Below are 57,671 nucleotides of genomic sequence, written 5' to 3'. Positions count from 1 at the left end.
CTTGAGCAATATCGCCTTTACGCAAAGGAGTTTTAAGCGATGAAACAACTCACCGTTAAAACAATGAGCACTTCATACGACGTCCATATAGGCGGAGGGGTATATGTCCTCTTTGCCACGGAATACAAAGAGTTACTGCAACATGCGGACAAAGTCGGGATTTTTGCAGATGCGACAGCGGCATCATACCATCTGGAGAAACTTGAACAAGCGTTACAGGCCGCCTCTATTCCTTTTGTGCTGCATATGCTTCCGGGGGGAGAAGAGAGTAAAACACCAGCCAGTTTCATGAGTTGTCATTCGTTTTTGCTCCAGCATCAATTCACAAGACAATCTGTTTTAATTGCATTCGGGGGGGGAGCATGTGGAGACCTGACAGGTTTTGTAGCTGCGACTTTCATGAGAGGGATTCCTTTCCTCCAATGCCCAACTACAATACTAGCTCACGATAGCGCTGTTGGTGGGAAAACTGCCATTAACATGCCTGAAGGGAAAAACATGGTCGGTTCGTTTCATCAGCCGGCGGGCGTTCTTTTCCGGCCTGACTTATTTACGACATTGCCGGAACGGGAAGTCCGTTCCGGCATGGCTGAGCTTCTAAAGCATGCAATGATATCGGATGATGACTGGACGGAGTCACTGCTTCTGAATTCTGACTTCCCGCACTTTTCAGCGGAAATGTTATCGACTGAGCTCCTCAAAGGGATTCGTGTAAAGGCGGATATTGTGGCACAAGACGAATTTGAACAAGGCATGCGGAAGTTCTTGAACTTCGGTCATACGCTTGGTCATGCTGTGGAAGCCTACTTTGGATTCGGGAAAGTGAGTCATGGAGAATGTGTCATGATCGGTATGGCATATAGTCTCCTGTTGAGTGAAACCTTCGGAAGCATTTCACCGGGATTCACAAATCGCTTCATTCGTTTTGCTGACCATTCAGGTTATCCGGTACAAGCAATTGTAGACGTCGAATTCAATTCACTTTTGCAATTCATGAAAATGGATAAGAAGGTATCTGCAGGTGAATTGGTGTTCGTGTTGCTTCACAGTCCAGGAAATCCATTTACACAAAAAGTTTCAGAACGACATTGTGAACAGGCGTACCATGAATTGATCTCTCGTATAAAGGAGGAAGTGTTACATGACTGTAAGAGGAATAAGGGGAGCAACAACCGTAAGTGAGGATGAACAACAAGCTGTTTTGGATGCAACCGAACAATTGGTTCAGACAATGGCGATTGAGAATGACTTGAAAGCAGATGATATCGTTTCAGTACTCATCTCCACGACTATCGACGTGCAATCTGCATTTCCTGCAAAAGCGGTCCGTACAATTGAAGGGTGGACCTATGTACCTGTCATGTGCATGCATGAAATGGATGTACCTGGGGGGATGCCGCTTTGTATACGTGTACTTATGCACGTCAATACAGAAGTTGCGCAACAAGACATCATTCACATTTATCAAAATGACGCAGTTAAATTAAGACCTGATCTTAAGAAATAGTACAGCATTTAGGAGGAACTCGCTTATGAATTGGAAACCAGCATTGGCAACTATGAATCCTTACAAACCAGGCCGCTCTATTGAAGATGTCCAAAAGGAATTTGACTTAAGTGAAATTGTGAAACTTGCATCTAACGAAAACCCCTATGGTTGCGCGCCTTCCGTCCGGAAAATTCTAGACAACCCGGGAATTCAGATAGAAATGTATCCTGAAACTTCTTCTCCTCCGCTAAGAGCGAAGCTTGCAAAGAAATTAGGTGTGGATGAATCCAATGTCATCCTCGGGAACGGGTCAGACGATATCATCACGATCATTTGCCGTGCACTCCTGAACCGGGAGTCGAATACATTGATGCCAACTCCTTCATTTCCCCAATACGCACATAACGCAAAAATTGAAGGCGCTGAAGTTCGTGAAATTCCGTTAGTGGATGGACAGCACGATCTAGACCGTTTCTTGCAGGAAATCGATTCTTCAACAGCAGTCATTTGGATCTGCAGCCCAAATAATCCGACAGGTGATCTCATCCCATCTGAACGCTTAAAGAAGTTTTTGGATGCAGTTCCCCGTACGGTTTTGACTGTTTTGGATGAAGCATACTTTGAATACATAACGGAGGAGAGTTATGAAGATCCAATTCAATGGCTATCCGAATACCCGAATCTCATGATTTTACGGACATTCTCAAAAGCATACGGGCTGGCATCATTCCGTATCGGATATGGAATCGCTTCAACTGAAATCATTACAGAACTTAACAAAGTGAGAAATCCGTTTAATACGAGTTCGCTAGCTCTTCTAGTAGCGGAGCATGCTCTGGCAGATCAGGCATTCATTGATGAATGCCGGCTGGAAAACGAGAAACAGCGGAAACGTTTCGTACAGTTTGCAAAAAAACATAACTTGCACATTCACCCATCTGAAGCGAACTTCGTCTTGATTGAAGTTCCGATGGATGCCACTGAAGCAGCAGACAAGTTACTGCAGCAAGGCTTTATCGTAAGAAGTGGTAATTTACTTGGCACCCCGAAACGGGTCCGGGTCACAATCGGTTCCGAAGAACAAAACAACGGGTTCTTCAAAGCGTTCGAAACACTGTTGACAAATAGAGGGTAATATTATGACAACTAATGTATCTATCATTGGGCTAGGGCTGATTGGCGGTTCCCTGGCATTAGCGTTGAAACGCAATCCTGAAATCGTCATTACAGGATTTGACCGCTCTTATAAATCTGCAGACGAAGCATATCGGAGGGGCATTATCGACTCTGTTGCACCTTCTGTCAAAGCCGCGGCAAAAGAAGCGGATTACCTTATATTCGCTGTACCTGTTGCTGCAACGGCACAATTGTTACATGAAGCTGTATTATGGGATATGAAACCGTCTGTTATTGTAACGGACACTGGAAGCACCAAACAACCAATTATGAGTGCAGCAAAAGGTTTGATCAGCAAGGGGATTACCTTTATTGGCGGGCATCCGATGGCGGGGTCTCACAAAAGCGGGATTTCAGCAGCTATCGAGCATCTATTTGAAAATGCCTATTATGTGTTAACCCCCCCAGAAAGCTGTCCGCCTGATGACCTTGAGCGTTTAACATCCTTGTTAACCGTGACACAAGGGAAATTAGCTGTGCTGGATGCATCGGAGCACGATCGTATGACTGCCGTGGTTAGCCATTTTCCGCATATTATCGCCTCTTCTCTGGTGAACTTACTGGCTTCACAAGAACAGAGGCAGCCGTTTGTCCGGAGATTGGCTGCTGGTGGCTTCCGTGATCTTACTCGAATCGCATCCGCGGATCCAGTGATGTGGCGTGATATTACTGTGCAAAACAAAGAAGAGCTAATAGGTCAGCTCGATAGATGGCTTTCTGAAATGCAAACAGTACGGGAAATGTTGAAGAATAATGATCCTGGTTCGATTCAACAGTTTTTCGATGAAGCGAAACAGTTTCGTGACCATCTCCCATCAGTCACTCAAAATGAAGTTCAAGGCGCTCTGTATATGCAGTTTGATCTTCATATAGATGTTCCCGACCATCCAGGGGTGATTTCTGAAATCACACGCATCTTGGCTGAGAAAGAGATTAGTTTGACGAATATCCGAATCGTTGAGACGCGAACAGATGTGTATGGAATTCTCGTTATCAGCTTCCGTTCACCAGTCGAACGAAACCAGGCTGCACAAGTGCTCGAGCAAGAAACCGAGTACTCTATGCAAATACTTTGACGGAGGTGCTATTTATGGAGAAAATAGACATGATCACAGCTTCCTACGAAGGGGATGCTTTGAAGGGGACTATTCGAGTTCCCGGCGACAAATCGATTTCCCATCGTGCTGTTATGCTTGGGGCAATTGCAAAGGGTACAACGACTATTAGTGGTTTTCTCGCGGGAGAAGATTGTCTTTCAACGATACGGATTTTCTCTCAGCTTGGAGTGGATATCGAGAGGATCGGCACAGATGTAACCGTTAAAAGTCCAGGAATTACTGGGTGGAAAAATCCGGTTGAAGCATTGGATGCTGGAAATTCAGGTACGACCGCCAGGCTATTGCTTGGCATTCTCGCTGGATCGAACGTCACTGCAGAAGTTACGGGTGACCGTTATTTGTGCAAAAGACCGATGCGTCGTGTTACAACCCCATTAAAAGAAATGGATGCTAGATTCGAAAGTGACCATGAAACAGGGACGTTACCATTGACTGTAAAAGGCACTCAGCTTAAAGAGATGTCGTATAATATGCCCATTGCTAGTGCTCAAGTGAAATCAGCAATTTTATTTGCCGGTCTTTCAGCGCAAGGCACGACGACCGTTACTGAAAAAGCTGTTTCACGTGACCATACAGAACGCATGCTTCGGCAGTTTGGAGCCAACGTCCAATCAGAAGCAACCTCAGTCTCTATTGTGGGTGGACAATCTCTTCAAGCATGTGACGTGAAGGTGCCAGGCGATATTTCTTCAGCAGCCTTTTTCATGTGTGCAGCGGCTATGGTATCGGGAAGTTCCCTAACATTTCAAGATGTCGGACTCAATCCAACTCGGACTGGCATTATCGATGTCCTGGAAGATATGGGGGCAAAGGTATCCATTAAAGAGACTGTTGGGGGAGAAGGCGAACCATACGGTGAGCTAACAGTACAATCATCTGATTTACGTGGGGTTGAAATTAGCGGTTCACTAATTCCCAGGTTGATTGACGAACTTCCTGTGATCGCATTGCTTGCAACACAAGCAACTGGGACCACAATCATTAAAGACGCTGAGGAACTTAGGGTGAAGGAGACAGACAGGATTGAAGCTGTTTGTTCAGAATTACGAAAATTGGGCGCTTCGATCGAGCCGACCCCCGACGGGATGCGGATTACAGGACCGACAAAACTTAAAGGTACAATTCTTAGCTCTCATGGGGATCATCGATTGGGAATGATGGCTGCCATTGCATCATTAGTGACTGAAGGACCTGTACAGATTGAAGATGCTTCTTGTATCAATGTTTCCTATCCTGGTTTTTTTGATCATCTTAATTCATTGACACAGTCGAAACACTGAAGTTTTTTTGTATACAACGTGTTAAAAAAGGAGAAACTATGGAGCAGGTACAACAGTTAGAAAAAATGATTATGAATGGCAATCTGCAAGCTGTTGAAGAAACAGTTGAGCAACTTACAAAAAGTATTGAATTCGATGCGATTTATGACAGTGCCACTCTTTTGATGGAGTACGGCCTCGTTCCGCAAGCGGATCAATTATATGATGCTTTACTCACACATATGCCGGATGCTGGTCAGTTGAAAATCGATCGTGCAGAAGCGTTGATGGCATTGGGAAGAGAAGACGAAGCATTGTTACTGCTGACGGATATCCTTAAAGAAGAAGAGGAATATCTCCAAGCGCTTCTGCTCTTAGCCGATTATTATCAAACCATCGGAATGGCAGAGGTTGCACTTTCGAAAATTGATGAAGCGGAGGAGCTTGCTCCGGAAGAGCCGGTCATCCGTTTTGCGAAAGCGGAACTTCTGCTGGAAAGTGGTAAATATTCAGAAGCTGTCCGTCTCTATTTACAGCTGAGGGAACGTGGACTGGATGAGGTGGGAGGCACTTCACTGGAATCGCGTATTGCAGAAGCTTACAGTGCCGGTGGTGCTTATGAAGAAGCGGTTCCTTATTACGAGTCACTGCTGAAGGATGGTAAAGTACTTCCGGATACACTATTTGGCGCAGCTTATAGCCAATATCAAAGTGGAAACTCCCAACCAGCTTTGCGTCATTTAAATCAGCTGATCGAAATGGATCCTGATTATTTCTCCGCATACATGCTGGCAGGTCAGGCGAGTCTTTTGCTGGAGGAAAATGAAAATGCTCTCACTTTCTTCACAGAAGGAATACGAAGGGACGAATTCGACAAAGAACTGCATCTCGCAGCAGGCAAAGTAGCTCTGAAGCTTGGGCGGCCGGGAGAAGCAGAACGCTTTTTGGGAGATGCTCTAGCCTTAGATCCTGAATATGTTGAAGCCCGTATCTCGTTAGCATCTTTGTATGAGCAACAAGAGCACTACGAAAATCTTCTTGAACTTCTTCAAGATACATCCGAAGAACAGTTGGAAATCCCTTTACTTGCAGCATTCAAGGCATATGCTGAAGAGAATCTGGAACATTACACGGAGGCATATGATTCTTACGTTCAGGCATACACTGGCATGAAGGAAGATCCGGAATTTCTAGAAAGATACGCTAAGTTCTTGCTAGAAGAAGGGAAACGATCAGAAGCGGTGAACATCGTAAAGGAATTGATGGTACTAGTACCGGATCTCCCCGAATGGGCATCATTTCTAGAGGACCAGGAAGAAGAGGAGGCGTAAGATGGAAGCCATGATTCCTGTCGCTGCCAAAAAAGATTTCATTAGGTGGTTTTTAAAGCGCTATCGTTTAAAGCGCCGGGAATGTGTCTGGATTTTGAATTACTTATTGAGCCACGAAAAGATTTTGAGGAATGTCCATTTTACAGATGACGCACATTTTTGTCCACGGGCGATGGTGATTTCTACAACGGACTCGAATGGTGTGCCATTCCGTTTTTACAAAGGGAGCCTCATGACAACCGACGCAGAAAAATCGTTCCATGATCTCCGATTGCATCCGGATGAAAAAATGTTCATTCAACTCAATTTCCTGAAAAGCAATAGTTCACCACATTATGCGAGCGTGCTGGAAGATAATCCGTATTTCCCACTGGATCAGCAAGTCAGTGAACGCGATCGCCAAATTGCTCAACAGTTATTGAAGGAAAGTATGACAACGATGACCAAAGAAACACTCCTGAAACATGTCGATGAAGCCCTGGATGCTAATGATGAAGAACAGTTTCTGGCATTGTCCGCTGTGTTGAAAGAATTAAATATTTTAGAAGAACGTTGACTCTGTCTTTCGGGATGGAGTCATTCTTCTCCACGAAAGGTTGGATACGATGAATTGGAATGCTTCCGATATGAATTTATTCTTGCAGCAAAAAGAATACATAGACACGTTGGTTGTGCCACTTATTAAGGTTGAAACAATTGAAGAGAGAATGAAAGCGAGCGCATCCTCCACAGATTTCCTTATGAACTTAGTAGACTATATTGAACTGCAATTCAAAGGGAGAATCATGGTATCGCCGCCATTTGCCTATACCCCTTCCATGGGGCTGGAGCAATTAGGTGAAGTGTTAGCGGAAGACTTCTCTCAATCTTCTTTTAAGCATGTCATGTATCTTACGACAGACCCCGATTGGACAAGCATTAAAATCCAAGGGAAAATATTATGGCTCCCTTCTATTCCAATTGAACATATGGATGATCGGTTAAAACAATCCATATTGGAAGACCAGTTGAAGCAGCTTTTGCCCCAGTTGACGGAGGAATGGAGAAATTAGGAAATCAGTAGAAAGATTTGTGAATTTTAATTGAGAAAAATTCATTATTTGTTCACAAACACGAATCCTGCGTAAATGCAACGTTGAATTTCAAGTGGTGGTAGGATATTATAGATATGTCCTAGTATTAACAATTAGCAAAAGTATGTCCGTTGGACTGACTTTGGAGTAAGAGGAGGGAAATGAATGAGCAGCAAAGTGTCTAGACGCCAATTCCTTAACTACACATTGATGGGTGTCGGCGGATTCATGGTTTCAGCAGCAGCAATGCCGATGATTCGCTTTGCAATTGACCCGGTATTAGCATCAGCAGATGGTGGCGATTATGTCCCGACTGACCAAAAAGCGGATGATGTTACAGAAACGCCAGTGCGTGTCGATTATACGATCAAAGATCGTAAAGATGCTTGGTACAAATCAGATGTTTCAAACACTGCTTGGGTTTATAAAGATGGTGATAAGATCATCGCATTATCCCCTGTGTGTAAACATTTAGGTTGTACAGTGAACTGGGCGGGCGATGAATCACATCCTAATCAGTATTTCTGTCCATGCCATGCAGGCCGTTATGAAAAGAATGGTAAAAATGTTGCTGGAACTCCACCATTGGGTCCACTCGACCAATATGAAGTTGAAGTTATTGACGGTTTTGTCCATCTCGGTAAAACAATGCCGAACACATTAGTCTAATTAGTCAGGGGGTACAATCAAATTGATGAACAAAATTTATGATTGGGTCGATGAACGGCTTGATATCACCCCGATTTGGCGCGATATCGCTGATCATGAAGTACCTGAACACGTAAACCCCGCACATCATTTTTCTGCATTCATCTATTGTTTCGGAGGATTGACTTTCTTCGTTACGGTAATCCAAATTCTATCTGGTATGTTCCTAACTATGTATTACACTCCGGATATTGAAAATGCTTGGAAATCCGTTTATTATCTTCAAAATGAAGTTGCTTACGGAGAAATCGTGCGTGGTATGCACCACTGGGGAGCCTCTCTCGTAATTGTAATGATGTTCCTACATACATTACGTGTATTCTTTACAGGTGCTTATAAGAAGCCACGTGAATTGAACTGGGTTGTCGGCGTTCTCTTGTTCGTTGTCATCTTAGGTCTAGGATTCACTGGATACTTATTGCCATGGGATATGAAAGCTCTATTTGCTACAAAAGTAGGAATTGAGATTGCAGCATCTGTTCCATTTATTGGTGAGTGGATTAAGATTCTTCTTGCGGGTGATGCAACAATCCTAGGAGCACAAACGCTAACGCGGTTCTTTGCGATTCACGTATTCTTCCTGCCTGCAGCACTTCTTGGATTGCTTGCAGCTCACTTTATCATGATCAGAAGACAGGGTATCTCCGGACCACTATAAAACCGGATTTCACCATGATTTCTCACTAAGGAGGGAACAAGATGCAACACGGAAAAGGCATGAAATTCGTTGGTGATTCGCGTATTAAGGCGAATCGGAAATCCAACGTACCTAAAGACTATTCCGAATATCCGGGTAAAACGGAAGCCTTCTGGCCAAACTTCCTCTTGAAAGAGTGGATGGTCGGTGCGATCTTCCTAATCGGTTATTTGATTATTACACTTGCGCATCCATCACCGCTTGAGCGTCAAGCGGATCCGACGGATACGACTTACATTCCTCTTCCAGACTGGTATTTCCTTTTCATGTACCAGTTGCTGAAGTATGAATTTGCCTCTGGTCCATTCAACGTCATTGGAGCGATTGTAGTTCCAGGGCTTGCAGTTGGTGCGTTAATGCTCGTTCCTTTCATGGATACTTCAAAAGAACGCAGCCCTTGGAAGCGTCCTTTGCCAACAGGCTTTATGCTTCTGGCGTTTGCGGCTATTTTCTATCTCACATGGGAATCTGTTGTGAACCATGACTGGGAAAAAGCAAAAGCTCAAGGAGCTATTGTTGAAGAAGTTGAATTTGATACAGAAGCTGAGGGGTATAAGATCTACCAAGGTTCCAGCTGTATCGGGTGTCACGGAGATCAGTTCCAAGGTGGATTGGGTCTTCCACTGACGGATACTGGACTTACACCGGAAGAGATTGAAAAAATCGCCCATGAAGGTATTGGAACAATGCCGGCAGACCAATGGGATGGTTCCGATGAAGACTTGGCGACTATGGCTGAGTTCATCTCGAACCTAGGTAAAGAATAACAAGAAAGGAGTCAGGAAACTGACTCCTTTTTTATACATATATTCGCATTCTGCAGGGCATGGAGTGATCGGTTTGCAACTTGCAATAACTTGGATAAAAATGATGTTGTTCAATAAATCCTTCTTATGGATATTATTGTTCATTAATATTATAGGAACTGTATACGGCTACGATTGGTATATGTGGCAATTGGAAATTACAGAACCGATTTTTTGGATATTTGTGCCGGATAGCCCAACAGCTAGTCTGTTTTTCTGTTTTGTGATCATTGGATGGTTGCTGAATACTAATTTCAGATTATTCGAAGCACTTGCGTTCATCACCTTAGTAAAATATGGTGTATGGGCAGTAGTAATGAACCTACTCACATTGAACGAAACCGGTTCGATCGGTGCGGCAGGATGGATGCTTGTCATCTCCCATGGTGCCATGGCTCTTCAGGGCGTCCTATATTGGAGGAACTATAAATTCGGGCTTATCTCGATTATGTTAGCGGTCATTTGGACGTTGCATAATGACGTGATCGATTATGTTTTCGGGCAAATGCCTATTTATGGTGACCTCATGAAGTTCATCGACAATATAGGCTATTTCACTTTTTGGTTATCCATCGGGTGTATCGCGCTTGCGGTATGGAATTGGAAGCGCCGTCATAAAATTGTAACAGTACAAACACAACAAGTATCTTAAAAGTTGCGAGTCACTTTCCGGCACTTTAAAATAGAGAGTAGAGAAAGGGTGAGAAACCGTTGAATTTCTTAGTGTATTTAGGCATCATTATTTTGTTGCCATTGTATGCACAGTTCAAAGTTAAAAGTACGTATAACAAGTATTCAAAAGTGCGTTCCACTTCCGGGATGACAGGAGCTCAAGTCGCTCGTCTAATTTTGGATCACAATGGTCTACAAGATGTGAAAGTCGTTGAAACACAAGGGGTTTTAAGTGATCATTACAACCCAGTAACGAAAATTGTTGCACTGTCGAGTCAGAACTATCACGAAGCATCTGTCGCAGGGACTGCTGTAGCTGCACACGAAGTAGGACACGCGATCCAAGACAAAGAAGCGTATTCGTTCCTGCGTTTTAGACATCGCCTTGCTCCGGTAGCAGGGATCACTTCAAACGCTAGCTGGTTCTTTATCATGGCGGGGCTGATCTTTTCGAGCATGAACAGTTTATTAGGTATCGGAATCATAATGATGGCGGTTGGAGTCGTCTTTCAGATCGTCACACTGCCGGTTGAATTCAATGCTTCAAGCAGAGCGATGACTCAAATTGTAGAACTAGGGATTATTCGAAACGAAGAAGAACCCCATGCGAAAAAAGTGTTAAGTGCAGCCGCAATGACCTATGTTGCTGCCGCTGCTGTAGCCGTACTTGAATTACTGCGCCTTGTAACGATTTTCCTGAATCGGGACTAAAAAATGCCCCCGCTGATTTTTTCAGCGGTGGGCGTTTTTTATCTGACAATCGGTTGTTTTTGTTCATCTAACGTAAAGCCTTCTCCCATGACATCGTGCACTTCTGAAACGGAGACAAAAGCATGCGGATCTATAGAGGTGATAATGTTTTTCATCCTCATGATTTCGTTTTTTGCAATAACACAGTATAAAATACTGCGATCCGCTTTCGTGAAGTGGCCGTATCCTTTGAAAACAGTCACACCGCGATCCATTTCCAGTGCGATTTTAGTTGCAATGGCATCTTGGTGATCCGAAATGATGAACGCTCCTCTTGCCGCGTATGCTCCTTCTTGCACGAAGTCAATCACACGAGCACCGACAAACAACGCAACAAGTGTGTACATGACAGAACGATGATCGAGGTAGACGTACCAAGAGACTAGAATAACCGCGGCATCGAACATGAACATCGTTTTCCCGATACTCCATCCCCAATGGATTTGTGCGAGACGTGCGATAATGTCTACGCCTCCAGTTGTCCCTCCGAATCTAAAGATGATTCCTAGCCCCACACCGATAAAGACACCAGCGAATAACGAAACGAGGAACATGTCCCCTTCAAGGTGGATATCGATCTGATACTTCATGAACACCTTTAGAAAAACAGAGACTGCGAGGGTCCCAACTACTGTATAGGTGAATATACGTTTTCCTAGCATACGCCATCCTATGACGAACATAGGAATGTTGAGCACTAAATTCATAATGGCGGGATCCCACTTGAATGCAAAAAATAGAATCAACGTAATTCCTGTGAATCCGCCTTCTGCTAACTCGTTTTGAATATTGAAATGAACGAGCCCGAAGCTGAAAATCGCAGCACCGAGGACGATGAAAAACAAATTTTTAACCTTGATATCCTTGAATATTTCATTGAACATTCCATCACTCCCCTGAAAGCACTAGTGTTATTATCAGCTATCCAATATATTTTGACAATAGGAAGATGAATGAATACGATAAGTAAAGAAAGGTGTGAGTGAATTGAAGACGATGAGCAATATGCAAAAAGAGGTGGATGCGTACATCTCAAGCTTTAAAGAAGGGTATTTTCCACCAATGGAGCTCATAGCCCGTTTGACAGAAGAACTTGGTGAACTATCAAGAGAAGTCCAGCACGTATATGGTATGAAAAAAAAGAAGAGTACTGAAGACGTGAGTACCTTAACTGAAGAGACGGGTGATCTGTTATTTGTACTCATCTGTTTTGCGAACGCTCAAGGGATTGAGTTGACGGAGGCGTTGGATACCGTTCTTAATAAGTTTAAAACGCGTGACGCAGACCGTTGGACGAAAAAGGGGGAAGTTGAATGACAATCCGTGTCGCAATCGCAGGCGCCCGTGGAAGAATGGGGAGTACAGCAGCAGTAGCAATCGCTGAAGCACCTGATATGGAGTTTGTAGGGGCTCTTGACTATAAATACGATGGTTGGTACATAAATGATGGGACGCTTATAGAACAGTCGCAAGGAGTCCGGGTGTATACTTCTATTGCGGAACTAGCAGAAACTGAACAGCCTGATGTGCTTCTGGATCTAACGGATCCGGAAGCTGTTTTCCCAAATGCGCAGAAAGCAATCACGCTCGGCATACGTCCTGTTATCGGGACATCGGGTCTAACAATGGAAGAGATTGATCAGTTGAAAAAGATGAGTGAACAAAAAGGGTTGTCTTGTATTTTGGCCCCGAACTTTTCAATCGGTGCAGTCCTGATGATGAAGTTTGCCGCGCAAGCTGCTCATTATCTTGGGGATGTGGAAATTATTGAAATGCATCATGACCGGAAGCTGGATGCCCCTTCTGGAACAGCAGTGAAAACGGCTGATATGATTTCAAAAGTAAGAACACCCCATTTACAAGGTCATCCGGATGAACAGGTGAATGCCTATGGCGCAAGAGGAGCTGACGTACAAGGGATGAAAATCCACAGTGTCCGTTTACCGGGATTGCTTGCCCATCAGCAAGTGTTGCTTGGGGGCGAGGGAGAGTTGCTCTCCATACGCCATGATTCGTTTGACCGTAAAAGTTTCATGCCAGGTGTTCTTCTTGCGGTGCGAGAATCTGTACGAAATGAACAGTTTATCAATGGATTAGAGCAGCTTATCTAATTTAGGAAATTTATAACGTAAGGGATGATGGGATGGAACGATTGAAAATTGGTGTCATATGCTATCCATCCTTAGGAGGATCAGGAGTAGTAGCTACTGAGCTCGCTATTAAAATGGCAGCAAGAGGTCATGAAATTCACTTCATTACCTCTAGTTTGCCATTTCGATACAATGAGCCTCATGAAAATATCCATTTTCATGAAGTGAGAATAGATGGGTATGCAGTATTCAAGTATCCTCCGTATGACATCGCACTTGCGAACCGCATCGGACAAGTCGTGGAGGAACAGCAATTAGATCTGCTCCACGTTCATTATGCCGTGCCGCATGCGGTCTCAGCCGTATTGGCGAAAGACATGATCCAATCGGACATCGGGATCATCACGACGCTGCACGGAACAGACGTGACCATTCTAGGACACGATCCGGCACTGCGCAACACAGTCAAGTACGGCATTGACAAATCGGATATTACGACTGCAGTTTCTGAATCGCTTCGGAAAGAAACCATCGAGCTGATTGAACCTGCTAAAGACATTTTAACAATTTACAATTTCATTGATGAAGAAAAGTATCACCCTGTGGAATCGGGAACGTTACGCGGCGATTTAGGTATTCAGCAAGACGAAAAAGTAATCATCCACATTTCAAATTTCAGAAGTGTCAAGAGAATTCCTGATCTGATCCGGGCTTTTGCACAGGTTACAGAAAAACTTCCGGCCAAACTTCTTTTAGTAGGAGAGGGACCTGAAATGCCTAGAATCAGAAGGTTGGTGGACATGCTGGGAGTTACTGATCATGTGTTATTCACTGGCAGACGTGACGACTTGCCGGAACTTCTATCGTTCAGTGATGTCATGGTACTCCCTTCAGAAAAAGAAGCATTCGGTCTTGTGTTATTAGAAGCATTCGCATGCGGGGTACCAGCAGTCGGTACAACCGCCGGAGGTATCCCTGAAGTGATTGAAGAAGGCATGAATGGACATATTGTGCCGATCGGTGACCCGGATGCGATTGCAGAGAAAACGCTTCGTATATTAAGTGACAGTGTCTTGCATCAAAAGATGAAAGAGCAGGCGATGGAAAGCGTGAAAGGGAAATTCGCCTCGGACACAATTGTTGCTCAATATGAAAAGCTTTATTATGACTTGCAAAAGAAGGAATGCTAATATGTTTGGAACTAGTCAAAGCCGTAAAGTTATTGCACTTCTGAACGATGCAGGCTACGAAGCGGTTTTTGTGGGGGGAGCTGTGCGTGATGCTCTGCTTGGTAAAGAGCCTAAGGATATCGACATTGCCACTTCGGCCACGCCTGAACAGGTGAAATCCGTTTTCAAGAATACAATTGATCTTGGAACAGAGCACGGCACGGTACTGGTCATTGAATCAGGGGAGCCGATTGAAGTGACCACCTATCGGACTGAAGGGACATATTCTGATAATCGTCGGCCGGATGAGGTCCAATTTGTCACATCACTGGAAGAGGATCTTAAAAGGCGTGATTTCACCATCAATGCCCTTGCACTTCGCATAGATGGTGAAGTAGTCGATCCATTCCACGGCAGAGAAGATCTATCGAAGAAAACCATCCGGGCAGTCGGGAATGCGAGTGAACGCTTTAGTGAAGATGCACTTCGGATGATCCGGGCTGTGCGATTTGTGTCTGTTCTAGGCTTTGATTTGGATTCCTCGACAAAAGCATCGATTACAGAATTGCATACTACCATTCAAACCCTTTCTGTAGAGCGTATTAAAACGGAGTTCGATAAACTGTTTCAAGGTGCATTTGCTTACGGTGCTTTGGAGTTGATTGCTGAAACCAAGTTGTCAGAGGGGCTTCCTTTATATCCAGCTCAGCAAGATGAATGGTTTCAATGCAGTCCTTTCCGAAGCTCACTTGACGGATGGGCGTCGTTGATGATTGCAGGACACTTCGATGCATCTGAAGTGGTAAGTGCATATAAATTGTCAAACAAGGAACGATTGTTTCTACAGTCGGTACAGAAATTCTATACAATCAGACAGCTAAGGTCTTATACAATCGAGGATTATTACAATGCGGAGTGTTCAACATTGGTGACTGTAGAAAAACTGCTAGGTTCATTGACCACCCAACAACCGATTGATGAACACGAGATCAGAAAGGCGATGGACTTGCTGCCTATCCGTTCAAAGCAAGAGTTAGCTGTAAAAGGGAAAGAGTTAATGGAGTGGTCTGGAAGAAGAGGGGGGAGATGGCTTGGAGAGGCGATCCAAGCTATTGAACACGCGGTCCTATATCGAGTTATCCCGAACGAACACTATGCGATAAAGGAATGGTTTTTACATGAATACGAATGTAAAGAGTGAGTTACTGAAACGGATGTCTGCAGGAAAAGATCATCCGGTGTCAGGTCAGCAACTGGCGGAGGAGTATGGTGTGTCCCGCACAGCTATCTGGAAATATGTGAAAGAACTTGAGAGTGAAGGATATGAAATCGGCTCGATCCGTAAAAGAGGGTATTATCTGATCGACTCACCAGATACTATACTTCCTGCTGCTGTCCAACAGTTTTTACAGACGAAACAGTATGGACGGACCATTCGTCATATTGAATCGTGCCCTTCGACACAGATGCTTGCACACGAAGAAGCTCAAAATGGAGCTCCGGATGGGATGGTCATAATTGCTGATGAGCAGACGGCAGGCAAAGGCAGATTGTCACGTCCTTGGTCTTCGGCTGCAGGCAAAGGGATTTGGATGAGTGTCATTACACGACCGGAACTGACTCCGCAGCAAGCCCCCCAAATGACACTTGTTGCTGCAGTCGCTATTGTACGGGCTATCGAGGAGCTGACAGAAGTCACTCCCACTATAAAATGGCCGAATGACATTTTGGCGGGCGGTCGTAAACTGACAGGGATTCTGACTGAGCTGCAAGCTGATCCCGATCGTGTCAAAGCAATCATCTTAGGAATCGGCATGAACGTCAATCAGCAGTCACAAGATTTCCCTGAAGAGATACGTGCAATTGCCACATCCCTCAGTATCGAAGAAGGTCAACCGGTTAACCGTGCTAAGTTGACAGCTAAAGTCTTGGATTACTTGGAATTATATGTTGCGTTATATGTGGATAAAGGGTTCACGCCTATTAAGCTCCTGTGGGAGAGTTATGCGGATTCCATCGGCAAACGTGTTCGTATATCGACTCTCCAAGATACCTATGAAGCGACTGCGAGAGGTATCTCGGAAGACGGACGTCTTGAAGTAGTGTTGGACGATGGAACGGTACGTGGAATCTATTCAGCGGATATACACATTATCTGAACAATGAAAAACAATTTGGCAATTCACTATGTTGAATGGTATAGTGAATGAGTGGGCGATATCTTTGTGAATCGCACCTGTAAGATATGTTCTTGGATACTAATTGAATAATTCTGCCTTGATCACATTGACAGGGACGGAGGAAACCTATGACGATAACCTACACAACCCTTCTGTCTTTTTTATGACTGGAAGGGTTTTTATGTTTTGGTTTTCTCCTGAATAGGAGAGGAGAAGAACAATGAAAACAATTACCGAATTGAAACGGATGAAAACTGAAGGCAGTAAAATTGTGATGATGACCGCTTATGATTACCCGACAGCTGCTTTTGCTGAAAAGTCGGACGTCGATCTTTTACTAGTAGGGGATTCTCTTGGAATGGTCGTTCTCGGATATCCATCAACCGTATATGTGACCTCCGAAGACATGATCCATCATGGAAAAGCAGTTAGACGCGGGGCGAGAGATACGTTTCTAGTCGTCGATCTTCCGTTTGGGACATTCAGAGGTTCACAAGACCGGATCCTGACCGAAGCGATCCGAGTCTTTCAGGAAACAGGTGCCGATGCGCTGAAAGTCGAAGGAGCCGATGAAGTATTGGATACCATTCAACTTTTAACGAGCACGGGGATCCCTGTAGTTGCTCATCTAGGATTACTCCCTCAATCGGCATCTGTTATTGGAGGTTATAAAGTACAAGGAAAGACAGCTGATGCTGCACGCAAGCTGCTGGATGATGCGAAATTGTGCGAACAAGCAGGAGCATGCATGATTGTTGTCGAGTGCATCCCTCACCAGTTGACAGCACAACTAGCCGCAGCGGTCAGTATTCCGGTTATCGGGATCGGTGCAGGGGCGGAAGCAGACGGTCAAGTACTTGTTTTCCACGATCTCGTAAAATATGGGGATCATCGACTGCCGAAATTCGCAGAAAGCTTCAGCGATGCTGGGGCAGTTATTCAAGATGGGATAAGATCCTATACAAATGCAGTGCGAACAGGGACATTTCCCGGCAAACAGCATCATTTTACGATGAAGGAAGAAGAATTGATGAACTTGTATGGAGGTGGTAGCCAATGACTGAAACAACTCCTATGCAATGCACCACTTCCATTTCAAAAATGATTGAATGGCAACAGGCAATGAAAACATCGCAACAGACAATCGGTTTTGTTCCAACGATGGGATTCCTACATGAAGGTCATGCTGCATTGATTAAAGAAGCGAAAAAAAACAATGACTGCGTGGCTGTCAGCATATTTGTCAATCCTACTCAATTCGGACCAGGGGAGGACTTTGAAGCGTACCCGCGGAATTTGGATGCGGATGTAAGACTCGTCTCACAAGCGGGTGCCGATATTGTTTTTTGTCCCGAGGCAGAGGAAATGTATCCGACTGACGGCGGCATTCGTATTGTGCCCGGCCCTCTAGCAGATCGATTATGCGGAGCATCTCGACCCGGTCACTTTGATGGTGTATTGAAAGTTGTATTAAAACTCGTGAATATCGTTCAGCCGGACACGGTGTACTTTGGCATGAAAGATGCGCAACAACTTGCGATTATTGAAACGTTTTTCCAGGACTACAACTGTCCGGCTGCCATTGTTCGTGTGCCGACAGTTCGCGAGCTGGACGGATTGGCAAAGAGCTCGAGAAACGTGAATCTTTCCGACGAAGAACGGAACGAAGCACCAGCTATATACGAAGCATTACAACAGGCGGAAGTTTTAGTCCGTGAAGGGATCGCCATTGAAGTGGTCACGCAATTTGTCGAAGAGACACTTAGGAAAAAGACCTCGGGTGCCGTTGACTACGTATCCATACTAACGTATCCGCAATTGGAGTTACCGAACGAGATATCGCAAGATCTGATCGTTGCGTGCGCTGTCCAATTTTCAAAAGCCCGTTTAATCGATAATATCATTTTTAAGAGGGAAGGCTGACATCATGTTCCGTACAATGCTCACAAGTAAATTACATCGCGCCACAGTCACAGAAGCCAATTTGAATTATGTAGGAAGCATCACTATCGACGAAGACTTGCTGGAAGCAGCTAATATACTCGTCAACGAAAAAGTGCAGATTGTTAATAATAATAACGGAGAACGTTTCGAAACGTATACCATTCCAGGAAAGCGTGGCAGCGGTGTAATCTGTGTCAACGGTGCCGCTGCCAGACTCGTCCAACCGGGAGACATCGTCATTATACTTGCCTATGCTCTAATGTCGGACCAAGAGGCACTTCAGCATGCTCCAACCGTCTTACTTATGGATGAACACAATAAAATTGTACAACACTTCAAAGAGTCCCAAGGTGTCACGGTTTGATAAACCCTATCCAAAAGGTAGTATGAAATCTCGATAGGATAACGAGAACCGCACGATCCATTTTTAAATAGCTATAAATGGTCATCCTGAAAATCAGCAACTACTGACTTTCAGGATGGCTTTTTTGTTTTTGTCCTGGTTTACACCCTTCTTTTAGAGCCTTCACTGAATATATGGTACAATCTGCAGTAGGAAACCGATACAGGAAGTTGATGAATCCATGGAAAATCTAAAATTTGCAGTAGTCGATTTGGAGACGACCGGTCATTCCCCTGAAAAAGGCGACCGGATTATTCAGATTGCCATCATGTTCATTGAAGACGGCATCCTCACAAATGAGTATGTCCGCTTTGTCAATCCCGGTCAAAAAATCCCTGTTTTTATACAAGAACTAACGGACATTACCAACACTGAAGTGCAGAATGCACCGCTATTTGAAGAAATCGCGCATGAAGTGAGAGACTTATTAGAAGGTTGGATTTTTGCTGCACATAATACGAATTTCGATTTAACATTTCTGCAAAAGGAATTTAAACGTTGCGGAATTCCCCAGTGGCAAGGAAAACAGATCGATACAGTGGAATTCTCGAAAATCATGTTTCCTTCTGCAGTAAGTTATCGACTGAAGGAATTGACAGAAGAACTGGGTATCGACTTGTCCGCTGCCCACCGAGCTGATGATGACGCAAAGGCAACAGCGGAATTACTGCTGAAATGTATTGAAAAAGTGAAACATCTTCCCGAACAAACTCTTTCACGCTTACATAAGCGTTCTTTTTATCTGAAAACTGATTTGTCGGTGATTTTCTATCTAGCGTTAGTGGAAGCGCGTAAAAAAACGCCTTCCTCGAATCTCTCTCAGTTTCGCGGTATTCCTTTTCGTCAGACAGGGATCATTCATAACCTGGAATCGAGGAAACTTGTCTATCCAACAAGTCAAGACGAAAAAGACCAGTTACTTATCCAAGCGTATCCGTCCTACGAATCCAGAAGTGCGCAACTGCAATTCATGGATGCCGCTTGGAATTCCTTACGTACAGGAATCGAAAGCATGGTTGAGGTCCCGACAGGAATAGGTAAGACAGTATCTTATCTGCTGCCTGCAGCCATTCGTGCAATAGAGACACAACAAGCCGTCATTGTAAGTACGTATACAAATCATTTGGCGGACAAAATCATGGCAGAGGAAATCGACGTCGTCTCCAAAGCATTATCTGTACCGGTTCAAGCGACTGTGTTAAAGGGCCGTTCCAACTATATCTCGCTGGCAAAGTTTGCCGAACTGTTATTGAGTGGTGAATCGAGTTATGACAACATATTCACCGAAATGCAACTTTTGGTCTGGCTCACGGAAACGAGGACCGGAGATGTCAATGAGCTCAATCTTTCAGGTGGCGGCATGCTGTATATCGATCGGATACGTAAAAGTTCTTCGGTTCTGGCGGAAGATGAACTCGGTGTGGATTATCATCAAGTCGCATTGGAAAATTGCCGTCATGCAGATATTATCATCACGAACCATGCACTACTTCTGAGTGACGGGCCGAGTAAAGAACAAATTATCGAGGAATCTTGCGGCCTAGTAGTCGATGAAGCCCATCAGTTTATTCACGCTGCTTATAAAACAAATGAAATTATTTTCTCTTATACAAATTGGAAATATGTAATGGGGCAAATCAGTTCTGAGGCGGATGGCCAAGTTAGCCGACGTATCGAAGAGATACTTGTTCGGAAGAGGTTACATCGTTCACGGGAGCGCTCGAACCTTCTGACTGCCTATGAAAAATTCTCTGCTTCCTTTGATGTTGCGATCCATGAGCTAACGGGATCTGAATCTGTCAAAAGAGGACATGTGAAAGGGAGCCGGCTCCATGTCGCTTTGGAGGACATGAAGGCGGAACGGAGTGTATTTGAAACTGTGTTCCAGTCGATGAATGATTTCATCGGGAAAGCTGCCTCATATGTCAAACAGTTGGATCTGGAAGTGGAGAGTCTTTCTGACAAAGAACAAGCGATTCTTGCAGAATGGCACTACTGGATAGATGAACTTCGTGTGAAAATCGGAGAATGGGTCGAATTATTCCTGGATAAGGAATCGGACGGAACCGTTTGGATCGAGCAAGACCAAAGAAGTATCCCTGGAAGTCTCACAGTTATTAAAAGTCCGATTGACAGCGCACCCGTGATCCGAAAAGCGTTGAAATCACTTTTCGTGAAAGAAAAGGGTGTGATCTGGACGTCAGGAACGTTATCTGTGAAAAGTGATGAGCGCTTTGTGGCGCGTCAATTAGGGGTCGCTGAAGAAGTCCCCGTTTTGAAGTTGCTTGCTCCTGAGCACTTCTATACGGGTGCCCAGATCTTCCTTATTGATGATATGCCGAATATCCAACAAGTCGCCCAGCAAGAATACGTGGAAGAAGTCGCAGAAGCTATCGTCCAAACAGTGATGGTAACTGAAGGAAGGCTATTTGTTCTCTTTACATCACAAGACATGCTCAATCAAACACATGAACTCATTTCAGACAGCGGGTTGTTGGAAGACTATGCACTCATCGCTCAAGGAATTAGCTCGGGCAGCAAGTATCGATTGTTAAAATCATTCCGTCAATATGAAAAAGCGGTCTTGTTCGGTACGAATAGCTTCTGGGAAGGGGTGGATGTCCCCGGAAACTCATTATCCGCTATCATCATAGTGCGTTTACCGTTCTCTTCTCCTTCTGAACCTGTATTTAAAGCGAAAACCGCGCAGCTGAATCAGTCGGGTAAAAATGCTTTTACTGCGTATGCGTTGCCTGAAGCAATTCTACGACTGCGTCAAGGTTTTGGAAGACTCATCCGTTCATCCACGGATACTGGGTTTTTCATCATCCTGGACCGACGGATTGAAACGAAATCGTATGGGAAGAAATTTTTGGAGGCACTTCCCGATGTTCCTGTGAAAAAAGTGTCACTTGCACGTATGGTAGACGAACTGAATAATTGCTATAATAAATGAGTGTATCGGACTTATATGATGGTGATTAAGCTTGCCCGTTTAAGTCTATAGAAACCCATTTAGAGTGGGATGTGAAATCGTGATCAACTGGATAAAATTTTTCATCATTTTTCTCTTTACACTTACACTAGTGTTGACGTCATTTGTTTTTTACAAAGCATATGAACCCGCCTCTTCCCTTAAAGAGAATGCGACCAGCCAAGTATTGGATTCTGGCTTATTAGCGGAAGCGGAGCGTGCCGAAGTGTATAACGGTACAACTTCTCTCACAGTTGTCTATGGAAAAGATGACAAGGGAGTTGCAAAAGCCGTTTTTGTAAACGAGAAAGCAAAATCGGACAAGGATTTTAAAGTGATTGTCCTTGAAAAAGGCATCACAGCGAAACAGGCCTTAACTTCTGTCAAACAAGAAATGAACGTCAGTAAACTCATCCATGTTAAACTGGGAGTGGAAGACAACGCTGCCGTTTGGGAAGTCGTATTCAAAAACGAGGCAAACAAGCTGAATTATGTCTATGTCGGATTTTCTGACGGACAGTGGCAAAAGCGGATTTTAAACTTATAGGAAGTGCATGAACGCACTGGTAAAGGGAGCGATGGACTTGGCGAAGCAATTAGCATCCAGAGTAACGACACTTTCACCCTCAACGACTTTGGCGATTACAGCTAAAGCGAAGGAAATGAAAGAATCCGGTATCGATGTGATTGGTCTTGGAGCAGGAGAACCGGACTACAATACACCTGAACCGATACTGGATGCGGCATGGCGATCCATGAAAGAAGGCAAGACAAAGTATACGCCATCTGGCGGTCTCCCCGCTTTGAAGGATGCAGTCATCGGGAAGTTGGAAAGAGACCAAGGCTTAACGTATACACGCACTGAGATCATGATCGGGATTGGGGCAAAACATGTGTTGTATACATTGTTCCAAACGATTCTGGATCCTATGGATGAAGTGATCATTCCAGCTCCGTACTGGGTAAGTTATCCAGAGCAAGTGAAACTTGCAGGCGGAGTACCCGTAGTCGTTCAGGCAACTGCTGAAGCGGAGTTCAAAGTGACGGCTAACCAAATTGAAGAAGTCATCACATCTAAAACAAAAGCGCTCATTCTGAACTCACCTGGTAATCCTACTGGAATGGTGTACACGGAAGAAGAGCTAAAGGCGATTGCTGAAGTTTGTGAAGCTCGGGATATCTGGATCATCTCGGATGAAATCTACGAAAAACTTGTGTATGGTACAACGAAGCATATTTCAATTGCAACACTATCTGAGGACGCTAAGAAGCGGACACTCATCATTAATGGCGTTTCAAAATCTCATTCTATGACAGGATGGCGTATCGGATACATTGCAGGGGATGAGGCAATTGTAAAAGCGATGACGAACCTTGCAAGTCATTCGACATCCAATCCGGTAACTACTTCACAATATGCAGCAATTGAAGCGTATAATGGTTCCCAGGATGCTGTCGAGATGATGAGAAATAGTTTCAGCTCCCGTTTAGAGCGTATCTATCCTCAAATCCAAGCAATTCCAGGTTTCCACACTGTGAAACCACAAGGCGCATTCTATTTACTTCCAGACGTTTCAGAAGCTATGAAACATACAGGATTCCAAAATGTGGATGCTTTTGCTAAAGCATTGCTGGAAGAAGCGAATGTGGCGGTCATTCCAGGCAGCGGATTCGGGTCGGAAGAAACAATCCGATTATCCTATGCGACTTCAATCGAACTATTAGAAGAAGCGGTGCGCCGAATCGACCAATTTGTGAAATCTAAATGGAACGACTGATCGAAAACTGACTAGGTAGTGCACGTACCTAGAGAAATTTGGAGGCTCTTATGAAAACGATTATGATTCACGAAATGCCTGATCATGAAGGCGAAACAGTACGAATGGGTGCATGGCTTGCCAATAAGCGGTCAAGCGGTAAAATTGCATTTTTACAATTACGTGATGGCTCTGGCTTTGTACAAGGTGTGGTTGTAAAAGAAGATGCCGGTGAAGAGCTTTTTGCAACAGCAAAAGGGTTAACACAAGAGACTTCTTTATATGTAACGGGCGAGGTCACTGTAGACGAGCGATCGAGCTTCGGATATGAGCTGCAAGTCAAAGGGATTGAAGTGATTAAAGCTGCTGAGGATTATCCAATTACGCCTAAGGAGCACGGAACAGAATTCCTGATGGATCACCGTCATCTATGGTTACGTTCACGCAAGCAACATGCGGTGATGAAGATCCGTGACGAAATCATTCGCGCAACCTATGAATTTTTCCACATGAATGGATTCATCAAAATCGACCCGCCGATTTTGACGGGATCTTCTCCTGAAGGAACTTCAGAGTTGTTCCATACGAAATACTTTGATGAAGATGCGTATCTTTCCCAGTCAGGTCAGTTGTATATGGAAGCAGCTGCGATGGCTCTAGGTAAAGTATTTTCTTTCGGCCCTACATTCCGTGCGGAAAAGTCGAAAACCCGTCGTCACTTGATCGAATTCTGGATGATCGAGCCTGAAATGGCGTTCGTGGAACATGCACAAAGCTTAGAAGTACAAGAGCAATATGTAGCACACGTTGTTCAATCGGTACTTCAAAATTGTAAACTGGAGCTGGAACGTCTAGGTCGGGATACGTCGAAATTGGAAAAAATCCAAGCACCATTCCCACGTATCACATATGATGATGCAATTGAGTTCCTTCACAAAGAAGGATTCGACGATATTCAATGGGGAGACGATTTTGGAGCCCCTCATGAGTCCGCAATTGCCGAGAGTTATGATCTGCCCGTATTCATCATGAATTATCCGATCGGCATCAAGCCGTTCTACATGCAGCCGCATCCTGATCGTGATGATGTCGTACTATGTGCAGACTTGATAGCTCCGGAAGGTTATGGAGAAATCATCGGCGGTTCAGAACGTATCCATGATTATGAGCTCATGAAACAACGTATTGAAGAGCACCAGCTGGATGCTTCTGCGTATGAGTGGTATTTGGAATTAAGTAAATATGGCGCAGTGCCGCACTCTGGGTTCGGTCTTGGATTAGAGCGTACTGTCGCTTGGATTTCAGGGGTCGAGCACGTACGGGAAACGATTCCGTTCCCACGTCTGCTCAACCGTTTGTATCCTTAATAACGTAACAAGGAAGGAGTTCGCCATATGCAACAAGATGACCGGCTCCGGATGTGGATTGAGCAGGGGAATGTTACTATTCCCCAGCTTTTTTTTAACTCATATAAAAAACTAGGTATCCAAGATTCAGATGCCATGCTCATTTTACAAATGGAAGCCTACAAAGCTCAACAAATTGAGTTTCCTACGCCCTCCGCTTTTTCCTCAAGGATGAATCTCACAGAAAATGAGGTATCCCAAATATTGCAGCGACTCATGCAAAAAGGATATTTGAAAATCGATCAAGCTAGTGATTCCAATGGGGTGCTGTTTGAACAATTTTCACTGCAACCTTTATGGGAAGCGGTTTTAGATTGTGAAATTGCGAGTAAGAATCAAACAGTTGAAGCGAAAGAAAAGGAAGATGAAGGACAGATCTTCCACATTTTTGAACAAGAATTCGGGCGCCTGCTGTCTCCGATGGAATGCGAAACGATTGCGATGTGGATCGATCAGGATCATCATGGGATCGACATAATAAAAGCGGCTTTAAAAGAGGCAGTCATCGCTCAGAAATTGAGTATGCGTTATATCGACCGCATTTTGTTTGAGTGGAAAAAGAAAAATGTTACGACCATGGCAGATGTCGAAAAACAAACAAAAGCTTTCCGGTCACCTGCACAAACGATACGGCAGGGAAAAGAACAAGGAACTGTGAAACGGGTTCCCTTATATAACTGGCTTGAACAGCGGGATGGATGAGTGGAATGTTAACTAAAGCTGAGTGGAACTATTGCTTAGAGGAAATCGACAACATGTTTCCAGATGCACATTGTGAACTTGTGCATGAAAATGCGTTTGAATTAGTGATTGCAACACTTTTATCCGCACAGTGCACAGATGTATTAGTCAATCGTGTAACTGCAGGGTTGTTTCAAAAGTACAAAACACCAGGAGATTATTTAGAAGTTCCTATCGAGGAACTGCAACAGGACATTCGTTCCATCGGTCTGTATCGTAACAAAGCAAAAAATATCCAAGCATTGTCACTCATGCTTCTCACTCAATTCGGCGGAGAAGTTCCAGAAGATCGTGACGTGCTGACAACACTTCCAGGCGTCGGCAGGAAGACGGCGAATGTTGTCGTTTCAAATGCGTTTGGTGTTCCGGCACTTGCCGTCGATACACACGTTGAGCGGGTTGCAAAGCGATTAGGAATGAATCGATGGAAAGACTCTGTCTTGGCAGTCGAAGAAAAAATCATGAGGTGGACACCGAGAGAGCGTTGGACTCAGACGCATCATCAACTTATTTTCTTCGGTAGATATCATTGCAAAGCCCAAAAACCGAATTGTCCGGAATGTCCATTACTTTCTGTCTGTCGGGAAGGAAAGAAGAGGATGAAACAGTATGGATAATTCAAACCCAACCGTTACAAAACAGCAAGTCATGCCTTACTTTGATAAGTGGGAGTCTCTGCAACCTGAGATTCAGCAGCTTTATGACGCGAAGCATAGCAGCGCTTCAGAATTGATGAAGATTGCGATTGCTAACTATGAAGAGCTGCTTAGAGTATGCGCACCAGCTGGCGGTTCTGACCGCCGTACGAAGATGGAGCCCTTAAATGGGGAGGAGCGCCTTCAATTCATCAAAGACAAGATGGTAAGTCCATTTGCGCTTATCCAGTTGAGTTTGCTCTATACGGAATTGAGAAAAAAGACGGCCAGATTTATCGCCAATTGAAAAAGCAGCAACTTCGTATTCACGAAGTTGCTGCTTTTTGGTGTCAGTTATCGTTTGACGTTGTCGTATCCTCGGGCTTAGTTGCAGGAGGTTTCGGTGAACTGGCTGTGTTGGAGTTCGGATTGTTCGATGGTTTACTGCTGACTTCATCGGAGCCTTCCTCGCCAGTGCCGTCTCCATTATTTTCTGTATTGTTTCCGTCTGAACCATTACCGTTTGTTCCAGAGTTATTCCCGTTGTTGCCATTATTGTTGCCATTATTGTTGCCGTTATTACCATTGTTCCCGTTGCCGTTATTGCTTCCGTTATTGTTCCCATTGTTTGAACCATCGTTTTGTCCTTCATCCACATTGTCCTGTTCAGAATCTCCTTGCTCTTGATCCTCAGGGTTTTCTTCAGGCTTTTCTTCTTCAGTCGCCTGAATCATAAGTGTAGTGGAGGCAGGGGAACTAACGAGACTGCCTGCTTTTGCGATAACAGAGAAGGTGTACGTATGTCCGGGCTCCACATTTCCGAACGTGAAGGAATCATCTCCGGTTTCCGTTAGTGATTGAGAGCCTCCGCCATCTACTGAAACTGAAACCGCAAAGGTGACATCACCATCGAAGTCATCGGAATCAGGTTCGTTATGGTTCCAACTCAAGTCTATTTCCTGATTATCGGCATTATATTCTGCCCGTAAGTCAGTCGGCGCTTCAAGTTCAGTCACTTCTTCCTCAGGCTCCGGTTCTACATATGTGCGCTCAGGAAGGGTTCCTCGAACAAATAGCTCATCCTGTCTCAAGTTACTAGGTGTGCTATTGGTTGCCAACTGAAGCGGTTGGGATCCTACTACGATGGTAGCTTCCTCAACTGAACTAGGCTTTTTGAACTTTTTAGGATTATTACCGGAAGTGATATCGCTCATCACTTGACGGAACAATTCTTTCGGCATATCGCGCCCGCCGGGGAAGCCGACAATCGGTTCATTGCGTTTTTCATGACCACCCCAGACGGCAATCGAATAATCGGTTGTATATCCTGCAAACCAAGAGTCAGGGACACTATATTGGCCAATATTATTTTTCTTCTTAAAATCTGCATCGTAGTTCGTTGTGCCGGTTTTCCCTGCGATATCCATGCCAGGGATATTGGCTTTTGTTCCAGTTCCATTTGGTTTTGTCAAAACGTCACGAAGCATATCTGTCACCATATAAGCGGTGGAATCTTTCATGACCGACACCGGATCTGGAGCAAGATTAATTTCAGTTTTACCATCTCGCAAAATAATTTTTTTCACTGCATGGGGAGCATTGTAAATCCCTTCGTTACCGAATGCAGCAAATGCACCTGCCATTTGCAGAGTGGAGAAGTCGTTTCCGCCTCCGCCGATTGCATCAGATGGATTCAGTTCTTTAACTGGCAATCCAAGTGAATTTGCAAATTCTTTAGCATTTTTAGTGCCGACTTCGTTGAATGTTTTAATTGCTGGGATATTACGTGATTCATAAACTGCTTGTCGCATTGTAATTGGTCCTTTAAATCTACCGTCGACATTGTTAGCGTTTATGCCTTTTGTCTTTTCATCAACAATCGTTTGACCAGTCGACCAATTCAAATTTTCAATAGCTGGTCCATAATCGAGGATCGGCTTAATGGAAGAACCAGGTTGTCGCTTTTGGTCGCTTGCAAAGTTGTGGTTGAATAATTTGTAATCACGTCCGCCACCAACAGCCACAATCTCGCCCGTTTTTGTATCGACAACGGTCATACCTGCTTGAATAGTGTCTGATTCGAAATTACTTGGATCTGCAAGTGCTTTTTCAACAGCTTTTTGAGCATCCGGATCGAGTGCAGTTTGAATTGTTACGCCATCTGCTTCAATATCTTTGTAACCTGCTTTTTGTAGTTCGTCCATTGCAATATCGATATACGCTTGGTATTTAGTATCAGTCGGTTTTTCACGTTTCTCTTCAGGAAGAAGGGAAGCAGTGACAGGGATGGATTTTGCTGTATCCATTTCTTCTTGTGTAATTTTTCCATGCTGATTCATAAGTTTTAAGACTATGTCACGACGTTTTTCGGCGCGTTCAGGATGTTTAAATGGATTATAGGCATTTGGTGATTGAGGCATTCCGGCTAGCATTGCCATCTCAGGAAGCTCCAATTCTTTTAACTCTTTTCCGAAAAAGTACTCAGCACCTGTTCCGAATCCATATTTATTTCCTGACATGAGGACTTTGTTAAAGTACATTTCAAAAATTTCTTCTTTGGAATAATTTCGTTCGAGTTTAAAGGCCAGCCATGCTTCCTGCGCTTTTCTCTTTAAAGTTTTTTCGTTTGTAAAGAAAGAGTTCTTAATAACTTGCTGTGTTAACGTCGATGCACCTTGAGAGCCGAATCCGCTCTTAAGATTGGCAAGGACAGCTCCACCAAGTCGCCATAGATCAATTCCATGGTGTTTGTAAAAACGTGAGTCTTCCGTTGCAAGAATTGCGGCTTCCAATTCTTTTGGTATTTGGTCGTATGGTGTGTATTTTCGTTTCTCATTTCCAGTTGTGTAAATGACATTATCATTACGATCTAAAACTTTAGAAGAAAGTGGATCTTTTAAAAGGCTTTCATCCAATTCAGGTGCTGTACTCGCGTAATACGCGAATAGTCCACCGCCTGCCATTAAGAATAATAATCCGATGATGACGACTGCTTTAAATATGGTCTTAATGAGACCTTTTTTCTTTTTAGGTTTCTTTTTATTTTTACGTGACGATTTCTGTTCCGCCTCTGCTTGTTGTCTGCGTGCGGTCCTTGAATTAGGAGTGTTATTGTCCATTAGGATTCCTGCCTTTCGGTTCGTTCGCCGGTCGGATGTTCCACCATGCCGGTTATTGCTTGTAAATAATCGAGACGAGGTTGATAGCCTGGTTGCAATTCGATGGATATTTCCACGATTTCATCAAGTGTGATCGATTTTCTGCCACCTTCTGTCATTCGTTTCCACTTTTCGATGAAGTTCTTGAAGGGTACTACGAAATAACGATCTAAAAGAGAGAAACGTATGATTAGAAATGCAATTCCACCTTGCTCATGCACTTGGGACATATGTGCCACCTGATGATCATGTATGTTTTGTAAAGGAAAAGAAGTTTTGTTTTTCGTCTCCTTTGCTTCGAAATCGACATATTTCCCTTGCCAAACCCCGTTATAGTCAGTTGTGGAAGCAGTTTTAAAGTAAGCTTCAGTTATGACTGCAGCACTTCTTGCTGGATAGCGGACGTTGACAATTTGAATAGGTACGGGTTTTTTATGAATGACTGCAATCCCTCTACTCGTATAATACTCGTTACTGTCATTCAATTCATCTTCCAACGTTTTACCTCGGTTGCTGAAAGTTGAAGAAGTTGGTTTGGCAGCTGTTTTCGTCGCAGCAGCTATATATTTTTTGCCATTTGGATAGCGTATCACCAACATACTCACCTCACGTCATCAGTGTATCATACCACAATATTGAGACGTTAAAACGTTGATTAGGTTGCAAACTATAAAATGCTATTCATTTGAAAGAAGAATGGACGTTCGACAATGTTGGAACTGCAAGCTCTAGTTTGATAAACTTAGAAATAGAAGCAGTAGAAAGGTGACAAGCAGTATGAGGTTACAGAAGTTGACAGAACAATTACTTGAAGTATGTGATGAATGTCTAGTCCGGCATAGCGACATGCGCAAAGAAAATCGCGAACCCGACTTTTATAAAGAAGTTAAACCATATGCCGACCGAACGCATCAGATGATAAATGAATGGGACGAACTCGTACAACAGTGGATCCGAACTAGCCGTCCGAAATATGTAAGACCCATTCAGATTTCAACTCTGAATGATCTGATGAAGCAATTCACTGTTCAGTCCTTTTATCAAAAGACAGGGAAGAAACGGTTTGTTCAATCGATCCAATCCGCAAGTTATACGTTGAATACTGTACGGATCGCGTTGGAAAAAGAGAATAAGGAGGGCGGAGATGGCAACTAATGTAAATCTCCAATCATTTATTGATGAGTTGAAACAAGATCCCGAATTTGCGACGAATGTAAAGCATTATAAAGTGACGGAAGGAAAGGATGCCATCTATGCTCCTTTTCCTGAAAAATTGCATCCTTCATTAAAGAAAGCTCTTTCATATAAGGGAATCCAAAAGCTATACAGCCACCAGCGGAAAGCATTTGACTTTGCTCAGCAAAAAAAATCATACACCGCGGTCACTCCAACAGCTTCGGGTAAATCGCTATGTTATCACTTACCAGTTCTTCAAAGCATATTGGAGAACGATGCATCACGAGCATTGTATCTCTTTCCAACTAAAGCACTTGCGCAAGATCAGTTAGCTGACCTGCATGCACTTATTGAAGCGAGCGGAGAGACGGTTTTGAGTTATACGTATGACGGGGATACCGCGCCGGGTCTTAGAACAAAGGTTCGCAAATCTGGGCACATCGTGTTAACAAATCCCGATATGCTCCATTCCGGAATTTTACCTCATCATACAAAATGGGTATCACTTTTTGAGAACTTGAAGTATATCGTGATTGATGAGTTGCATACGTATAAGGGAGTGTTTGGTACACATGTTGCCCATGTCTTAAGACGCTTAAAACGAATTTGTGCGTATTATGGAAGCGATCCTGTATTCATCTGTACTTCGGCAACCATTGCTAACCCCCAACAACTGGCGGAAAACCTGACGAATTCTTCAATGGAGCTTATTGCAGATAACGGAGCGCCCGCAGGCAAGAAGCATTTTTTGTTTTACAATCCACCTGTTGTCCATGAAACGTTCGGTATTCGCAGGAGTGCCGTTTTGGAAGTTCGGGATATCGCTTCCCGTCTATACCGGGAAGGGGTACAAACGATCATTTTTGCGAAAAGCAGAGTGCGCGTGGAAATGCTCGTGACTTACATGAAAGAGCTCACCAAAAAGAAATTGATGGACGAGACGATCATGGGATACCGAGGAGGATATCTTCCTTCAGAGCGGCGTAAAATTGAAAAAGGACTTCGAAATGGGTCGATTAAAACAGTGGTCAGTACAAATGCACTGGAGCTCGGAATCGATATAGGTCAACTCCAAGCATGTGTGATGACGGGTTACCCAGGAAATATCGCCAGTGCACTTCAACAAGCAGGGCGGGCAGGAAGAAGGCAAGATGACGCCCTGATCATCTATGTCGCGCAGTCCTTGGCGTTGGACCAATACATCATTGAGCACCCTGATTACTTATTAGGCGGGTCTCCGGAAGAGGCGCATATCCACCCTGATAATATTGTGATTCTCATGGACCATCTTAGGTGTGCATCATTTGAACTGCCTTTTTCTGAGAACGACCTGTATGCAGAGTTCGATGTCCAGCAGCTATTGGAATTTCTAGCAGCTGAAGGAGTTCTCGTTTTGGCAGGGGACCACTGGCATTGGATGACAGAACGTTTTCCTGCGAGTGAAGTTAGTTTACGATCCGCTTCACAAGAGAACGTAGTGATTATCGATAGAACACGTCCAAAAGAAACGACAGTCATCGGAGAAATGGATCGTTTCAGTGCGATGACCCTGTTACATGAAGAAGCGATCTATTTACACCAAGGCACACAATTCCAAGTTGAAATGCTGGATTGGGAAGAAAAGAAAGCGTATGTGACAGAAGTGGATGTCGATTACTTCACAGACGCCAATCTGGCAGTTGAGCTGAAAGTGATCAGTGAAGACAAAAAGCAGGAGCAAAATTCCGGTACTGTGGCATTCGGAGACCTAGCTGTACTTGCTATTCCTACAATTTTCAAGAAAATCCGGTTCGATTCACACGACAATATCGGTTCCGGACCTATTCGCCTGCCTGCTGAAGAGCTCCACACGGCTTCCACGTGGCTGGCATTTGATGTCCCTGAAGGATGGACAGAAGCTGCCTTGACTGACGCTATGACCGGCGCAGCGCATACGATGCAATCTTTTATTCCGTTATTTGTGCAATGTGACAGAACTGATATTCATGTCGTACCGCAAGTGAAAGCTGTTCACACGGGAAAACCGACATTTTTCATCTACGATAGTTATCCTGGTGGGATCGGATTGAGTGAAAAGATGTTTGACCTATGGAATGCATTGCTTCGTCAAGCGGCCTCACACGTAAGTTCATGTGAGTGTGAGGCGGGCTGTCCAATTTGTACAGGTCCGCCGGAATCGGATATGAATCTGAAACTAGGTGCTGAAAAGCTTTTGAAGAGTTTGGCAGGCGGTGACATGCGTGTCCTATGAACAAAATCTGATGAAGATGAAAGGTATGTTAAAAAAAACGGAATCAGTCACTTCCGCCCCTAAGGAAACCCAAGGAATCGCTCAAGCGTCATCTCCTAGTTACGAATCACAGTGGCTAGCTGCCGGCCTTGAAAAAGAGACCAACCTCTACGGCACGGTCTATAAGAAAATTGTGGACTATGACGAAACCTATACACACGGAAAATATCAATTGAATGAGCTGACGGTCACGTTGCAAAAATGGAAGAGCTCAGGTGAACGACATCCGTTAGCACCTGACCCCGACAAAAAACTTCTTTTTTTCGATACCGAAACGACTGGATTGAAAGGGACTGGTACACTTATTTTCCTGATCGGTCTAATCGAGCAACGTGGAAATGGCTTCAGAATGACACAATATGTCCTTCCGGGGCCTGCCCATGAAGCAGCGTTCCTATATGCAACGGGTTTATGGGAAAAGCCGGTTACATTAGTCATGTATAACGGAAAGAGTTTCGATATGCCCCAATTGGATACGAGATGGACGATGAACCGTAACTTGCTGCCCCCATTGCCTAAGCACGATCAGATCGACCTGCTTCACGGGTCCAGACGCATATGGAAACATGAGATGGAGTCATTCAAATTACCCGCAGTTGAAGAGGAACAACTAGGTTTCGTGCGGGAAGATGATATGCCAGGTCACTTGGCACCGATCATCTATCAAGATGCCGTTAAAAATGGACGTGCAGAAATGCTGATGAAGATATTGTTGCACAATGAACTCGATATTTTATCACTTGTTACGCTATATATCCGTTCAACTGAGCTCCTTTTACAAGAGGAGTTATCAGGGACTGCGGTTAGTCAAACGAACATCGGTAAATGGTATGCTGACCTGAAGTCGCACAGTCGAGCAGCAATTGTGTTAGAACAAGTAATCGAGGAATATGGGACACAGCATCCGACAACTCACTTCCATTTTGGCTTCCTATTAAAAAAGAATGGGAAATATAAAGAGGCATTAGAAGCGTTCGGTGTGTGTATGACGAAGTCTGCTGGGCGTGAACGGATTATTGCGCTTGAGGAAATGGCGAAAATTCATGAGCATAAAAACAAAGACTGCACAAAGGCATTGCAACTTTGTGGGGTAGCCAAAGGATTGTTGTCACGAGACTCCTCTTTGACCGCTTCATTTTCTATGCGCATGATTGCCGAATTCACAAAACGGGAAATGAGACTTAAGAGAAAATTATTTCCCGGGCAAGCGCAGGACTCGACAAAATAACACGTTTAATCTTGACGTGAGCAGACAGGATTGGACATGATATGCTATACTTAAATCAGTTACCACTGACGGAAGGACGTTGTTGAATGGATATTAAATTGGATTCAAAAACGATTCTTGAAAAAGAGTTTAAAACAGGTATGCGTGGTTATAACCAAGAAGAAGTTGATTTGTTTTTGGACAGTGTGATTCATGATTATGAAAGTTTTAAAAAGCGGATCGCAGAGCTCGAACGTGAAAATGCAGAACTTCAAAACGAATTATCCACTGTCCAGAAACGTCCGGCATCGAGTGCTCCAGGGACAACAAACTTCGACTTGTTGAAACGTATTTCTAATTTGGAAAAAGCTGTTTTCGGCAGTAAACTTTCAGGAAACGAATAAGATGAACCCCACTTACCCTTGCGGAAAGTGGGGTTCTGCTGTATACTAATCAAGCCATGACGGAAATTCAGGTAATTGCTGCAGTGCTAGACACTGGAGAGGAAAGTCCATGCTCACACGGTACTGAGATGTCCGTAGTGTTCGTGCCCGGCCAAAAAATAAGCCGGGGCGCTGTTTACTCAGCTGACGGCGGAAATAATTCCTAAGTCCATTATTGGATATGGAAGACGTTTCCTGAAAAGTGCCACAGTGACGGAGCTGTATCGGAAACGGTACAGGTGGAACGAGGTAAACCCCGCGAGTGAGAAACCCAAATTATGGTAGGGGCGCTCTTCCGAAGGAAATGAACGGAGGAAGGGACAGACAATCGTCTGTAGATAGATGATTACCACCCTGAGTACGAGGTGTAAACCGTTTGAGTACAAGGGAACAAAACATGGCTTACGAATTTCCTGATGGTACTTACATGTATACATTCGTGCTCTCCTGTATTTATGGAGAGCATTTCTGCGTTAGAAAATAGGTTTGATCATATATAACACGTACATAAAGCGATTCAAAAGTGGAGAGGAAGTGTACGATTCATGAAAGAATACAAATTAGTAGCAACTGCAGCAATGGGGCTTGAGGGACTCGTTGCAGACGAAGTGAAAGCTCTGGGATATGAAACACTGACTGAGAACGGAAAAGTTTATTTTTCTGGTGATGCACACGCAATTGCAAAAGCGAATATGTGGCTTAGAATCGCAGACCGCGTACGAATTATCGTAGGTGAATTCAAAGCGACTACGTTCGACGAACTGTTTGAAAAGACGAAAGGTTTACCGTGGGACGAATACCTTCCCGTGGATGCGGCATTCCCGGTTGCAGGGAAATCCGTCAAATCGATCCTCTACAGTGTACCTGATTGCCAAGCGATTGTTAAAAAAGCAATTGCAGAAAAACTTAAAACTGTCCACGGCCGAGTCGGATTTTTAGACGAAACCGGTCCCTTATTCAAATTGGAAGTATCGATTTTAAAAGATAAGGTGACACTAACAATCGATTCGAGCGGTGCAGGACTTCACAAACGCGGCTATCGTATAGGACAAGGCGATGCTCCGTTAAAAGAGACATTAGCTGCGGCACTCGTTAAATTGACGAAATGGAACCCGGATCGGCCATTTGTCGATCCGTTCTGTGGGTCTGGAACGATTCCGATTGAAGCTGCGATGCTCGGACAAAACTTAGCACCGGGCTACAATCGGGAGTTTTTGAGCGAACAATGGCCATGGATGGCAGAATCCGTGTGGGATCGTGTTCGTGAAGAGGTCGAGGACGTTGCGGACTATGATCGTAAACTGATGATCACAGGTTCTGATTGGGATCCGGCGATGATTAAAATCGCAGAAAAAAATGCTGCCGAAGCAGGATTTTTAGATATTATCAACTGGAATGTATGCAACGTTGCTGATTTATCACTTGAAGGGGATAATGGCGTTCTAGTCGGAAACCCTCCTTATGGTGAACGTCTCGGTGAATTGGAAGAAGCTGAAGACATCACTGCTACACTCGGGACGGTCATGAATTCCTATCCATCTTGGTCCGTGTACATGCTTTCTTCGCTTGAAAATTTCGAGACGATGTATGGTAAAAGAGCCACAAAGAAACGCAAACTATTCAATGGCTTCATCCGTACAGACTTATATCAGTTCTGGGGCAGACGCAGCTAACTTCAATAAATTGAAAAGAGAGGATTTTCCTCTCTTTTCTTATGGAATAGAAAGGGGTTCACTATGACTGGAAAGTTACCATTTGCACTTACTCGCGACAAAACATTCTACGAATCACTCAATGAGTGGATCGGGGATACTTTATATGATGAGCTCACCGAAAAAGGATTCGACTGCAGGGATGAACAAATCTACATGTCTTTCCAAATCGAACAAGCTCTTCGCGAAAAAGAAGTCCTGTTTGCTGAGGCTGGAGTCGGAACCGGAAAAACGATCGCTTATCTCCTTCCTGCGATCGCATATGCTCGCTACACGGGGAAACCAGCGTTGATCTCCTGTGCTGATGAAACATTGATCGATCAACTTGTGAAAGAAGAAGGCGATATCCGTAAACTCGGTGAAGCACTGGAGCTTACAATCGATGTACGCCTTGCAAAATCTCGTAACCAATATCTTTGCCTGAAGCGCTTGGAAGAAATGAACCGGGTCGGTGAAGAATATGCAGAGAACGTAGAAGACAGTCTTCCGGATTTCGTTTACGGGCCGGCTTCTTTGTCTGAAGTATACCCATATGGAGAACGGTCTTCCTACCCAGACTTGAGTGATGGGGAATGGGAGACGATCAATTACCATCCGATTCAGCAATGTGGCGGCTGCGACTTACGTAACCGATGCGGGCAGACGATACACCGCAGCGAATATCGCCAAGCATCGGATCTGATCATCTGTTCACATGATTTCTTCATGGAGCACCTTTGGACGAAGGAGTCCAGGAAACGACAGGGGCAGCTGCCATTATTACCCGAAGTTTCAATGGCTGTTTTTGACGAAGGCCATTTACTAGAATACGCCGCACAGCGAGCCCTAACTTACGAAGTGCAAGATAGCACGCTGCTCGGACTTCTGGAGCGTGTCATGACGGATGGGGTTCGTGAGCAGACGCTTCAGCTGATGGAACAACTGATGGAGTGCCATGAATTGTTCTTCGACTACCTATCTGAATGTGCCGAAGAAGATGGAGAGGAACGTCTTGCGATTTCAAAAACCACCGAACTTGTGAACACAGCACGTGAAGCAGTTCGTCTTTCAAATGCTTTACTCGAAGAGTTTGTCTTTGATAGCGAGCTCTATGTAATACCAGAGTATGACTTGAGAATGGTAGAAGAATATCTTGAACAATATATATTCTCGTTAGAGTTGTTTTCGGATAATGCAGAAGCTGTCGATTGGGCGGAAGATCGGGAAGGGGAATTGACCCTCGTTATCATGCCTCGACTTGTGACTGATGTTTTACAAGAGCGATTGTTTTCAGAGAAACTACCCATTATTTTCTCGTCTGCCACATTGTCAGTGCAAAATGATTTTTCGTTTTTAGCGAATAACTTAGGGATTGAACACTCGATTTCGTTTTCAATCGAATCACCTTATGACTATGATGAAGTCATGGATCTTACCATCGAATCCTTATCTGAAGAGGGAAAAAAGAACCGTCTCATCGAATTATTAAATGACGGGGAACAGACACTGGTGCTCTTTAAGTCCAAACAGTCCATGGAGAATTTCCGGTCGCAATTGTCTGAAGGACAACTTGCATACGCTGCGTTTGAAGGAGATCGTGAACTTTCATCCATCGTTAAAGAATTCCAAGCGAAAAAATGGTCTGCATTCTGTTCGTATCATCTATGGGAAGGATTGGATATTCCTCATGATGCGTTAACAAGAGTGGTCATTTATGATTTACCTTTACCACCTGCTGATCCATTATTCAATGCGAAGCGAAGTCACGCAGCAGCTCCATTTGAAGAAGTGGACTTACCGTATATGTTACTCCGTTTACGCCAAGGTGTTGGCAGGCTTATCCGGACTGCAACCGATTCAGGTTCCGTTCATATTTTGTTGAACCCTGAAGAATCTGAACTAGTACCTACATTCGAATCGATTTTTCCCGTTGCTCCAAAAGTGAAATCGTGAATGCTACGCAAATAAGCAAAGCAAAAAGCAGCAAGGCATTTGTCTTGCTGCTTTTTGCTTTATCAGGATTATCCGACATTGTTACTGTTTTCGTCCGCTCAAGCTTCATCGATCGTTAACAATACATAAGAAGGTGGAGCGTTGTTGAAACTTAGGGGTAATTTAAATGCTTGCTGGAAACCATAGAACTTCGTTTCCCCAGTTAAAACGGTTGGTGGAGAAATATCAAGAGTCAGTTCATCCTTTTCAAGCAAGGTACACAGATTTCCAGCGACCATATTTCCGAGTTCACCAGTAAACGACTCGATCATTTCGCCTTCAATCGTCATTCCGAACATTGCCTCACCAACTTGTGAAATTGTCGATTCGTTAGTATCGATAATCAGTCTTCCACGAACATCCCCAAGCAACGCAATCAGAACGCTTAGTTCTTTTTGTTCATACGGCTGGGTGATAAGAGATGGGGGAAGAACGTCGAATTGAATAGGGATAACTGTGGTTAGAGATTGAATGGTACTATTTAATATGTGTTGAATCATTTTTGAATCAGTCATTTAGACACCCCTCGTCGATTAATAATAGTCCAATGATACCATCCGTCTTTCGAATTGTATAGAGTATTTTTATAATTAAAACGTAGAATATATGAATAGAGTGCGAACAAGATATAATGGTATGATAGACATAGCTCTAGCAGAAGGGATCGAAGTGTTTATGACTCAACATAAAGATTTTTTAGACGAAACCGCAATACTTGGTCTGCTTTGTAAAGAAGACGGCGATCAGGAACGTTATCAAAAGGCTGCAATGCTTGCAAAGAAACTGGTAAAGAATGACTATACTATTGCCTTTGCGGGCCATTTTTCAGCAGGTAAATCATCGATGATCAATGCGCTGACAGGAGAGGATCTGTTGCCATCCAGTCCAATTCCGACAAGTGCAAATATCGTTAAAATACATAAGGATGTCGAAGACTACGCAATTGTGCATCGGCAAGATGGAACGTCAGTGAAAGTCATCGGAGAAGGATTCTCACAAGCTGTAAAAAAGATGAGCAAAGAAGGGGCATCCATTGCCTCATTGGAAATTGGTCATACTGCATCCAATCTTCCTTTAGGTATTTCGGTGATGGACACACCTGGTGTCGACTCTACAGATGATGCACACAGACTTTCCACAGAATCCGCTCTGCATTTAGCAGATGCAGTTTTCTATACAATGGACTATAATCACGTACAATCCGAATTGAATTTCCGGTTCACTAAAGAACTGATGCGTTACAATCCGAATGTCTATTTAATTGTCAACCAAATTGACAAACACCGATCCAATGAGCTATCTTTCGATGAATTCAAGGAATCTGTCAGACACTCTTTTTCTCTTTGGGGCGTCGAGCCGAAAGGGATCTTTTTCACGTCGCTCAAGCAGCGTGATTTAGAAGGGAATGATTTTGATGCGGTGAAAGAAATTGTCAATAGATCAATGGAGCACCGTGATGAGAATTTTGAAAGGAATGCGCAAAATGCACTCTCCCAATTAACTGAAGAGCATATCGGATTTTTAAAAGATGAGATTAAAGAAACGATGGATGCGCGTAAGGAGATAGCGGAGGAAGAATGGTCTAATCCACAAGAGCTTGAAGAAGAAACTGAAGAACTTCGGATGCGACTGTCCCTCTTGCATGGCGATGCATTCCATCTCCACTTCGAGAAAGAGCGAAAAGAACTATTACAGAGTGCTTCGCTGACGCCTTATGAAACACGAGAGTTGCTGAAGGAATATTTAGAGTCCAAAACAAGTCATTTTAAAGTAGGTCTTTTCTTCAGTACCAAAAAAACAGAAGAAGAACGTGAACGTAGACTTCAAGCACTTAGTGAGTCGTTAGAGAAGTTAGCCCATGCTCAAATCGAAATCCATCTTCGTTCTCTGATGAAAAACGTACTGAAACAAGCAGGCTTGTTAACCGATGAACGATCAATGGAAATCGATGAACTGGACCTGGCATTCCGGTTTAACGAGATTGCTGCCACGATTACGACGCCTGACATTCTGACTGGCGAGCTGATCTTGAATGCCGCAAGCCAAATGCGTGAAGCGGTGCTGAACCTATATAAGCGAAAAACAGATGACTGGAAAATCCGTCTTTCAGAGATAGCAAAACAGGAAGGGAAGTTTGCTTCAGTCAAACTTCAAGAACAACTCGACGATGCAGAATTGAAACTGGATTCCATCCATCTCGTCCAATCACGAACTGCACACCTTCACCTGTTTGAGTCCGGTCAGCAGCACGAATGGTCGAAAGAGGAACTCGCTTCATTGCAACAGTTAAAAGACGAATGGAAAGCCCAATCCGAGCCTGAAATCCTCGATTTGCAGCAACAGCAAGAAACTGAAGTCACCGAGGAGCACACTAAGCAGGATCACTCCGTACAGGAACAAGGCGAGGAAATGTTCAAGGGGGATCATGAAATCGTCCTCAAGCGCGCGCAACACGTGGCCGACGAAGTGATTCGAATACCTGGTTTCAAAGACCTTTCCTTATACTTGCAATCCAAGTCCAAAAGGCTGGAACAGCAAGAGTTTACAGTTGCATTGTTTGGAGCGTTCAGTGCAGGGAAATCATCATTTTCCAATGCGTTGCTTGGCGAAGCGGTACTGCCTGTTTCTCCAAATCCCACAACAGCAGCCATTAATCGGATCCGACCGACTTCCGATATACATGCTGATGGAACAGCGGATATTCACTTTAAGGCGCCTGAGCAGCTGGCTCAAGATACTGCGGATGCATTTGCAATGCTTGGCTTATCCATTTCATCACTTGAGGAAGCTTTTGAGCGTTCAGAAGAAGCGTTGAAGCTCGAGCTAGTTGAAGAATCACTTCATATCCATAAATCGTTCATACGTGCATTTCAAGCAGGCTATCCAGCATACCGGAATCTCCTTGGCACCGTGTTGACCGCCGAGCGTGAGGAATTCGTCCGATTTGTTGCTGAAGAAGACCGGAGTTGTTTTGTTGAGTCGATCGACTTATATTATGATTGTGAATTGACGCGTCAAGGGATTACATTAGTAGATACTCCAGGTGCTGATTCGATAAATGCAAGACATACGGACGTTGCGTTTGAATACATTAAAAATGCGGATGCTATTTTGTTCATCACCTATTATAACCATGCATTTTCACGTGCGGATCGCGAGTTTCTAATCCAGCTCGGTCGTGTGAAAGATGCTTTCGAAATGGACAAGATGTTCTTTGTCGTCAACGCAATCGACTTGGCTGCGAATGAAGAAGAAGCACAGGAAGTCAAAGGGTTTGTAGCTGAGGAACTTGTGAAATTCGGGATCCGGAATCCGCGAGTCCATGGAATCTCCAGCTTGCAAGCACTGGAAGCGAAGCAACAAGGTCAAACAGAATTGAAAATGGATGACTTCGAAACACGTTTTTATTCGTTTTTAGAAAATGATCTCAATGCATTAGCCGTTCAAGCATTGGATGAAGAGACTTCGAAAATGATTGCGCGTCTAGCTGATCTCATTGATCGGACTGAGAAGAACCGAGAGAGGAAAGCAGAACGATTAGAAGAACTTGCTGTCTTTGAACACCGTGTAACAGAACATTTTAGCGAGAGTTTTGCACCGGTTCTGAAAAAGTCCGTACAAGAAGAGTTGAAGGAACTCATTTACTATATCCATCAACGTGTGTTCCTTAGATTCCCTGATTTTTTCAAGGAAGGCTATACCCCATCGTTATTTGTACGCCATCAGGCTTCAGAAGCACTTCGTCTAGCTCTTGAAGAAACGGTAGGGATGACTGGCTTCGATTTTGCTCAGGAACTGAAAGTGACCAATTTACGCATGCTGACGTTCATGAAGAAACAAGTGGACGCACGTCAACGGACTGAACAACGTTGGCTAGCTGAAATGGATAGTGCGCTGTCGCCTTCCCCGTTCGATTCAAAGGATGCTGAAATGCTGAAATTCGCTGCTCCATTCCAACAAGTGGAACGCTACAGTGCAGTAAATCGACACTTCAAAAATGCGAAATCTTTCTTTGAAAAAGGGGATAGGAACGCCCTTCAAGAGCAACTGACAGAACTGCTGAAGAAAGATGCTGCAACTTATTTAGAGCAAGAGCAACAGCGATTAGGAGAATGGACGAACCAATGGATTGACGATTCTGCAGCAGCCTTGACCGATCACTTATTACAGGAAACGTTAGCTCAATTGGATGCAGAACGAAGTCTGCTGGAAAGTCATGAGCAACTGTCAGAGTGGCGGATGATCTACGAACGTATCCAACAGAAGGAGCTGATATAAGTGAACGTATTCAAATCTTTGACGGAACAAAATAGAGACGAACCGTATAAATGGATTGACGCCCGCTTCTCTTTGACGGATCCGGAAGCCGGGTCCCATCTCTATAGTGAAAGCCATATAGTAAATGCAATCCATTGGGATCTTGAGAAAGATTTATCGGATATGCAAAAAAGCGGCGGACGGCACCCGCTGCCTGATCAAGAAACATTAACTGAGTTATACCGGAAAAGCGGTCTCCATTTGGATGATGAAATCATCATTTATGACAATGGCGGGGAACCATTCGCAGCCCGTGCTTGGTGGATATTGCAGTTCGGTGGATTCAAAAATGTATCGATCTCCCTCGAAGGGTTTGAAGAGCTTGTAAACCTCGGCTTTCCATCAGATTCGAATACGGTACATCCTGAACGCTCATTAGTAGTGCCAGAGTGGAATCCCTCCATTTTGGCGTCAAAAGAAGATGTCAAGAACCTGATTGAAACAAAACAGGACATTCTTTTGGATGCAAGAGCAGCAGCTCGTTATCGCGGGGAGCATGAGCCTCTCGATGCAATAGCGGGTCACATACCTGGAGCCCGGAATTTCGACTGGGCACAACTCACTGAGAATGGACGTTTTGAAACATCGGGTGAGGGGGTTCGCGGCTTAGTTAAGATGGCTGACCCACAACAACCGATCACCGTCTATTGCGGAAGTGGCGTGACTGCTGCCCCCCTTTACGCCATGCTGACTGAAAAAGGGTATTCCTATGTCCGACTCTATGCAGGAAGCTATAGTGATTGGATTGCAGACGGGGATTTGCCAATTGAAACAGGAGCTTATAAAAAGGATGATTTGCTGTGAAGGTGGCGTTTATCAGTGACATCCATTCTTCTTTAAACGAATTGAAAATGGTACTAGAGCAAATTGAGACGGTCGCGCCAGAAGCAAAAATCGTGGGACTGGGCGATTTGTTCGAATGCACAATCGGGAAGAAAAAACTGGATGGCACGACCTATCCGCTTCTTAGCGAGGTCATGCTCAATCCAGTTGGGTTTGAACAACTTCTAGACTTCCCCTCCATCAGAGGAAATCAGGAAGAGAGGATTCAACTCATTTCCCGTTCAGCTGAACCGTTATTACAGAAGATTACTCAATTACCGGAACGGATGCGCGTAGGAGAAGCATTGCTCATTCACGGTCATCAATGGCCATACAATGAGCTGCCGCCAGAACACGTAACGAAAGGCGAATCCTTAGTAGTGCACGGTCATACACACAAATCATCTTGGGCTGTAGAAGGTGAAGAACAGAAGATACAATTTTTCAAGCTGATTGAGCTTCCTCAGAAGGCTGTGACAGTAAATGTAGGTTCCATAGTCGATAACAAAGAATGGGTGTTATATGATGACAAGGAACGAACAATGACGTTTATGAAAGTGCAACAGGAATAGACTCACTGCTGCTTATGAATCGCTTGGCGAGCAAGTGCATCAGCTGCCCGATTCGTATCATCTGCAATCCATTTTATAAAAAAGTACTCGAAGTTCCTTGTGAGCTCGAGTGCTTTTTTTAAATGAGGTTTATATAAGTCGTTCTTCACGAATTCTTTTTCCACCGCCTGAACTACGAGTTGTGAATCGCTCCGGACAGAAAGGATACCAGACGTCAGCTGTGCAGCTTCTTCCAGACCTCTAATAAGTGCTAAAAATTCCGCTGTATGATTATCACACGGTGGAATCGGCTCCGATATCTTAAGTGAGTGTCCTTCTCCGGTAATGTAAATACCAATCCCGCTTTTCCCAGGATTACCTGCACTTGCACCATCCGTATATAATTCAATCATGGTAATTGGGCCTCCTGTATAGTTGCATCCTCGCGCCAGAAAACTTACAATTAGCATAAGGTCTGATGGGAGGGACTTATGAAAAAAACTACTGTTATTTCTGAAATTGACGAACTACTCGATATGTATTGTGAAGGATGTCTAGTGAAAAAGCATTTGACAGAAGAGCGCGGCAAGACAGAAGCGCACAAGTTTTGTATACGTGAATGCACTGTGGGCGACCAACTTCGCTTTCTCGGGTCTGAAATGAATAAATTAATGAAATAAGATCCCACTGATTGAATCAGAGGGATCTTTACAATTTATGACGAGTGATTAGTTGTAGACACATTTGCCGCTTGAGGACCACGGTTACCTTCTACTATTTCAAAAGAGACTTCCTGTCCCTCATCCAGTGTTTTGAAACCATCTGCTGTGATGCCTGTGAAATGGACGAAAACATCTTGTCCGTCATCGGCTTCAATGAAACCATATCCTTTTTCATTACTGAACCATTTGACTTTACCGTGGTACATAATTATTCCTCCTCGGCGTTGGATGTCTTCCCACTTGAACCATGGTTAAGTTTACTATAACCCAACCAATTATGAAGGTCAAACGCACTATCAGATTTTTGGGAACTACAAAAGGAGTGACTATGAAAATGACATATAGTGAACAGTGTGCGATAGTTACGAGAGAAATATACGAAAAATTTGATGCTAGTCATGATTTTGACCATATTCTGCGTGTTTTGCAAAACGCACATGAAATTATGGAAGGGATGGACGGCGTAAATCGGACTGTGGTGGAGTTAGCTGTCTATCTCCATGATGTGGATGATCCAAAGTATGCAGAAGTCACTGATGCTTCTGCAGCTGCAATTTTAAAAGAGTTAGCTGTACCACAAGATGTCGCGGAATACGTTTTAGCTGCAATTGAATCGGTATCTTTTAGCGGAGGCAATTCAAAAGAAATTAATTCTCTTGAAGGTGCCGTCGTCCGGGATGCGGATCGATTGGATGCGATAGGAGCTATCGGGATTGCGCGCACTTTTGCTTATGGTGGTGCAAAAGGCCGTAAATTATATGACCCAACAGAGAGTATACGTTCGGGGATGTCAGAACATGACTATCGGGCGAAAAAAACGGCTTCCGTTACTCATTTCCATGAAAAATTGTTTTTGTTAAAGGATCTCATGATAACAGAACGGGGAAAACAACTCGCCGAAGTTCGCCATCAATTCATGAAACAATTTATTCGGCAAATGGAGATTGAAACAGGACAATCGTTATCTCCTCAATGAAAGCGAAAAAGCAGGCATCACTCAACGAGGATGCCTGCTTTACGTAATGCTTCAAATGCGTGATCGAGCTGTTTCACATTATCCGCCATCACAGTATGTAAGTGTGTATGGTCTTCTGATAGAGCAGAGAGGTAGACGGCATTGGCTGCTGTGATCTTTTCAAGGAATTCTTTCACTTCCATGCGATTCGCTACCATGATGGAGGCTGTCAAATCTCCATATACAGGGTGTTCCACCCGGACGTCTTTAACGGTTACACCGTGATCCACAAAAATTGTCAGTTCTTCTTCGGTTTGTTTTGGAGAATGCTGGCAGACCACAATTCTTTCGATTTGCCCATCTCCAGTTTGTTCGTGCATGTACAAATATCCTCTGCTTGTCGCAACAATCGGCTCATCGACTGCTTTTAACAAATTGATATCTCCAACCACTATTTGTCTGCTGACGCCTGTTCGCTCGCCGATTTCTTTTCCAGTCATTGGTGTGTCAGCTTGTTTTAGCAGCTCAAGAATCTGTACTCTGCGGGCCTCGCTTGCTGTCCGGTTTGTAGACATGGATCTGTCATCTCCTTTTCCAATCGTTCATTTCTTCTTTCTGAACTCTTTTAACCGTTCGTAAATAGCGGCTGATTTTTTCTCTTCACCTGCGAGAACTGGCGAGTAAAATTGTTGGTTTGCAATGGAGTCGGGTAAATAGGATTGGTTTACCCAACCACCGAAAGATCCGATTGGATGATCGTGCGGGTAAATGTAACCTCCGTGTCCTAACTTTTCAGCGCCAGCATAATGTGTGTCTCGTAAGTGCATTGGAATGTCGCCGGTTTTTCCTTGGTGAATCGCTGCTGTAGCGGCATCGAGTGCTTTGTATGCTGAGTTGGATTTGGAAGCGAGACACATTTCGATGACGGCATTTGCAAGTGGAATCCTTGCTTCAGGCATCCCTAATCGGATTGCAGCATCCGTTGCGGCAGCTACATGAGGACCGACTTCGGGTGCAGCAAGACCGACATCTTCATACGCCATCACAAGCAGCCTCCGATTAACAGCAACCAAGTCTCCAATTTCGAGTAAGTGCGCTAAGTAATAAAGTGCGGCGTCCGTATCGCTGCCTCTGACCGATTTTTGCAGTGCGGATAGAAGATTATAATGATGAGAACCGTTTTTATCGCCAAATACCCCGATTCGGCCAATCAAATTCTCGATTAGCCAATCTTCGATCATGACTTTTCCATCTTCTTCGTCGGATGCGGAAATAAGCGATTCGAGCAGTGTCAGTGCTTTACGGGCATCCCCGTTCACTCCTTCAGCAATTGATGCGATCTGCTCATCCGAGATTTCAATTTGCTGTTTCCCGAGACCCCGGGTTTCATCGGTAAGTGCCCGATTCAGCAAGACGATTAAATCAGCTTTTTCGAGCCGCTTCAGCTGCAGGATTTCTCCGCATCTGGAACGGATGGCTGGATTGACATCATGGAAAGGATTTTCAGTTGTTGCGCCGATCAGCACGACAGAACCGTTTTCCACGTGTGGCAAGAGAGTATCTTGCTGAAGTTTGTTGAAACGATGGATTTCATCTAAAAACAGGATGACTTTACCTGTGATCCGTGCTTCGTCCACAACTCGTTCAATATCTTTTTTTCCCGATGTCGTTGCATTTAATGGGATGAATGTCAGATTTGTAGATCCGGCGATGGCATAGGCAAGAGAAGTTTTGCCAATACCCGGCTCTCCATAAAGTAACATCGAAGGCACGTGGCCATTTTTGACCATCCGATAAAGCGCTGTTTCTTGGCCGATGACGTGCTGCTGTCCCGCAATTTCGTCAATCGTATGCGGCCGCATTCTAAATGCTAGAGGTTCGTTATGCATGGTATCCCTGCTTCCATTCAAAAGTGTTCTGTTGTAATAAGTATACATGTGCGGTCGCGTGAAGTCATTTCAAGGAAGCCGGGTGTTCGAATATGATATACTATCTGAAGCAATTTCAAAAAAAGGACGATGTCTTATGAGAATATCAACAAAAGGAAGATACGGATTAACTATAATTGTCGAACTTGGCAAACGTTACGGAGAAGGCCCAGTGCCGTTAAGGAAAATCGCAGAAGAACAGACGCTGTCAGAAGCCTATTTGGAACAGCTTATTCCGCTGCTTCGGAATGGCGGGCTAGTGAAGAGTATACGAGGTGCGTACGGCGGGTACAAATTGTCCAAAGAACCATGTGAAATGACAGCAGGAGATGTCATCCGTCTTCTCGAAGGTCCTATCCAGCTTGTAGAAGGACTTGAAGAAACCGATATCCCACAACAATCACTTTGGTTGAAAATCAGTGAAGCTGTACGGGAAGTGCTTGACACAACAACTATAGAGGATTTAATCCAATCCGAACGGAACCAACCTCAATCTGATGGCTATATGTTTTATATTTAAAGGAGTTTAACCGTATGAAAACACCTATCTATTTAGATCACGCAGCGACAACGCCTATACGACCTGAAGTCGCAGAGGTATATATGGAAACGATGCAAATGGTTCCTGGAAATCCTTCCAGTGTCCACAGTCATGGAAGAGCGGCTAGAAAACAAGTAGATGATGCACGGCAACTGCTAGCTCGCTCGATTCACGCTGAACCGAGTGAACTCGTTTTCACATCAGGCGGGACAGAAGCCGATAACTTGGCGGTCACGGGGACAGCTAAGAGCAGACAGCATCTTGGGAAACATATCATCACTACAGCGATTGAGCACCATGCAGTATTGACCACGTGTGAAGCTCTTGAAAAAAGCGGATTTGACGTGACCTATTTGCCGGTAAATCGTAACGGGCAGGTGACCGTTCAACAAGTAGCGGAAGCCCTGCGCGAGGATACGATCCTTGTTACCATCATGTATGGCAATAACGAAGTGGGGACAATTCAGCCAATCGAAGACATTGGCCGGCTGTTGAAAGATCATCAAACGCTTTTCCATACAGATGCAGTCCAAGCTTATGGAGTCCTTCCGATCAATGTCAATGAGTTACATGTTGATCTGCTCTCTGTTTCTTCCCACAAAGTAAACGGACCAAAAGGGGTAGGATTCCTTTATCAACGTAAAGGGGTTGACCTTTTTCCAATCATGCATGGTGGTTCACAGGAACGAAAACGCAGAGCGGGAACTGAAAACGTGGCTGCAATCGTTGCATTCGCAAAAGCTATTCAACTTTCAACTGCTGAACAACTTGAAAATTCAGTACGCTTTACATCGTTTCAAACGATTATGAGAGAAGTGTTTCAGCAGTCCGAACTAGTATATGAACCGACTGTTGAGGAGGGGATCCCTGTACTTCCACATATTTTCAATGTTTACTTTCCGGGAACGGATATTGAATCTCTGCTCGTCAATTTAGATTTGGATGGCGTATCCGTTTCGAGCGGATCCGCTTGTACAGCAGGCTCCTTGGATCCTTCTCATGTCTTACTTGCCATGTTCGGCGAAAAAGCACCGCGGCTCAGAAGTTCCGTCCGTATCAGTTTCGGATACGGCTTAACGGAAGAGGATGTACAACAATCGGCAGAACGGATCGCATCCATCGTCAAACGTACTGTGAAATAACACCTAAAAGGAATGAATTATAATGAGAATCGACAAAGCGAAAAAAGATACAAGAGTCGTCGTTGGAATGTCCGGCGGCGTTGACTCATCTGTTGCTGCCTATTTGCTGAAGCAAGAAGGCTATGAAGTTATAGGAATCTTTATGAAGAACTGGGACGACACGGATGAGTTCGGTGTCTGCACAGCTACTGAGGATTACGAAGATGTTATCAGTGTATGTAATCAGATAGGAATCCCTTATTATGCAGTGAATTTTGAACAGCAATATTGGGACAAAGTATTTACGTACTTTTTGGATGAGTACAAAGCGGGTAGAACGCCGAATCCGGATGTCATGTGTAACAAAGAAATCAAATTCAAAGCATTTTTAGAGCATGCGATGAATCTTGGGGCAGACTTTCTGGCAACGGGTCACTATGCACGGATAGCTGAAACGGAAGATGGCGTTGCTATGCTGCGTGGTGTTGATACGAATAAGGACCAGACGTATTTCCTGAACCAGCTGAATCAGGAACAACTGTCGAAAGTCATGTTCCCTATCGGGGATATGGAAAAGAGCCGGGTTCGTGAAATTGCGGAAGAGGCAGGTCTTTCGACAGCCAAGAAGAAAGACTCTACTGGAATCTGTTTCATAGGAGAACGGAACTTCAAGGAGTTCCTTTCCAATTACTTACCGGCACAACAAGGTGATATGAAGACGATGACGGGTGAGAAACAAGGTCGTCATGATGGGTTGATGTATTATACAATCGGACAGCGTCATGGCCTTGGAATCGGTGGTTCAGGAGAGCCTTGGTTCGTTATCGGGAAAGACCTTAAAACGAATTCATTATTGGTCGGCCAAGGATTCCACCACGATGCGCTCTACTCGGATAGTTTAACGGCGACTGAAGTGAGTTTCACGACTTCGCGGACATTACCTGCAGAGTTCAAATGCACGGCTAAATTCAGATACCGTCAAGCGGATACGGGTGTCACCGTAAAAATGACAGGACCGGCAACTGCTGAAGTTGTGTTTGACACTCCAGTACGTGCGATTACACCTGGCCAAGCTGTCGTTTTTTACGATGGAGATGAATGTCTTGGCGGAGGAACTATCGATACAGTCATCAAAAATGGAAAAACACTCGACTATGTCGGATAAGGGAGAACTGAAAATGGGACACAATGAACAAGCGATTGAAGCATTGCAAGCAGGGAACTTTGAAAAAGCGGTTGAAGAATTCATCAAAGCGGCAGAAGAAGCACCTGACGATCCGGTCGGTTATGTAAATGTCGGGAATGTGTTTGCATCCATTGGCGACATAGAAAAGGCAGAACCGTTTTTCCAGAAAGCCCTCACTTTGGATGGCGAAATGGGAACAGCCTATTATGGACTTGCCAATTTGTATTTTAACCAAGATCGTTACGATGAAGCAACAACACTCTATGAAAAAGCGATTTCATATGGTGTCCAAGAAGCGGATGCTTATTTCATGCTAGGTAAAAGCTTGGAACGCGCAGAAAAAGGGCGGTTAGCACTTCCTTATCTTCAACGGGCACTTGAACTCGCTCCAGAAGATCTTGAAATCCGGCTATCTTACGGGATCATACTTGCGAACGAAGGGGTCTATGAGCTAGCTGAAGACCAATTCAAAGCAATCTTGGAAGTGGAGCCGGAGAACTCTGATGCTCACTTCAACTTAGGGTTCTTATATGCAGTTTCCACTGAAGACAAAGAGCAGGCGCTCCATCATTTAGAACGCGCGTACACGATCGATCCGGAACATGTCCAGGCAAGGTATATCTACGACATGATTCAGATGGGGGAACAAAACGAATCCGCTGACAAGTGAGGTGACGCGAGACTATGGAAAAAACCGATTCAGCAGTTCAAGAAGAACCTTTTTTAATTGGCAGAGCGGTCGTGACGATTTTCCATAACACGGATAGCTTGTTTACGATTGCTAAATTGAAAGTGAGAAAAACAAATTGTTCGTTTGAAGGAAAAGAAATTGTAGTCAAAGGGAACTTTCCGAAACTGTCCGAAGAGGAAGAGTACCGGTTTACTGGAAGGCTCATAAACCACACAACGTATGGCCAGCAATTTGACGTGAAAACGTTTCAAAAAGAATTGCCTGCTACTGAAACGGGGTTGATTCACTACCTTTCAGGGGACCTCTTTCCGGGGATTGGAAGAAAAACTGCTGAAACGATTATCAATCATCTTGGTCCTGAAGCGATTCTTAAGATTATGGAAAACGAGGATGTCTTGGATGACATCCCTCGTCTTAACTCTGAAAAGAAAGAGACGCTCGTTTCCGTCCTCCGCGATAATCTCGGTCTGGAACGGACCATTGTCAAATTGAACGAGTGGGGGTTCGGGCCACAAATTGCGATGCGGATTTATCAAACCTACAGGGAAGAGACGATCGAAAAGTTGACTGAGAACCCTTATCGTCTTATTGAAGATGTGGAAGGGGTCGGATTCCAGCGAGCGGACGAACTTGGCAGGCAGCTAGGGATCACGGGTACTCATACATCACGCATCCAGGCTGCAATCCTGCATACGATCAATACCGGTATCCTCTCGAGTGGCCATGTATACTTGGAGGCCGTTCAAGTGTTGCCGGAAGTCAAACGGCTGTTGGAATCCAGTCAACCTGAGGAAATCCCTTACAAGTTGATTTCCACTGCTATTATTGAACTGGTGGAGGAAAGCAGATTGAGTGCAGAACAGCGTAAACTCTATTTGCCTTCCCTGTATTTCTCAGAGCTCGGAATCGCTTCGAAAATGGAGCGGATTCTGAATCAGGATCGGAAAAACACGTTTCCATCCTCAGAAATGAGAAAAGCAATCGGGGATACGGAGGAACGGCTGGAAGTCAACTATGCGGAAACGCAAATTGCTGCGATTGAACAAGCACTCAATTCACCTGCCATGATTTTAACGGGGGGGCCTGGAACCGGTAAAACTACAGTTGTAAGAGGCCTTGTTGAAGTATACGCGGAGTTGCATGGGCTGACGCTCGATCCTAAAGAATATGCGAAAAAAGATGAGCCGTTTCCAATCATTTTGGCAGCTCCCACAGGACGTGCTGCCAAAAGGCTCTCCGAATCCACTGGATTACCCGCAATGACGATCCATCGGCTTCTCGGCTTTACGGGGCAAGAAAAAGAGGAAGAAACCGAGCGGGAAATCAAAGCCAGACTTGTGATTATCGATGAGGCGTCCATGCTTGATACATGGCTTGCCCATCAGCTTCTGAAAGCGATCGATGATGACGCTCAGGTATTATTTGTCGGAGATCAGGACCAGCTCCCTTCTGTGGGTCCTGGACAAGTGCTGCGAGACTTTTTAGAGTCAGGGACGGTTCCTGTCGTTGAGCTGACTGAAATTTACCGGCAGAGTGCTGGATCTACAATAATAGAATTGGCACACGCTATCAAAAAATCCGAACCGCTTGGTGATTTAGCGATAAAAACTTCTGATCGTTCATTCATTCGTACAGATGCGGACCAAGTCACGACTGCAGTTAGTCAAATTGTGAAAAATGCGTTAGCGAAAGGTCAAGCCATTAAAGATATTCAAGTGTTAGCCCCGATGTACAAGGGCCCTGCCGGCATTGATGCGCTGAATACCATGATTCAGGAAATGGTGAACCCAGCTTCTGCAGGACGCAAGGAAGTGACGTTCGGGGATGTCGTGTACCGAATTGGTGACCGTGTGCTGCAACTCGTCAACCAGCCTGAAAGTAATGTGTTCAATGGTGATATGGGTGAAGTGATTTCAATCCTGAAAGCCAAGGAAACGATAGAAAAGAAAGATTTGATGGTCGTATCATTTGACGGGATTGAAGTGACGTATGAAAGGTCGGATTTGAATCAGCTGACACTCGCCTATTGCTGCTCCATCCATAAGTCTCAAGGCAGCGAATTTCCTACAGTCATCATGCCTGTTGTCCGAAGCCATCGGAAAATGCTGCGGCGCAATCTACTCTACACAGGGATCACCCGAGCGAAAAACTTTCTCATTCTATGTGGCAGTCCTAACGAATTTGAAGAAGGCATAGCACGGATGGACGAACGCGAACGGCAGACTACTTTAAAAGAACGTCTTCGCGGTGAAAGTCCGGAGCCTGGGGCAAACGAGCTCACTAAAGAGGAGACGCCTGTTTCACTCGCGGGAGAATTAACTGATACACCGGATGCTGAAGCGGAGTCAATTGAACCTACTGCCCTAGCTGAGGGGGTTGTTCAACCTTCTGTGGAATTGCCGTATGTCCTATCCATTGAAACGATCTTGGACATCGACCCGATGGTAGGAATGAATGGTGAGAGTCCCTATGACTTTTTGCTGAGTGTGGATTGACAACACTTTCCGACTTCCTTATAATCCAATTATAGCTTGAATATCAAACACATTGATGGAGAAAGTATGCATGATGGAGTGTGGAAAGAGAAGCTTCCCCAGGCTGAAAGGAAGCTCACACGATGACTGCTGAAAGCTGCTCCGGAGTGCGGGTGAACCCCGCCGTCTGCCGCGTTATGGCAACTCAAGATGCCGATATCTACATTTTCGGCAATGAGGGTGGTACCGCGAATCATACTTCGTCCCTTTCCAGGGGCGGAGTTTTTTTATTTTCAGCTAGGTTATTAATTGTGACAGTCAGCGCCCAAGCATATTTTGAATAGCTTATTTCCAAGGAGGAATTGACGATGAAAACACTGACAGCATCTGAAATACGTAATTTATTTTTAGATTACTTTAAAGCAAAAGGGCATAGTATCGAGCCTTCAGCACCACTTGTCCCAATCGATGACGCTTCCCTGCTGTGGATCAACAGCGGTGTCGCAACACTTAAGAAGTACTTCGATGGACGGGTTGTTCCCGAAAATCCACGGATTGTCAACGCACAAAAGTCGATCCGTACGAACGATATCGAAAATGTAGGGAAGACTGCACGCCATCATACATTCTTTGAAATGCTCGGTAATTTTTCGATTGGAGACTACTTTAAAGAAGAAGCGATTCTTTACGCATGGGAGTTCCTTACACATCCAGACTGGATCGGGTTCAATCCTGACTTGTTATCCATCACCATCCACCCTGAAGACGAAGAGGCATACTCGATTTGGAAAGATAAGGTCGGATTGCCTGAAGAACGTATCATCCGTCTGGAAGGGAACTTCTGGGATATCGGGGAAGGACCGAGCGGACCGAACTCTGAAATCTTCTATGATCGCGGACCAGCTTACGGAGATGACTTCTCTGACCCTGAACTTTACCCGGGAGGAGAAAACGATCGATACTTGGAAATCTGGAACTTAGTGTTCTCAGAGTTCAACCATAATCCGGACCATACGTATACACCACTTCCGAAGAAAAATATTGATACGGGCATGGGGCTGGAACGGATGGCTTCTGTCATACAAGAAGTCCCAACCAACTTTGACACCGATCTTTTCTTGCCGATCATTGGAGCAGTCGAAAAGGTTTCTGGAGAAGCTTACGGTAAGGATGAATTAAAAGATACAGCATTCAAAGTGATTGCGGATCATATCCGTACTGTTGCGTTCGCTATCGGAGACGGTGCACTTCCTTCGAATGAGGGCAGAGGATATGTACTCAGACGACTCCTGCGCCGTGCGGTACGATTTGCAAAGCAGCTCGGCATCGATCGTCCATTCATGTACGATCTCGTTCCCGTCGTAGCTGACAAAATGGAAGATTTCTATCCGCAGGTAAAAGAAAAACAGGAATTCATCATGAAAGTTGTTAAAAATGAGGAAGATCGATTCCACGAAACATTAACAGAAGGCATGAGTATGCTGAGTGGTATATTGGAGAAAGCAAAATCGACAGCACGACCGACTGTTTCTGGCGCGGACGCATTCCGACTTTACGATACGTATGGATTCCCGTTCGAGTTGACAGAAGAATTTGCTGAAGAAGCAGGCGTAGCGGTGGATGAAGCTGGTTTCCACAGCGAAATGGAAGAACAACGCAAGCGTGCTAGAAGCGCTCGTCAAGACGTTGACTCCATGCACGTTCAGTCAGGTGTTCTCGGTAATATTCATGAAACCAGTGAATTCATCGGATATAATCAACTGGAAAGCGAATCTAAAATCGTTGTTCTTTTAAAAGGCGGTGAACTTGCTGAGCGGGCAACTGTAGAAGACGAAATTCAATTCATTCTAGATCGTACTCCGTTCTATGCGGAAAGTGGGGGTCAAATAGCGGATAAAGGAATGATCGCGAATGATTCCTTCGCTGCAGAAGTGCTATCCGTAAAGAAAGCGCCAAATGGTCAGCATTTGCATACCGCAATTGTACGTTCAGGTGAAGTGACACCTTCAACATTTGTGCGGGCACAAGTGAATAAGGAAGATCGTTCATTCACTGTGAAAAATCATACTGCAACACATTTGTTGCATAAAGCATTGAAAACAGTACTAGGGGAGCATGTCAATCAGGCAGGTTCTTACGTTGGACCAGATCGTCTTCGCTTCGACTTCTCGCACTTCGGACAAGTTACAAAAGAAGAGCTAGAGCAAATCGAACAGATTGTGAACGAGAAGATTTGGGAAGATATCGCGGTTTCGATTGAACAGAAAGGCATCGAAGAAGCGAAGGAAATGGGCGCAATGGCGTTGTTCGGAGAAAAGTATGGCAATGTCGTTCGTGTCGTTTCCGTGGGCGATTACTCATTGGAATTGTGTGGTGGATGTCACGTCCAGTCAAGCGGGGAGATCGGGGTCTTCAAGATTGAATCTGAAGGCGGGATCGGAGCAGGAACTCGACGGATCGAAGCTGTGACGGCGAAACAAGCGTATCGCTCATTTAAAGAAGAGGAAGCGGTTCTAATCGAGGCTTCGTCTCTTCTCAAGTCCAATCCAAAAGAGCTTGCAACAAAAACTGCTGCTTTCCTTGGAGATTTCAAGGAATTACAACGGGAAAATGATTCGTTATCTGCTAAACTCGGAAATAGCCAGTTGATGGATGTATTAGCCAATGCAAAACAAATTGACGATATGACCGTCATAGCTGCACGCGTTGATACAAAAGACAATAATGCATTGCGTCAGATGATTGACGAATTGAAACAAAAAGTGGAAAAAGGGGTTATTGTTCTTGGAGCAGCCTCTGAAGGCAAAGTCATGCTCGCAGCAGGCGTAACTGCTGATTTAAAAGGGGAGCAGCATGCTGGGAAGATTGTCAGCCACGCAGCGTCACTTTGCGGCGGCAAAGGTGGCGGCCGTCCTGATATGGCGATGGCTGGAGCAAAAGACGTCTCAAAACTTGATGAAGCGCTGCTTTCCGTGTATGATTATGTCAAATCTGTTTAACTGAATCCGGCTTCCGGATGTGTGGCTCACGAGGGTCGCAAGAATGGTAGCCGATCGGACGAATTGAAAGCGGGGTGTCGATTGTGAATTCATATGACAAAACGATGAAGTTCAATTTTCCTGAGGAATCAATGGAGCAAGAGGTCAAACAGGTGATGCTCCATGTGTACAAAGCATTAGAGGAAAAAGGATACAATCCCATTAATCAGCTTGTGGGCTACCTGCTCTCAGGCGATCCTGCTTATATCCCACGCCATGAGGACGCACGCAATATGGTCCGTAAATTGGAGCGGGATGAAATTTTGGAGGAACTTGTGAAGTTCTATATCCGTGAAAACGGAGGCAGTAAGAATTGAGGACGATGGGCCTGGATGTAGGATCTAAAACAGTTGGCGTCGCGATCAGCGATGCCATGGGTTGGACTGCTCAAGGAATTGAAACAATCCAGATCGATGAAGAATCAGGTAACTTAGGAATGAAGCGTATCAAGGAACTTGTCAAAGAGTACAACGTCAGTTCTTTTGTAGTCGGGCATCCTAAAAACATGAATAATTCGATTGGTCCTCGTGCCGAGGCTTCAGAGAAGTACGCCGAGTTGTTGAAACAAAAGTTCGAGTTGCCTGCAATCCTTTGGGATGAACGGATGACGACGATGGCTGCTGAGCGGATGCTGATTGAAGCGGATGTAAGCCGAAAGAAACGAAAAACTGTCATTGATAAGATGGCAGCAGTCATGATTCTTCAAGGATATCTTGACTCAAAAACTTTATGAGGTGATCAAATGGAACACGGTATGGAAACAATGACAATTGTAGACGAAAAAGGGCAAGAGCATGTATGTGAAGTGATTTTCACATTTGAATCGGAAGACTATGGTAAATCCTATGTACTTTATCATGTACTTGGCGATGAGCCTGAAAACGATGATGAGGAAATTGAAATCTTTGCTTCAAGCTTTGTTCCTTCAGAAGACGGTGAAGACGGGGATCTAATGCCTGTTGAGTCTGACGAAGAGTGGGAAATGATCGA

The 57,671-nt window shown here is 44.4% G+C and carries 57 protein-coding genes, 1 other RNA gene and 1 other annotated feature (2 of these 59 running past the window's edge); of the genes, 50 read left to right on the top strand and 8 right to left on the bottom strand.

Features of this window, described 5'->3' with window-relative positions; all coding sequences use genetic code 11:
* The 14 genes from aroC to H9659_RS01175 all read left to right on the top strand — a co-directional run.
* Nucleotides 1-36 carry the 3' portion of a chorismate synthase gene (gene aroC / locus H9659_RS01240; protein ID WP_191688096.1) on the top strand. 1,146 nt of this gene lie to the left of the window's left edge, so the window shows 36 of its 1,182 coding nt (coding positions 1,147-1,182); the start codon falls outside the window, past its left edge; it ends in the stop codon at nt 34-36.
* Nucleotides 37-39: 3 nt separating this feature from the next.
* Complete coding sequence (gene aroB / locus H9659_RS01235; RefSeq protein WP_191688095.1) at nt 40-1,182, top strand: 3-dehydroquinate synthase; 1,143 nt, start codon at nt 40-42, stop codon at nt 1,180-1,182.
* Nucleotides 1,142-1,507 carry a chorismate mutase gene (aroH, locus tag H9659_RS01230; RefSeq protein ID WP_191688094.1) on the top strand — a complete coding sequence of 122 codons (366 nt, stop codon included), beginning with the start codon at nt 1,142-1,144 and terminating at the stop codon, nt 1,505-1,507. The genes aroB and aroH overlap by 41 nt, the downstream gene beginning before the upstream one ends.
* A gap of 25 nt (nt 1,508-1,532) precedes the next feature.
* Nucleotides 1,533-2,624, top strand: a complete 1,092-nt coding sequence (gene hisC, locus H9659_RS01225; protein ID WP_191688093.1) for a histidinol-phosphate transaminase — start codon at nt 1,533-1,535, stop codon at nt 2,622-2,624.
* A gap of 4 nt (nt 2,625-2,628) precedes the next feature.
* Complete coding sequence (locus H9659_RS01220; RefSeq protein WP_191688092.1) at nt 2,629-3,741, top strand: prephenate dehydrogenase; 1,113 nt, start codon at nt 2,629-2,631, stop codon at nt 3,739-3,741.
* 14 nt (nt 3,742-3,755) lie between these two features.
* Nucleotides 3,756-5,063 carry a 3-phosphoshikimate 1-carboxyvinyltransferase gene (gene aroA / locus H9659_RS01215; RefSeq protein WP_225217582.1) on the top strand — a complete coding sequence of 436 codons (1,308 nt, stop codon included), beginning with the start codon at nt 3,756-3,758 and terminating at the stop codon, nt 5,061-5,063.
* 38 nt (nt 5,064-5,101) lie between these two features.
* The gene (locus H9659_RS01210) at nt 5,102-6,373 is read left to right on the top strand and encodes a tetratricopeptide repeat protein (RefSeq protein ID WP_191688091.1); all 1,272 of its coding nucleotides are present in this window, start codon (nt 5,102-5,104) and stop codon (nt 6,371-6,373) included.
* A gap of 1 nt (nt 6,374) precedes the next feature.
* Nucleotides 6,375-6,929 (top strand): ReoY family proteolytic degradation factor, encoded by a 555-nt coding sequence (locus H9659_RS01205; protein WP_191688090.1) that lies wholly within the window; start codon nt 6,375-6,377, stop codon nt 6,927-6,929.
* A 49-nt stretch (nt 6,930-6,978) separates the two neighbouring features.
* Nucleotides 6,979-7,425: a DUF2487 family protein gene (locus H9659_RS01200; RefSeq protein ID WP_191688089.1), complete on the top strand. Its 447-nt coding sequence runs from the start codon at nt 6,979-6,981 to the stop codon at nt 7,423-7,425.
* Nucleotides 7,426-7,611: 186 nt separating this feature from the next.
* Nucleotides 7,612-8,115 (top strand): QcrA and Rieske domain-containing protein, encoded by a 504-nt coding sequence (locus tag H9659_RS01195; protein ID WP_191688088.1) that lies wholly within the window; start codon nt 7,612-7,614, stop codon nt 8,113-8,115.
* A gap of 22 nt (nt 8,116-8,137) precedes the next feature.
* Nucleotides 8,138-8,812 (top strand): menaquinol-cytochrome c reductase cytochrome b subunit, encoded by a 675-nt coding sequence (gene qcrB, locus H9659_RS01190; protein ID WP_039041767.1) that lies wholly within the window; start codon nt 8,138-8,140, stop codon nt 8,810-8,812.
* Between the two features lie 41 nt (nt 8,813-8,853).
* Complete coding sequence (locus tag H9659_RS01185; protein ID WP_191688087.1) at nt 8,854-9,618, top strand: menaquinol-cytochrome c reductase cytochrome b/c subunit; 765 nt, start codon at nt 8,854-8,856, stop codon at nt 9,616-9,618.
* 73 nt (nt 9,619-9,691) lie between these two features.
* On the top strand, nt 9,692-10,309 hold the full coding sequence (locus H9659_RS01180) for a DUF1405 domain-containing protein (RefSeq protein WP_404828939.1): 618 nt from the start codon (nt 9,692-9,694) through the stop codon (nt 10,307-10,309).
* A 59-nt stretch (nt 10,310-10,368) separates the two neighbouring features.
* Nucleotides 10,369-11,040, top strand: a complete 672-nt coding sequence (locus tag H9659_RS01175) for a zinc metallopeptidase (RefSeq protein ID WP_191688086.1) — start codon at nt 10,369-10,371, stop codon at nt 11,038-11,040.
* Nucleotides 11,041-11,078: 38 nt separating this feature from the next.
* Here the strand turns inward: H9659_RS01175 and H9659_RS01170 are convergent, their stop codons facing one another.
* On the bottom strand, nt 11,079-11,963 hold the full coding sequence (locus H9659_RS01170; RefSeq protein WP_225217581.1) for a YitT family protein: 885 nt from the start codon (nt 11,961-11,963) through the stop codon (nt 11,079-11,081).
* Nucleotides 11,964-12,075: 112 nt separating this feature from the next.
* On the opposite strand from H9659_RS01170, the gene H9659_RS01165 reads away from it, so the two are divergent.
* From H9659_RS01165 to H9659_RS01095, 15 genes are all read left to right on the top strand, one after another.
* Nucleotides 12,076-12,396 carry a nucleotide pyrophosphohydrolase gene (locus tag H9659_RS01165; RefSeq protein WP_191688512.1) on the top strand — a complete coding sequence of 107 codons (321 nt, stop codon included), beginning with the start codon at nt 12,076-12,078 and terminating at the stop codon, nt 12,394-12,396.
* Nucleotides 12,393-13,190: a 4-hydroxy-tetrahydrodipicolinate reductase gene (gene dapB / locus H9659_RS01160; RefSeq protein ID WP_191688085.1), complete on the top strand. Its 798-nt coding sequence runs from the start codon at nt 12,393-12,395 to the stop codon at nt 13,188-13,190. Before H9659_RS01165 ends, dapB begins: the two co-directional genes overlap by 4 nt.
* Before the next feature lie 32 nt (nt 13,191-13,222).
* Nucleotides 13,223-14,359: an N-acetyl-alpha-D-glucosaminyl L-malate synthase BshA gene (gene bshA, locus H9659_RS01155; RefSeq protein ID WP_191688084.1), complete on the top strand. Its 1,137-nt coding sequence runs from the start codon at nt 13,223-13,225 to the stop codon at nt 14,357-14,359.
* Between the two features lies 1 nt (nt 14,360).
* Nucleotides 14,361-15,539, top strand: a complete 1,179-nt coding sequence (locus tag H9659_RS01150) for a CCA tRNA nucleotidyltransferase (RefSeq protein ID WP_191688083.1) — start codon at nt 14,361-14,363, stop codon at nt 15,537-15,539.
* Nucleotides 15,517-16,497 (top strand): biotin--[acetyl-CoA-carboxylase] ligase, encoded by a 981-nt coding sequence (locus H9659_RS01145; RefSeq protein ID WP_191688082.1) that lies wholly within the window; start codon nt 15,517-15,519, stop codon nt 16,495-16,497. Before H9659_RS01150 ends, H9659_RS01145 begins: the two co-directional genes overlap by 23 nt.
* Nucleotides 16,498-16,738: 241 nt before the next feature.
* Nucleotides 16,739-17,578, top strand: coding sequence for a 3-methyl-2-oxobutanoate hydroxymethyltransferase (gene panB, locus H9659_RS01140; RefSeq protein ID WP_191688081.1), 840 nt, complete (start codon nt 16,739-16,741; stop codon nt 17,576-17,578).
* A complete protein-coding gene (gene panC, locus H9659_RS01135; protein WP_225217580.1) occupies nt 17,575-18,441 on the top strand; it encodes a pantoate--beta-alanine ligase in 867 nt (288 codons plus the stop codon). The genes panB and panC overlap by 4 nt, the downstream gene beginning before the upstream one ends.
* Before the next feature lie 4 nt (nt 18,442-18,445).
* Nucleotides 18,446-18,826 (top strand): aspartate 1-decarboxylase, encoded by a 381-nt coding sequence (panD, locus tag H9659_RS01130; protein ID WP_191688080.1) that lies wholly within the window; start codon nt 18,446-18,448, stop codon nt 18,824-18,826.
* A 220-nt stretch (nt 18,827-19,046) separates the two neighbouring features.
* On the top strand, nt 19,047-21,821 hold the full coding sequence (gene dinG, locus H9659_RS01125) for an ATP-dependent DNA helicase DinG (RefSeq protein WP_191688079.1): 2,775 nt from the start codon (nt 19,047-19,049) through the stop codon (nt 21,819-21,821).
* 79 nt (nt 21,822-21,900) lie between these two features.
* Nucleotides 21,901-22,386: a cell wall elongation regulator TseB-like domain-containing protein gene (locus tag H9659_RS01120; RefSeq protein ID WP_191688078.1), complete on the top strand. Its 486-nt coding sequence runs from the start codon at nt 21,901-21,903 to the stop codon at nt 22,384-22,386.
* Between the two features lie 31 nt (nt 22,387-22,417).
* On the top strand, nt 22,418-23,617 hold the full coding sequence (locus H9659_RS01115) for a pyridoxal phosphate-dependent aminotransferase (RefSeq protein ID WP_191688510.1): 1,200 nt from the start codon (nt 22,418-22,420) through the stop codon (nt 23,615-23,617).
* Between the two features lie 50 nt (nt 23,618-23,667).
* Nucleotides 23,668-24,963 (top strand): asparagine--tRNA ligase, encoded by a 1,296-nt coding sequence (gene asnS / locus H9659_RS01110; protein ID WP_191688077.1) that lies wholly within the window; start codon nt 23,668-23,670, stop codon nt 24,961-24,963.
* 27 nt (nt 24,964-24,990) lie between these two features.
* Nucleotides 24,991-25,704 (top strand): DnaD domain-containing protein, encoded by a 714-nt coding sequence (locus H9659_RS01105; RefSeq protein WP_191688076.1) that lies wholly within the window; start codon nt 24,991-24,993, stop codon nt 25,702-25,704.
* Between the two features lie 5 nt (nt 25,705-25,709).
* Nucleotides 25,710-26,360 (top strand): endonuclease III, encoded by a 651-nt coding sequence (gene nth, locus H9659_RS01100; RefSeq protein WP_191688075.1) that lies wholly within the window; start codon nt 25,710-25,712, stop codon nt 26,358-26,360.
* Nucleotides 26,353-26,685, top strand: coding sequence for a YpoC family protein (locus H9659_RS01095; protein ID WP_191688074.1), 333 nt, complete (start codon nt 26,353-26,355; stop codon nt 26,683-26,685). The genes nth and H9659_RS01095 overlap by 8 nt, the downstream gene beginning before the upstream one ends.
* A 43-nt stretch (nt 26,686-26,728) precedes the next feature.
* On the opposite strand, the gene H9659_RS01090 is transcribed toward H9659_RS01095, so the two are convergent.
* A complete protein-coding gene (locus tag H9659_RS01090; protein ID WP_191688073.1) occupies nt 26,729-29,497 on the bottom strand; it encodes a PBP1A family penicillin-binding protein in 2,769 nt (922 codons plus the stop codon).
* Nucleotides 29,497-30,132 carry a Holliday junction resolvase RecU gene (gene recU / locus H9659_RS01085; RefSeq protein ID WP_191688509.1) on the bottom strand — a complete coding sequence of 212 codons (636 nt, stop codon included), beginning with the start codon at nt 30,130-30,132 and terminating at the stop codon, nt 29,497-29,499. Before recU ends, H9659_RS01090 begins: the two co-directional genes overlap by 1 nt.
* Before the next feature lie 181 nt (nt 30,133-30,313).
* Between recU and H9659_RS01080 the strand changes: the two genes are divergently transcribed.
* The 7 genes from H9659_RS01080 to H9659_RS01050 all read left to right on the top strand — a co-directional run bounded on the left by H9659_RS01080 (nt 30,314) and on the right by H9659_RS01050 (nt 38,296).
* Nucleotides 30,314-30,691, top strand: coding sequence for a YppE family protein (locus tag H9659_RS01080; RefSeq protein WP_191688072.1), 378 nt, complete (start codon nt 30,314-30,316; stop codon nt 30,689-30,691).
* The gene (locus H9659_RS01075) at nt 30,681-32,963 is read left to right on the top strand and encodes a DEAD/DEAH box helicase (RefSeq protein WP_191688071.1); all 2,283 of its coding nucleotides are present in this window, start codon (nt 30,681-30,683) and stop codon (nt 32,961-32,963) included. The genes H9659_RS01080 and H9659_RS01075 overlap by 11 nt, the downstream gene beginning before the upstream one ends.
* On the top strand, nt 32,953-34,230 hold the full coding sequence (locus tag H9659_RS01070) for a ribonuclease H-like domain-containing protein (RefSeq protein WP_191688070.1): 1,278 nt from the start codon (nt 32,953-32,955) through the stop codon (nt 34,228-34,230). The genes H9659_RS01075 and H9659_RS01070 overlap by 11 nt, the downstream gene beginning before the upstream one ends.
* An 86-nt stretch (nt 34,231-34,316) precedes the next feature.
* Nucleotides 34,317-34,613 (top strand): cell division regulator GpsB, encoded by a 297-nt coding sequence (gene gpsB / locus H9659_RS01065; RefSeq protein ID WP_191688069.1) that lies wholly within the window; start codon nt 34,317-34,319, stop codon nt 34,611-34,613.
* Between the two features lie 63 nt (nt 34,614-34,676).
* An RNA gene (rnpB, locus tag H9659_RS01060) (RNase P RNA component class B) lies at nt 34,677-35,061 on the top strand.
* 136 nt (nt 35,062-35,197) lie between these two features.
* Nucleotides 35,198-36,325 carry a THUMP domain-containing class I SAM-dependent RNA methyltransferase gene (locus H9659_RS01055; RefSeq protein WP_191688068.1) on the top strand — a complete coding sequence of 376 codons (1,128 nt, stop codon included), beginning with the start codon at nt 35,198-35,200 and terminating at the stop codon, nt 36,323-36,325.
* Between the two features lie 63 nt (nt 36,326-36,388).
* Nucleotides 36,389-38,296 (top strand): ATP-dependent DNA helicase, encoded by a 1,908-nt coding sequence (locus tag H9659_RS01050; protein WP_191688067.1) that lies wholly within the window; start codon nt 36,389-36,391, stop codon nt 38,294-38,296.
* Between the two features lie 98 nt (nt 38,297-38,394).
* Here H9659_RS01050 and H9659_RS01045 read toward each other — a convergent pair whose 3' ends face one another.
* A complete protein-coding gene (locus H9659_RS01045) occupies nt 38,395-38,850 on the bottom strand; it encodes a chemotaxis protein CheX (RefSeq protein WP_191688066.1) in 456 nt (151 codons plus the stop codon).
* A 160-nt stretch (nt 38,851-39,010) separates the two neighbouring features.
* On the opposite strand from H9659_RS01045, the gene H9659_RS01040 reads away from it, so the two are divergent.
* The 3 genes from H9659_RS01040 to H9659_RS01030 are packed head-to-tail and all read left to right on the top strand — an operon-like array spanning nt 39,011 to nt 44,046.
* Nucleotides 39,011-42,613, top strand: coding sequence for a dynamin family protein (locus H9659_RS01040; protein WP_191688508.1), 3,603 nt, complete (start codon nt 39,011-39,013; stop codon nt 42,611-42,613).
* A complete protein-coding gene (locus H9659_RS01035; RefSeq protein WP_191688065.1) occupies nt 42,614-43,456 on the top strand; it encodes a sulfurtransferase in 843 nt (280 codons plus the stop codon).
* Complete coding sequence (locus H9659_RS01030) at nt 43,453-44,046, top strand: metallophosphoesterase family protein (RefSeq protein ID WP_191688064.1); 594 nt, start codon at nt 43,453-43,455, stop codon at nt 44,044-44,046. The genes H9659_RS01035 and H9659_RS01030 overlap by 4 nt, the downstream gene beginning before the upstream one ends.
* Before the next feature lie 2 nt (nt 44,047-44,048).
* Here the strand turns inward: H9659_RS01030 and H9659_RS01025 are convergent, their stop codons facing one another.
* A complete protein-coding gene (locus tag H9659_RS01025) occupies nt 44,049-44,438 on the bottom strand; it encodes a ribonuclease HI family protein (protein WP_191688063.1) in 390 nt (129 codons plus the stop codon).
* A 78-nt stretch (nt 44,439-44,516) separates the two neighbouring features.
* Between H9659_RS01025 and H9659_RS01020 the strand changes: the two genes are divergently transcribed.
* Nucleotides 44,517-44,705: a zinc-finger domain-containing protein gene (locus tag H9659_RS01020; RefSeq protein WP_191688062.1), complete on the top strand. Its 189-nt coding sequence runs from the start codon at nt 44,517-44,519 to the stop codon at nt 44,703-44,705.
* A gap of 35 nt (nt 44,706-44,740) precedes the next feature.
* Here H9659_RS01020 and H9659_RS01015 read toward each other — a convergent pair whose 3' ends face one another.
* Nucleotides 44,741-44,953, bottom strand: coding sequence for a cold-shock protein (locus tag H9659_RS01015; RefSeq protein WP_191688061.1), 213 nt, complete (start codon nt 44,951-44,953; stop codon nt 44,741-44,743).
* Nucleotides 44,954-45,081: 128 nt separating this feature from the next.
* Here H9659_RS01015 and H9659_RS01010 point away from each other — a divergent pair, with 128 nt between their 5' ends.
* The gene (locus H9659_RS01010; RefSeq protein ID WP_191688507.1) at nt 45,082-45,723 is read left to right on the top strand and encodes an HD domain-containing protein; all 642 of its coding nucleotides are present in this window, start codon (nt 45,082-45,084) and stop codon (nt 45,721-45,723) included.
* A 17-nt stretch (nt 45,724-45,740) separates the two neighbouring features.
* On the opposite strand, the gene H9659_RS01005 is transcribed toward H9659_RS01010, so the two are convergent.
* A complete protein-coding gene (locus tag H9659_RS01005; protein WP_191688060.1) occupies nt 45,741-46,277 on the bottom strand; it encodes a transcription repressor NadR in 537 nt (178 codons plus the stop codon).
* A 27-nt stretch (nt 46,278-46,304) separates the two neighbouring features.
* Nucleotides 46,305-47,591, bottom strand: coding sequence for a replication-associated recombination protein A (locus tag H9659_RS01000; RefSeq protein WP_191688059.1), 1,287 nt, complete (start codon nt 47,589-47,591; stop codon nt 46,305-46,307).
* A 136-nt stretch (nt 47,592-47,727) separates the two neighbouring features.
* Here H9659_RS01000 and cymR point away from each other — a divergent pair, with 136 nt between their 5' ends.
* From cymR to H9659_RS00955, 9 genes are all read left to right on the top strand, one after another.
* Complete coding sequence (gene cymR, locus H9659_RS00995) at nt 47,728-48,150, top strand: cysteine metabolism transcriptional regulator CymR (protein ID WP_191688058.1); 423 nt, start codon at nt 47,728-47,730, stop codon at nt 48,148-48,150.
* A 14-nt stretch (nt 48,151-48,164) separates the two neighbouring features.
* Entirely contained in the window at nt 48,165-49,313 is a 1,149-nt protein-coding gene (locus H9659_RS00990; RefSeq protein ID WP_191688057.1) for a cysteine desulfurase family protein, read from the top strand.
* 22 nt (nt 49,314-49,335) lie between these two features.
* A complete protein-coding gene (gene mnmA / locus H9659_RS00985; RefSeq protein WP_225217578.1) occupies nt 49,336-50,457 on the top strand; it encodes a tRNA 2-thiouridine(34) synthase MnmA in 1,122 nt (373 codons plus the stop codon).
* A 13-nt stretch (nt 50,458-50,470) separates the two neighbouring features.
* A complete protein-coding gene (locus tag H9659_RS00980; protein ID WP_191688056.1) occupies nt 50,471-51,148 on the top strand; it encodes a tetratricopeptide repeat protein in 678 nt (225 codons plus the stop codon).
* Nucleotides 51,149-51,162: 14 nt separating this feature from the next.
* Nucleotides 51,163-53,664 (top strand): SF1B family DNA helicase RecD2, encoded by a 2,502-nt coding sequence (gene recD2, locus H9659_RS00975; RefSeq protein WP_191688055.1) that lies wholly within the window; start codon nt 51,163-51,165, stop codon nt 53,662-53,664.
* A 43-nt stretch (nt 53,665-53,707) separates the two neighbouring features.
* Nucleotides 53,708-53,914: a binding site (T-box leader), on the top strand.
* A gap of 97 nt (nt 53,915-54,011) precedes the next feature.
* Nucleotides 54,012-56,642, top strand: a complete 2,631-nt coding sequence (gene alaS, locus H9659_RS00970) for an alanine--tRNA ligase (protein ID WP_191688054.1) — start codon at nt 54,012-54,014, stop codon at nt 56,640-56,642.
* A gap of 83 nt (nt 56,643-56,725) precedes the next feature.
* Nucleotides 56,726-56,998 carry an IreB family regulatory phosphoprotein gene (locus H9659_RS00965; protein ID WP_116016719.1) on the top strand — a complete coding sequence of 91 codons (273 nt, stop codon included), beginning with the start codon at nt 56,726-56,728 and terminating at the stop codon, nt 56,996-56,998.
* Nucleotides 56,995-57,414, top strand: a complete 420-nt coding sequence (gene ruvX / locus H9659_RS00960; protein WP_191688053.1) for a Holliday junction resolvase RuvX — start codon at nt 56,995-56,997, stop codon at nt 57,412-57,414. The genes H9659_RS00965 and ruvX overlap by 4 nt, the downstream gene beginning before the upstream one ends.
* Nucleotides 57,415-57,423: 9 nt before the next feature.
* Nucleotides 57,424-57,671, top strand: the 5' portion of a protein-coding gene (locus tag H9659_RS00955) for a DUF1292 domain-containing protein (protein ID WP_191688052.1). 49 nt of this gene lie beyond the right edge of the window; 248 of the gene's 297 nt are visible here — the first part of the coding sequence; it begins with the start codon at nt 57,424-57,426; its stop codon lies off the right edge, out of view.

This window comes from Sporosarcina gallistercoris, from assembly GCF_014836415.1.
Lineage (GTDB): Bacteria > Bacillota > Bacilli > Bacillales_A > Planococcaceae > Sporosarcina > Sporosarcina gallistercoris.
The sequence above is the reverse complement of the archived record's forward strand: the minus strand, read 5'-3'. Positions and strand labels throughout refer to the sequence as shown.

Bases quoted from the DNA above. Each gene is read 5' to 3' on its own strand.
- panD (WP_191688080.1), top strand. From the start codon at position 18,446: ATGTTCCGTACAATGCTCACAAGTAAATTACATCGCGCCACAGTCACA.
- aroH (WP_191688094.1), top strand. From the start codon at position 1,142: ATGACTGTAAGAGGAATAAGGGGAGCAACAACCGTAAGTGAGGATGAA.
- H9659_RS01055 (WP_191688068.1), top strand. From the start codon at position 35,198: ATGAAAGAATACAAATTAGTAGCAACTGCAGCAATGGGGCTTGAGGGA.
- panB (WP_191688081.1), top strand. From the start codon at position 16,739: ATGAAAACAATTACCGAATTGAAACGGATGAAAACTGAAGGCAGTAAA.
- H9659_RS01040 (WP_191688508.1), top strand. From the start codon at position 39,011: ATGACTCAACATAAAGATTTTTTAGACGAAACCGCAATACTTGGTCTG.
- dapB (WP_191688085.1), top strand. From the start codon at position 12,393: ATGACAATCCGTGTCGCAATCGCAGGCGCCCGTGGAAGAATGGGGAGT.
- H9659_RS01090 (WP_191688073.1), bottom strand. From the start codon at position 29,497: ATGGACAATAACACTCCTAATTCAAGGACCGCACGCAGACAACAAGCA.
- mnmA (WP_225217578.1), top strand. From the start codon at position 49,336: ATGAGAATCGACAAAGCGAAAAAAGATACAAGAGTCGTCGTTGGAATG.
- H9659_RS01105 (WP_191688076.1), top strand. From the start codon at position 24,991: ATGCAACAAGATGACCGGCTCCGGATGTGGATTGAGCAGGGGAATGTT.
- cymR (WP_191688058.1), top strand. From the start codon at position 47,728: ATGAGAATATCAACAAAAGGAAGATACGGATTAACTATAATTGTCGAA.
- H9659_RS01025 (WP_191688063.1), bottom strand. From the start codon at position 44,438: ATGATTGAATTATATACGGATGGTGCAAGTGCAGGTAATCCTGGGAAA.
- nth (WP_191688075.1), top strand. From the start codon at position 25,710: ATGTTAACTAAAGCTGAGTGGAACTATTGCTTAGAGGAAATCGACAAC.
- aroB (WP_191688095.1), top strand. From the start codon at position 40: ATGAAACAACTCACCGTTAAAACAATGAGCACTTCATACGACGTCCAT.
- H9659_RS01150 (WP_191688083.1), top strand. From the start codon at position 14,361: ATGTTTGGAACTAGTCAAAGCCGTAAAGTTATTGCACTTCTGAACGAT.
- asnS (WP_191688077.1), top strand. From the start codon at position 23,668: ATGAAAACGATTATGATTCACGAAATGCCTGATCATGAAGGCGAAACA.
- H9659_RS01020 (WP_191688062.1), top strand. From the start codon at position 44,517: ATGAAAAAAACTACTGTTATTTCTGAAATTGACGAACTACTCGATATG.
- H9659_RS01165 (WP_191688512.1), top strand. From the start codon at position 12,076: ATGAGCAATATGCAAAAAGAGGTGGATGCGTACATCTCAAGCTTTAAA.
- H9659_RS00980 (WP_191688056.1), top strand. From the start codon at position 50,471: ATGGGACACAATGAACAAGCGATTGAAGCATTGCAAGCAGGGAACTTT.
- H9659_RS01045 (WP_191688066.1), bottom strand. From the start codon at position 38,850: ATGACTGATTCAAAAATGATTCAACACATATTAAATAGTACCATTCAA.
- H9659_RS01000 (WP_191688059.1), bottom strand. From the start codon at position 47,591: ATGCATAACGAACCTCTAGCATTTAGAATGCGGCCGCATACGATTGAC.
- H9659_RS01015 (WP_191688061.1), bottom strand. From the start codon at position 44,953: ATGTACCACGGTAAAGTCAAATGGTTCAGTAATGAAAAAGGATATGGT.
- H9659_RS01200 (WP_191688089.1), top strand. From the start codon at position 6,979: ATGAATTGGAATGCTTCCGATATGAATTTATTCTTGCAGCAAAAAGAA.
- H9659_RS01080 (WP_191688072.1), top strand. From the start codon at position 30,314: ATGAGGTTACAGAAGTTGACAGAACAATTACTTGAAGTATGTGATGAA.
- H9659_RS00990 (WP_191688057.1), top strand. From the start codon at position 48,165: ATGAAAACACCTATCTATTTAGATCACGCAGCGACAACGCCTATACGA.
- H9659_RS01095 (WP_191688074.1), top strand. From the start codon at position 26,353: ATGGATAATTCAAACCCAACCGTTACAAAACAGCAAGTCATGCCTTAC.
- H9659_RS01010 (WP_191688507.1), top strand. From the start codon at position 45,082: ATGACATATAGTGAACAGTGTGCGATAGTTACGAGAGAAATATACGAA.
- dinG (WP_191688079.1), top strand. From the start codon at position 19,047: ATGGAAAATCTAAAATTTGCAGTAGTCGATTTGGAGACGACCGGTCAT.
- H9659_RS01220 (WP_191688092.1), top strand. From the start codon at position 2,629: ATGACAACTAATGTATCTATCATTGGGCTAGGGCTGATTGGCGGTTCC.
- hisC (WP_191688093.1), top strand. From the start codon at position 1,533: ATGAATTGGAAACCAGCATTGGCAACTATGAATCCTTACAAACCAGGC.
- H9659_RS01145 (WP_191688082.1), top strand. From the start codon at position 15,517: ATGAATACGAATGTAAAGAGTGAGTTACTGAAACGGATGTCTGCAGGA.
- bshA (WP_191688084.1), top strand. From the start codon at position 13,223: ATGGAACGATTGAAAATTGGTGTCATATGCTATCCATCCTTAGGAGGA.
- panC (WP_225217580.1), top strand. From the start codon at position 17,575: ATGACTGAAACAACTCCTATGCAATGCACCACTTCCATTTCAAAAATG.
- H9659_RS01185 (WP_191688087.1), top strand. From the start codon at position 8,854: ATGCAACACGGAAAAGGCATGAAATTCGTTGGTGATTCGCGTATTAAG.
- H9659_RS01195 (WP_191688088.1), top strand. From the start codon at position 7,612: ATGAGCAGCAAAGTGTCTAGACGCCAATTCCTTAACTACACATTGATG.
- H9659_RS01170 (WP_225217581.1), bottom strand. From the start codon at position 11,963: ATGTTCAATGAAATATTCAAGGATATCAAGGTTAAAAATTTGTTTTTC.
- H9659_RS01075 (WP_191688071.1), top strand. From the start codon at position 30,681: ATGGCAACTAATGTAAATCTCCAATCATTTATTGATGAGTTGAAACAA.
- H9659_RS01005 (WP_191688060.1), bottom strand. From the start codon at position 46,277: ATGTCTACAAACCGGACAGCAAGCGAGGCCCGCAGAGTACAGATTCTT.
- H9659_RS01115 (WP_191688510.1), top strand. From the start codon at position 22,418: ATGGACTTGGCGAAGCAATTAGCATCCAGAGTAACGACACTTTCACCC.
- aroA (WP_225217582.1), top strand. From the start codon at position 3,756: ATGGAGAAAATAGACATGATCACAGCTTCCTACGAAGGGGATGCTTTG.
- gpsB (WP_191688069.1), top strand. From the start codon at position 34,317: ATGGATATTAAATTGGATTCAAAAACGATTCTTGAAAAAGAGTTTAAA.
- recD2 (WP_191688055.1), top strand. From the start codon at position 51,163: ATGGAAAAAACCGATTCAGCAGTTCAAGAAGAACCTTTTTTAATTGGC.
- alaS (WP_191688054.1), top strand. From the start codon at position 54,012: ATGAAAACACTGACAGCATCTGAAATACGTAATTTATTTTTAGATTAC.
- H9659_RS01205 (WP_191688090.1), top strand. From the start codon at position 6,375: ATGGAAGCCATGATTCCTGTCGCTGCCAAAAAAGATTTCATTAGGTGG.
- H9659_RS01210 (WP_191688091.1), top strand. From the start codon at position 5,102: ATGGAGCAGGTACAACAGTTAGAAAAAATGATTATGAATGGCAATCTG.
- H9659_RS01050 (WP_191688067.1), top strand. From the start codon at position 36,389: ATGACTGGAAAGTTACCATTTGCACTTACTCGCGACAAAACATTCTAC.